General features: G+C 69.7%; 58 protein-coding genes (1 of these 58 cut by a window edge). 27 read left to right on the top strand and 31 right to left on the bottom strand.

All coding sequences use genetic code 11. The features are described 5' to 3' along the window. On the bottom strand, window positions 1–399 hold the 5' portion of the coding sequence (gene xdhC, locus IM787_RS17270) for a xanthine dehydrogenase accessory protein XdhC (RefSeq protein ID WP_193677952.1). 396 nt of this gene lie to the left of the window's left edge; the window shows 399 of its 795 coding nt (coding positions 1–399); its start codon is at window positions 397–399; the stop codon falls past the left edge of the window. Between the two features lie 141 nt (window positions 400–540). On the opposite strand from xdhC, the gene IM787_RS17265 reads away from it, so the two are divergent. Continuing rightward, window positions 541–1,044, top strand: a complete 504-nt coding sequence (locus IM787_RS17265; RefSeq protein WP_227494467.1) for a hypothetical protein — start codon at window positions 541–543, stop codon at window positions 1,042–1,044. 49 nt (window positions 1,045–1,093) lie between these two features. On the opposite strand, the gene uraH is transcribed toward IM787_RS17265, so the two are convergent. After that, window positions 1,094–1,447, bottom strand: a complete 354-nt coding sequence (gene uraH, locus IM787_RS17260) for a hydroxyisourate hydrolase (protein WP_193677950.1) — start codon at window positions 1,445–1,447, stop codon at window positions 1,094–1,096. 56 nt (window positions 1,448–1,503) lie between these two features. Here uraH and puuE point away from each other — a divergent pair, with 56 nt between their 5' ends. The 5 genes from puuE (at window position 1,504) to IM787_RS17235 (ending at window position 7,085) form a co-directional block, all read left to right on the top strand. Continuing rightward, entirely contained in the window at window positions 1,504–2,448 is a 945-nt protein-coding gene (gene puuE, locus IM787_RS17255) for an allantoinase PuuE (RefSeq protein WP_193677949.1), read from the top strand. Window position 2,449: 1 nt separating this feature from the next. Further along, window positions 2,450–4,258: a 2-oxo-4-hydroxy-4-carboxy-5-ureidoimidazoline decarboxylase gene (gene uraD, locus IM787_RS17250; protein WP_193677948.1), complete on the top strand. Its 1,809-nt coding sequence runs from the start codon at window positions 2,450–2,452 to the stop codon at window positions 4,256–4,258. Beyond that, entirely contained in the window at window positions 4,255–5,478 is a 1,224-nt protein-coding gene (locus IM787_RS17245) for a M20 family metallopeptidase (protein WP_193677947.1), read from the top strand. Before uraD ends, IM787_RS17245 begins: the two co-directional genes overlap by 4 nt. 1 nt (window position 5,479) lies before the next feature. Continuing rightward, window positions 5,480–6,433: an MYG1 family protein gene (locus tag IM787_RS17240; protein ID WP_193677946.1), complete on the top strand. Its 954-nt coding sequence runs from the start codon at window positions 5,480–5,482 to the stop codon at window positions 6,431–6,433. A gap of 133 nt (window positions 6,434–6,566) precedes the next feature. Further along, on the top strand, window positions 6,567–7,085 hold the full coding sequence (locus IM787_RS17235) for a P-loop nucleotide/nucleoside kinase family protein (RefSeq protein WP_193677945.1): 519 nt from the start codon (window positions 6,567–6,569) through the stop codon (window positions 7,083–7,085). Here the strand turns inward: IM787_RS17235 and IM787_RS17230 are convergent. The 6 genes from IM787_RS17230 to IM787_RS17205 all read right to left on the bottom strand — a co-directional run bounded on the left by IM787_RS17230 (window position 7,073) and on the right by IM787_RS17205 (window position 13,866). Continuing rightward, window positions 7,073–9,088 carry a pectate lyase gene (locus IM787_RS17230; RefSeq protein ID WP_193677944.1) on the bottom strand — a complete coding sequence of 672 codons (2,016 nt, stop codon included), beginning with the start codon at window positions 9,086–9,088 and terminating at the stop codon, window positions 7,073–7,075. The two genes, IM787_RS17235 and IM787_RS17230, sit on opposite strands and share 13 nt — an antisense overlap. 86 nt (window positions 9,089–9,174) lie before the next feature. Next, a complete protein-coding gene (locus IM787_RS17225) occupies window positions 9,175–10,125 on the bottom strand; it encodes an SMP-30/gluconolactonase/LRE family protein (protein ID WP_193677943.1) in 951 nt (316 codons plus the stop codon). After that, window positions 10,122–11,414, bottom strand: a complete 1,293-nt coding sequence (locus tag IM787_RS17220) for a TRAP transporter large permease (protein WP_193677942.1) — start codon at window positions 11,412–11,414, stop codon at window positions 10,122–10,124. The genes IM787_RS17225 and IM787_RS17220 overlap by 4 nt, the downstream gene beginning before the upstream one ends. After that, window positions 11,405–11,902: a TRAP transporter small permease gene (locus tag IM787_RS17215; protein ID WP_193678383.1), complete on the bottom strand. Its 498-nt coding sequence runs from the start codon at window positions 11,900–11,902 to the stop codon at window positions 11,405–11,407. The genes IM787_RS17220 and IM787_RS17215 overlap by 10 nt, the downstream gene beginning before the upstream one ends. Before the next feature lie 143 nt (window positions 11,903–12,045). Further along, the gene (locus IM787_RS17210) at window positions 12,046–13,011 is read right to left on the bottom strand and encodes a TRAP transporter substrate-binding protein (protein ID WP_193677941.1); all 966 of its coding nucleotides are present in this window, start codon (window positions 13,009–13,011) and stop codon (window positions 12,046–12,048) included. Window positions 13,012–13,047: 36 nt separating this feature from the next. Next, a complete protein-coding gene (locus IM787_RS17205; protein WP_193677940.1) occupies window positions 13,048–13,866 on the bottom strand; it encodes an NAD-dependent epimerase/dehydratase family protein in 819 nt (272 codons plus the stop codon). Window positions 13,867–13,973: 107 nt separating this feature from the next. Between IM787_RS17205 and IM787_RS17200 the strand changes: the two genes are divergently transcribed. The 8 genes from IM787_RS17200 (at window position 13,974) to IM787_RS17165 (ending at window position 23,711) form a co-directional block, all read left to right on the top strand. Further along, a complete protein-coding gene (locus tag IM787_RS17200; RefSeq protein ID WP_193677939.1) occupies window positions 13,974–14,702 on the top strand; it encodes a FadR/GntR family transcriptional regulator in 729 nt (242 codons plus the stop codon). Window positions 14,703–14,808: 106 nt separating this feature from the next. Further along, window positions 14,809–16,647 (top strand): pectate lyase family protein, encoded by a 1,839-nt coding sequence (locus IM787_RS17195; RefSeq protein WP_193677938.1) that lies wholly within the window; start codon window positions 14,809–14,811, stop codon window positions 16,645–16,647. Between the two features lie 127 nt (window positions 16,648–16,774). Then, window positions 16,775–17,686 carry a 5-dehydro-4-deoxyglucarate dehydratase gene (gene kdgD, locus IM787_RS17190; protein ID WP_193677937.1) on the top strand — a complete coding sequence of 304 codons (912 nt, stop codon included), beginning with the start codon at window positions 16,775–16,777 and terminating at the stop codon, window positions 17,684–17,686. A gap of 23 nt (window positions 17,687–17,709) precedes the next feature. Next, a complete protein-coding gene (locus IM787_RS17185) occupies window positions 17,710–18,669 on the top strand; it encodes a Bug family tripartite tricarboxylate transporter substrate binding protein (protein ID WP_193677936.1) in 960 nt (319 codons plus the stop codon). Between the two features lies 1 nt (window position 18,670). Further along, window positions 18,671–19,996, top strand: a complete 1,326-nt coding sequence (gudD, locus tag IM787_RS17180; RefSeq protein WP_193677935.1) for a glucarate dehydratase — start codon at window positions 18,671–18,673, stop codon at window positions 19,994–19,996. Between the two features lie 121 nt (window positions 19,997–20,117). Then, the gene (locus IM787_RS17175) at window positions 20,118–21,557 is read left to right on the top strand and encodes an aldehyde dehydrogenase family protein (protein WP_193677934.1); all 1,440 of its coding nucleotides are present in this window, start codon (window positions 20,118–20,120) and stop codon (window positions 21,555–21,557) included. Between the two features lie 44 nt (window positions 21,558–21,601). Next, window positions 21,602–22,714: an SMP-30/gluconolactonase/LRE family protein gene (locus IM787_RS17170; RefSeq protein WP_193677933.1), complete on the top strand. Its 1,113-nt coding sequence runs from the start codon at window positions 21,602–21,604 to the stop codon at window positions 22,712–22,714. Between the two features lie 28 nt (window positions 22,715–22,742). Next, a complete protein-coding gene (locus tag IM787_RS17165; RefSeq protein ID WP_193677932.1) occupies window positions 22,743–23,711 on the top strand; it encodes a Bug family tripartite tricarboxylate transporter substrate binding protein in 969 nt (322 codons plus the stop codon). On the opposite strand, the gene IM787_RS17160 is transcribed toward IM787_RS17165, so the two are convergent. The 4 genes from IM787_RS17160 to IM787_RS17145 form a co-directional block, all read right to left on the bottom strand. Next, a complete protein-coding gene (locus tag IM787_RS17160) occupies window positions 23,698–24,744 on the bottom strand; it encodes a bifunctional nicotinamide-nucleotide adenylyltransferase/Nudix hydroxylase (RefSeq protein ID WP_193677931.1) in 1,047 nt (348 codons plus the stop codon). The two genes, IM787_RS17165 and IM787_RS17160, sit on opposite strands and share 14 nt — an antisense overlap. 36 nt (window positions 24,745–24,780) lie before the next feature. Continuing rightward, entirely contained in the window at window positions 24,781–25,422 is a 642-nt protein-coding gene (locus tag IM787_RS17155) for a hypothetical protein (protein WP_193677930.1), read from the bottom strand. A gap of 118 nt (window positions 25,423–25,540) precedes the next feature. After that, on the bottom strand, window positions 25,541–26,815 hold the full coding sequence (locus IM787_RS17150; protein WP_193677929.1) for a lytic murein transglycosylase: 1,275 nt from the start codon (window positions 26,813–26,815) through the stop codon (window positions 25,541–25,543). 60 nt (window positions 26,816–26,875) lie between these two features. Beyond that, window positions 26,876–28,630, bottom strand: coding sequence for a sensor domain-containing diguanylate cyclase (locus IM787_RS17145; protein WP_193677928.1), 1,755 nt, complete (start codon window positions 28,628–28,630; stop codon window positions 26,876–26,878). A gap of 164 nt (window positions 28,631–28,794) precedes the next feature. Between IM787_RS17145 and IM787_RS17140 the strand changes: the two genes are divergently transcribed. Continuing rightward, a complete protein-coding gene (locus tag IM787_RS17140) occupies window positions 28,795–29,061 on the top strand; it encodes a hypothetical protein (protein ID WP_193677927.1) in 267 nt (88 codons plus the stop codon). A 16-nt stretch (window positions 29,062–29,077) separates the two neighbouring features. On the opposite strand, the gene IM787_RS17135 is transcribed toward IM787_RS17140, so the two are convergent. After that, window positions 29,078–29,791 (bottom strand): NUDIX hydrolase, encoded by a 714-nt coding sequence (locus IM787_RS17135; protein WP_193677926.1) that lies wholly within the window; start codon window positions 29,789–29,791, stop codon window positions 29,078–29,080. An 83-nt stretch (window positions 29,792–29,874) separates the two neighbouring features. Between IM787_RS17135 and IM787_RS17130 the strand changes: the two genes are divergently transcribed. Genes IM787_RS17130 through crcB form a run of 3 tightly spaced genes read left to right on the top strand, consistent with a single transcriptional unit; the run spans window position 29,875 to window position 32,266 of the window. After that, window positions 29,875–30,909, top strand: a complete 1,035-nt coding sequence (locus IM787_RS17130; protein ID WP_193677925.1) for an SPFH domain-containing protein — start codon at window positions 29,875–29,877, stop codon at window positions 30,907–30,909. Next, the gene (locus IM787_RS17125) at window positions 30,906–31,844 is read left to right on the top strand and encodes a diacylglycerol kinase catalytic domain-containing protein (RefSeq protein ID WP_354004436.1); all 939 of its coding nucleotides are present in this window, start codon (window positions 30,906–30,908) and stop codon (window positions 31,842–31,844) included. Before IM787_RS17130 ends, IM787_RS17125 begins: the two co-directional genes overlap by 4 nt. Before the next feature lie 29 nt (window positions 31,845–31,873). Then, window positions 31,874–32,266 (top strand): fluoride efflux transporter CrcB, encoded by a 393-nt coding sequence (crcB, locus tag IM787_RS17120; RefSeq protein ID WP_193677924.1) that lies wholly within the window; start codon window positions 31,874–31,876, stop codon window positions 32,264–32,266. Here crcB and IM787_RS17115 read toward each other — a convergent pair. The 13 genes from IM787_RS17115 to IM787_RS17055 form a co-directional block, all read right to left on the bottom strand. Then, window positions 32,263–32,736, bottom strand: coding sequence for a GNAT family N-acetyltransferase (locus IM787_RS17115; protein ID WP_193677923.1), 474 nt, complete (start codon window positions 32,734–32,736; stop codon window positions 32,263–32,265). The two genes, crcB and IM787_RS17115, sit on opposite strands and share 4 nt — an antisense overlap. Window positions 32,737–32,746: 10 nt before the next feature. After that, a complete protein-coding gene (locus IM787_RS17110; protein ID WP_193678381.1) occupies window positions 32,747–33,208 on the bottom strand; it encodes a GNAT family N-acetyltransferase in 462 nt (153 codons plus the stop codon). Next, window positions 33,198–34,316 carry a YeeE/YedE family protein gene (locus IM787_RS17105; RefSeq protein ID WP_193677922.1) on the bottom strand — a complete coding sequence of 373 codons (1,119 nt, stop codon included), beginning with the start codon at window positions 34,314–34,316 and terminating at the stop codon, window positions 33,198–33,200. The genes IM787_RS17110 and IM787_RS17105 overlap by 11 nt, the downstream gene beginning before the upstream one ends. Window positions 34,317–34,348: 32 nt before the next feature. Next, window positions 34,349–36,085 (bottom strand): thiosulfohydrolase SoxB, encoded by a 1,737-nt coding sequence (soxB, locus tag IM787_RS17100; RefSeq protein ID WP_193677921.1) that lies wholly within the window; start codon window positions 36,083–36,085, stop codon window positions 34,349–34,351. Window positions 36,086–36,147: 62 nt separating this feature from the next. Next, window positions 36,148–36,804, bottom strand: a complete 657-nt coding sequence (soxX, locus tag IM787_RS17095) for a sulfur oxidation c-type cytochrome SoxX (protein ID WP_193677920.1) — start codon at window positions 36,802–36,804, stop codon at window positions 36,148–36,150. 13 nt (window positions 36,805–36,817) lie between these two features. After that, complete coding sequence (soxA, locus tag IM787_RS17090; protein ID WP_193677919.1) at window positions 36,818–37,618, bottom strand: sulfur oxidation c-type cytochrome SoxA; 801 nt, start codon at window positions 37,616–37,618, stop codon at window positions 36,818–36,820. Window positions 37,619–37,644: 26 nt separating this feature from the next. Next, a complete protein-coding gene (soxZ, locus tag IM787_RS17085; RefSeq protein WP_193677918.1) occupies window positions 37,645–37,956 on the bottom strand; it encodes a thiosulfate oxidation carrier complex protein SoxZ in 312 nt (103 codons plus the stop codon). Window positions 37,957–38,009: 53 nt separating this feature from the next. Then, entirely contained in the window at window positions 38,010–38,465 is a 456-nt protein-coding gene (gene soxY, locus IM787_RS17080; RefSeq protein WP_193677917.1) for a thiosulfate oxidation carrier protein SoxY, read from the bottom strand. A gap of 76 nt (window positions 38,466–38,541) precedes the next feature. Beyond that, window positions 38,542–39,597 (bottom strand): c-type cytochrome, encoded by a 1,056-nt coding sequence (locus IM787_RS17075; protein ID WP_193677916.1) that lies wholly within the window; start codon window positions 39,595–39,597, stop codon window positions 38,542–38,544. Beyond that, the gene (gene soxC / locus IM787_RS17070; RefSeq protein WP_354004435.1) at window positions 39,581–40,924 is read right to left on the bottom strand and encodes a sulfite dehydrogenase; all 1,344 of its coding nucleotides are present in this window, start codon (window positions 40,922–40,924) and stop codon (window positions 39,581–39,583) included. Before soxC ends, IM787_RS17075 begins: the two co-directional genes overlap by 17 nt. 85 nt (window positions 40,925–41,009) lie before the next feature. Continuing rightward, complete coding sequence (locus IM787_RS17065) at window positions 41,010–41,954, bottom strand: MBL fold metallo-hydrolase (RefSeq protein ID WP_193677914.1); 945 nt, start codon at window positions 41,952–41,954, stop codon at window positions 41,010–41,012. 41 nt (window positions 41,955–41,995) lie between these two features. Next, a complete protein-coding gene (locus IM787_RS17060; protein WP_193677913.1) occupies window positions 41,996–42,340 on the bottom strand; it encodes an ArsR/SmtB family transcription factor in 345 nt (114 codons plus the stop codon). Window positions 42,341–42,351: 11 nt separating this feature from the next. Beyond that, window positions 42,352–42,780, bottom strand: a complete 429-nt coding sequence (locus IM787_RS17055) for a DsrE family protein (protein ID WP_193677912.1) — start codon at window positions 42,778–42,780, stop codon at window positions 42,352–42,354. Window positions 42,781–42,872: 92 nt separating this feature from the next. Between IM787_RS17055 and IM787_RS17050 the strand changes: the two genes are divergently transcribed. From IM787_RS17050 to IM787_RS17040, 3 genes are all read left to right on the top strand, one after another. Next, window positions 42,873–43,709, top strand: a complete 837-nt coding sequence (locus IM787_RS17050; protein WP_193677911.1) for a phosphate/phosphite/phosphonate ABC transporter substrate-binding protein — start codon at window positions 42,873–42,875, stop codon at window positions 43,707–43,709. A 68-nt stretch (window positions 43,710–43,777) separates the two neighbouring features. Next, complete coding sequence (locus IM787_RS17045) at window positions 43,778–44,920, top strand: YeeE/YedE family protein (protein WP_193677910.1); 1,143 nt, start codon at window positions 43,778–43,780, stop codon at window positions 44,918–44,920. A 2-nt stretch (window positions 44,921–44,922) separates the two neighbouring features. After that, window positions 44,923–45,879, top strand: coding sequence for a 2-hydroxyacid dehydrogenase (locus IM787_RS17040; protein WP_193677909.1), 957 nt, complete (start codon window positions 44,923–44,925; stop codon window positions 45,877–45,879). An 11-nt stretch (window positions 45,880–45,890) separates the two neighbouring features. Here IM787_RS17040 and IM787_RS17035 read toward each other — a convergent pair whose 3' ends face one another. Together IM787_RS17035 and IM787_RS17030 are read right to left on the bottom strand one after the other, a co-directional pair. Continuing rightward, window positions 45,891–46,235, bottom strand: a complete 345-nt coding sequence (locus IM787_RS17035; protein ID WP_193677908.1) for a DUF2917 domain-containing protein — start codon at window positions 46,233–46,235, stop codon at window positions 45,891–45,893. Window positions 46,236–46,441: 206 nt separating this feature from the next. Next, window positions 46,442–46,708, bottom strand: a complete 267-nt coding sequence (locus tag IM787_RS17030; protein WP_193677907.1) for a GlsB/YeaQ/YmgE family stress response membrane protein — start codon at window positions 46,706–46,708, stop codon at window positions 46,442–46,444. Between the two features lie 340 nt (window positions 46,709–47,048). Here IM787_RS17030 and IM787_RS17025 point away from each other — a divergent pair, with 340 nt between their 5' ends. From IM787_RS17025 to IM787_RS17000, 6 genes are all read left to right on the top strand, one after another. Continuing rightward, entirely contained in the window at window positions 47,049–48,086 is a 1,038-nt protein-coding gene (locus IM787_RS17025; protein WP_193677906.1) for an ABC transporter substrate-binding protein, read from the top strand. Next, on the top strand, window positions 48,083–48,907 hold the full coding sequence (locus IM787_RS17020) for an ABC transporter ATP-binding protein (protein WP_193677905.1): 825 nt from the start codon (window positions 48,083–48,085) through the stop codon (window positions 48,905–48,907). The genes IM787_RS17025 and IM787_RS17020 overlap by 4 nt, the downstream gene beginning before the upstream one ends. After that, on the top strand, window positions 48,904–49,674 hold the full coding sequence (locus IM787_RS17015; protein ID WP_193677904.1) for an ABC transporter permease: 771 nt from the start codon (window positions 48,904–48,906) through the stop codon (window positions 49,672–49,674). The genes IM787_RS17020 and IM787_RS17015 overlap by 4 nt, the downstream gene beginning before the upstream one ends. 6 nt (window positions 49,675–49,680) lie before the next feature. Then, entirely contained in the window at window positions 49,681–50,511 is an 831-nt protein-coding gene (locus IM787_RS17010; RefSeq protein ID WP_193677903.1) for an urease accessory protein UreD, read from the top strand. 163 nt (window positions 50,512–50,674) lie between these two features. Next, window positions 50,675–51,148 (top strand): hypothetical protein, encoded by a 474-nt coding sequence (locus tag IM787_RS17005; RefSeq protein WP_193677902.1) that lies wholly within the window; start codon window positions 50,675–50,677, stop codon window positions 51,146–51,148. Between the two features lie 104 nt (window positions 51,149–51,252). Further along, window positions 51,253–51,483 carry a hypothetical protein gene (locus IM787_RS17000; RefSeq protein WP_193677901.1) on the top strand — a complete coding sequence of 77 codons (231 nt, stop codon included), beginning with the start codon at window positions 51,253–51,255 and terminating at the stop codon, window positions 51,481–51,483. Window positions 51,484–51,909: 426 nt separating this feature from the next. Here the strand turns inward: IM787_RS17000 and urtE are convergent, their stop codons facing one another. Genes urtE through urtC form a run of 3 tightly spaced genes read right to left on the bottom strand, consistent with a single transcriptional unit; the run spans window position 51,910 to window position 54,532 of the window. After that, window positions 51,910–52,602: an urea ABC transporter ATP-binding subunit UrtE gene (urtE, locus tag IM787_RS16995; RefSeq protein ID WP_193677900.1), complete on the bottom strand. Its 693-nt coding sequence runs from the start codon at window positions 52,600–52,602 to the stop codon at window positions 51,910–51,912. Continuing rightward, window positions 52,602–53,447, bottom strand: coding sequence for an urea ABC transporter ATP-binding protein UrtD (urtD, locus tag IM787_RS16990; protein ID WP_193677899.1), 846 nt, complete (start codon window positions 53,445–53,447; stop codon window positions 52,602–52,604). The genes urtE and urtD overlap by 1 nt, the downstream gene beginning before the upstream one ends. Next, on the bottom strand, window positions 53,444–54,532 hold the full coding sequence (urtC, locus tag IM787_RS16985) for an urea ABC transporter permease subunit UrtC (RefSeq protein ID WP_193678380.1): 1,089 nt from the start codon (window positions 54,530–54,532) through the stop codon (window positions 53,444–53,446). The genes urtD and urtC overlap by 4 nt, the downstream gene beginning before the upstream one ends. Between the last annotated feature and the right edge of the window lie 36 nt (window positions 54,533–54,568).

The following is a 54,568-nucleotide window of genomic DNA, read 5'->3' as shown; positions in this document are numbered from 1 at the left end:
CGGGCCGAGCACCTCGATGATGGCGCGGCCCACGTGGCCGCCGCCGAACAGGGCGACGGGGGTGCCGGGCGCCGACAGCCGTTGCGGCAGGGGGACAGCATCGCTGCGCGTGATGCGCTGGAAACGTAAACGCACCACGCCGCCGCAACACTGCCCGAGCGACGGGCCGAGCGGATAGCGCAGCACCGGCTCGCCTTCGGATCCGGCCAGGCGCCGGCGCGCTTCGCCGATCGCCTGCAATTCCAGGTGGCCGCCGCCGATGGTGCCGACCACCGCCTGAGCGAAGACGGCCATCCAGGCGCCGGCCTCGCGCGGCACGGAGCCTTGCGTGCTGTCGACGGTGACCAACACCGCGTCTTCGGCGGCGAGCCGCGTCGTGACTTCTTTGATGGGGCGCATTCTTTACCGTGTAGCCGCCGGCACGGACATCCAACGATTGGTAACCAGGGTCATCATTGCCGCAAGCGCGGCCGTTGTAGATTCCCCCGGCGCCTCGCCGCGTGACTGCCAGGATCCATGATGACGAAGTATCAACCCACCTTGCGTACCCTGACGCCCGCCGTGCTCGCCACGGCCACCGTGCTGCTCGCGTCCTGCACGTCCACGCCGCTCCCCCCGGAGCCGCCGCGCGCCACCGTCTCGCCCGACATGGGCGCGCCGGCCAGCGCGCAGGCCCCGCAACACTCCCCCATGGTGATCAAGACCTCCAACGCCGCCAACCCGCGCGCCTACCGCGCCGATGCCGCCCAGCACGTGTACAGCATGAACGGCGAACGCATCTGGAAGGGCCGCCTGCCGCCGCTGCTGTACGCGATCGGCGTGCTGCAGGTGGAGGTCGACCGCGAAGGCAACGTGCGCACCCTGAACTGGATGCGCGCGCCGAAACACGCGCCGGAAGTGATCGCCGAGATCGAACGCACGGTGCGGGCCGCCGCGCCCTACCCCATGCCGGCGCGCATGGGCAAGGTGGTGTGGACGGACACCTGGCTCTGGCACAAGAGCGGCCAGTTCCAGCTGGACACGCTGACGGAAGGCCAGGACTGAACGGGGCCGGCACCGCCGCGAAAGCGCCGCGCCGCGGCGCTTTTTCGTTTCAGGACCCGCGGTAGGTCGAATAGCTCCACGGGCTCACCAGCAGCGGCACGTGGTAGTGCTGGTCCACGGAGGCGATGCCGAAGTCGAGGCTGACCCGGTCCAGGAACGGCGGGTCCGGCAGCGTGACCCCGCGGCCGCGGAAGTACGCGGCGACGTCGAACACCAGGCGGTAGGTGCCCTTCTTCAGGCTCGCGTTGTCGAACAGCGGCCCATCGGCATTGCGGCCGTCGGCGTTGAGAACGAAACGCTTCACCAACTGTGGCTGGCCTCCCGCGATGGCATGCAGCTCCACGGCCATGCCGGCGGCCGGCGTGCCGTGCATCGTGTCGAGGACGTGGGTGCTCAGGCCCATGCGGGATCTCCGTGTTTCGCGGGAGTGTATTCTTGCCCGGTCCCCCCGGTGCCCGCATGAATCCCATCTACGACTCCACCGCCGCCTACCCGCGCGACCTCGTGGGCTACGGCCGCAACCCGCCCCACGCCCGCTGGCCGGGCCATGCCCGCGTCGCCGTCCAGTTCGTGCTGAACTACGAAGAAGGCGGCGAGAACAGCGTGCTGCACGGCGATCCCGCCTCCGAACAGTTCCTCTCCGAGATGTTCAATCCGGCCGCCTATCCGGACCGGCATCTGAGCATGGAGGGCATCTACGAATACGGGTCGCGCGTCGGCGTGTGGCGCCTGCTGCGGGAGTTCGAACAGCGCCGCCTGCCGCTGACGGTGTTCGGCGTGACCACCGCGCTGCAGCGCCACCCGGAACTGACGCAGGCCTTCGTCGAGCTCGGCCACGAGATCGCCTGCCATGGCTGGAAGTGGATCCACTACCAGAACGTCGACGAAGCCACCGAACGCGAGCACATGCGGCTGGCCATGGAAGGCATCGTCCGCCTCACCGGCGAGCGGCCGCTCGGCTGGTACACCGGGCGCGACAGCCCCAACACGCGCCGGCTCGTCGCCGACTACGGCGGCTTCGCCTACGACAGCGACTACTACGGCGACGACCTGCCCTTCTGGATGAAGGTGCGCAAGAGCGACGGCCAGGCCGTGCCGCACCTCGTGGTGCCGTACACACTGGACTGCAACGACATGCGCTTCGCGCTGCCCCAGGGCTTCTCGCACGCGGACCCGTTCTTCCAGTACCTGCGCGACACCTTCGACGTGCTGTACGCCGAGGGCGACGAAGCGCCGAAGATGATGAGCATCGGCATGCACTGCCGCCTGCTCGGGCGACCCGGCCGCATCATCGCGCTGCAGCGCTTCCTGGACCACATCGCCGCGCACGACCGCGTTTGGGTGTGCCGCCGCATCGACATCGCCCGCCACTGGACGCAGGCCCATCCCTGCCCCTCGAACTGACATGGCCCTCACCCTGGAACAGATCAACGTTGGCGACCCGGCCGAAGCGGCACGCCTGCTCGACGGTGTCTACGAGCACTCGCCGTGGATCGCGCAGGCGGCGCTGGCGCAACGGCCCTTCCGCTCCCTGGCCCACCTGAAACATGCGCTGGCCGAGGTCGTGGGCAACGCCACCGCGGACCGGCAGCTCGCGCTGATCCGCGCCCACCCGGAGCTGGCCGGCAAGGCCATGGTGGCGAAGACGCTCACCAGCGAATCCACGAACGAACAGGGCAAGGCCGGCCTGACCGACTGCACGCCGGAGGAATTCGCGCGCATCCAGCAGCTCAATGCGGACTACAACGCGAAGTTCGGCTTCCCCTTCATCCTCGCGGTGCGCGGCCCGCGCGGCACCGGGCTGCACCGGCGCGAGATCATCGCGACCTTCGCGCGGCGCCTGGACAACCCCGCCGACTTCGAACGGGCCGAGGCGCTGCGCAACATCCACCGCATCGCCGAACTGCGCCTGAACGACAAGTTCGGTGCCGAACCCGTGCTGGGCAACCTGGTGTGGGACTGGCAGGAAAGGCTGGCGGAGCACAGCGACCCCGGCTACGCGGAGAAGGGCCAGCTGACGGTGACCTACCTCACCGATGCGCACCGGGCCGCCGCGCGGGAGATCGTGGACACCATGCGGGACTGCGGCTTCGACGAAGTGGAGGTCGATGCGGTCGGGAACGTGGTGGGCCGTTATGCGCCGCGGCGCCCCGACCCCAACCCTCCCCCAGAGGGGGAGGGAGAGAAATGGCTGCTCACCGGCTCGCACTACGACACGGTGCGCAACGGCGGCAAGTACGACGGCCGCCTCGGCATCTTCACGCCGATGGCCTGCGTGCGCGAACTGGCACGCGCGGGCCGGCGGCTGACCTTCGGCATCGAGGTGGTCGCCTTCTCCGAGGAAGAAGGCCAGCGCTACAAGGCGACCTTCCTCGGGTCGGGTGCGCTGCTGGGCGCCTTCCACCCGGCCTGGCTGGACCAGAAGGATGCCGCGGGCATCCCCATGCGCGAGGCGATGCGCAACGCCGGCCTGCCCGCCACGCTGGAGGCGATCGCGGCGTTGAAGCGCGACCCGGCGCGCTACCTCGGCTTCGTCGAGGTGCACATCGAACAGGGGCCGGTGCTCAACGAGCTGGACCTGCCGCTGGGCGTCGTCACGTCCATCAACGGGGGCGTGCGCTTCCAGTGCGAAGTCACCGGCATGGCCAGCCACGCGGGCACGACGCCCATGGACCGCCGGCGCGACGCCGCGGTGGCGGTGGCGGAGCTCGCGCTGTTCGTCGAGGAGCGCGCACGCCGCGACGGCGATTCGGTCGGCACCATCGGCATGCTGGAAGTGCCCAGCGGCTCGATCAACGTCGTGCCCGGCCGCTGCCTGTTCTCGCTGGACCTGCGCGCACCCAACGATCCGCAACGCGACGCGCTGGTGGCCGATGTGCTGGCCCAGCTGGCGGAGATCTGCAAGCGGCGCGGCTTGCGCCACGCCGTCGAGGAAACGATGCGGGCCGCCGCCGCGCCCAGCGCGCCCGGATGGCAGCAGCGCTGGGAGCGCGCCGTCGATGCGCTGGGCGTGCCCGTGTACCGCATGCCCAGCGGCGCCGGCCACGACGCCATGAAGCTGCACGAGGTGATGCCGCAGGCCATGCTGTTCGTGCGCGGGCAGAACGCCGGCATCAGCCACAACCCCCTGGAATCCACGACCAGCGACGACATCCAGCTGGCGGTGGAGGCTTTCCGGCACCTGCTGGACCAGCTGGCGAAAGAGACCCCATGACCGCCTACGACCGCCTCGACGCCTGGATCGCGTCGCACTTCGACGAAGAGGTGCGCTTCCTGCAGGAGCTGGTGCGCGTGCCGACCGATACGCCGCCGGGCCACAACGCGCCGCACGCGGAACGCACCGCCGAACTGCTGCAGGCCATGGGCCTGCAGGCCGAGAAGCATCCGGTGCCCGACGCGGAAGTGAAGGCGCATGGACTGCAATCCATCACCAACCTGATCGTGCGCCGCCGCTACGGCGAGGGCCGCACGGTGGCACTCAACGCGCACGGCGACGTCGTGCCGCCCGGCGAGGGCTGGACGCACGACCCCTACGGCGGCGAGATCGCCGACGGCAGGATCTATGGCCGCGCGGCGGCGGTGAGCAAGAGCGACTTCGCCAGCTTCACCTTCGCGGTGCGGGCGTTGGAGTCGCTGCAGGCGCCGCTGAAGGGCGGCGTCGAGCTGCACTTCACCTACGACGAGGAAATGGGCGGCGAGCTCGGTCCGGGCTGGCTGCTGAAGAACAGGCTGACCCGGCCGGACCTGATGATCGCCGCGGGCTTCAGCTACGAAGTGGTCACCGCGCACAACGGCTGCCTGCAGATGGAGGTGACGGTGCACGGAAAGATGGCGCACGCCGCCATCCCGGACACCGGGGTCGATGCGCTGCAGGGCGCCGTGCAGATCCTGAACGCGCTCTACGCGCAGAACGCGCTCTACAAGCAGGTCACGTCGAAAGTGGCCGGCATCCGGCACCCGTACCTGAACGTGGGCCGCATCGAGGGTGGCACCAACACCAACGTGGTGCCGGGCAAGGTCGCGTTCAAGCTGGACCGCCGCATGATCCCCGAGGAGAACCCGCAGGAAGTCGAGGCGAACATCCGCCAGGTGATCGCCGCCGCGGCGAAGGAATTTCCCGGCATCACCGTGGAGATCCGTCGCCTGCTGCTCGCCAATGCACTCCAGCCGCTGCCGGGCAACCAGCCGCTGGTGGCCGCCCTGCAGAAGCACGGCAAGGCCGTCTTCGGCGAGGACATTCCCGCCATGGGCACGCCGCTGTACACCGACGTGCGCCTGTATGGCGAGGCCGGCATCCCGGGCGTGATCTACGGCGCCGGTCCGCGCACCGTGCTCGAGTCGCATGCCAAGCGTGCGGACGAGCGGCTGGAGCTCGCGGACCTGCGTCGCGCCACGCAGGTCGTGGCGCGCACGCTCTACGACCTGCTGGCCTGAGATGGCGAAGCGCATCGCCACGCACAGCGGCTCCTTCCACGCCGACGACGTCTTCGGGGTGGCGGTGCTCGCGGCCCTCTTCCCCTCGCATGCACTGGTGCGCACGCGGGACGCTGCGGAGATCGCGCGGGCGGATTTCGCCGTCGACGTCGGCGGCGAATGGGACCCGGCCCGCGGCCGCTTCGACCACCACCAGCGCGGTTTCGATGGGGCGCGGGCCGGTGCGGAAGGGTATGCGAGCGCCGGCCTGGTGTGGCGGGAGTTCGGCCACGCCTACGTGCGGCAGGTCGCGGACGGGCTGGGCCATGCCTTGCCCGACGATGCAGCGTCGCGCATCGCGCAGGACATCGACGGCGCCTTGGTGCGCTACCTCGACCTGGTCGACACGGGCGCCGACCTCGTCGCGCCGGGCGCGTTCGGTTTGTCCAGCCAGGTCGCGGCGCTGAACAGCACCTGGCTCGAGGAGCAGCCACTCGACACCGGTGGCCGGGCCGCGCTGCAGCTGGAGCGGTTCCGGGAAGCCATGGCCACGGTGCAGCGCTTCCTGCAGCGCCTCGTGCTGCGGCGCATCGGCCAGGACCTGGCCGCCCACCGGGTGCGTGCGAGCGAACGCCTGCTGGGCGGCCGCGTGCTGCACCTCGCCGAAGGCGGCATGCCCTGGACTTCGGTCGTGGTGCAGGAGATGCCGGACGTGCTGTTCGTGCTCTATCCGGAGGCGGACGAAAGCGGCGAGCGCTACGTGCTGCGGACGGTGCCGGCGCAGGTCGGGTCCTTCGCGTCGCGCCTGGACCTGCCGCGCGCCTGGGCCGGCTTGCGCGACCAGCAGTTGGCCGCGGCCTGCGGCGTGCCGGACGCACTGTTCTGCCACACCAACGTGTTCATCGCGGTGGCGCGCAGCTTCGATGGGGCCTTGCGCATGGCGCAGCTCGCGCTGGACGTGGCGCGGGTCACTTGACCGCGCCGCGCGGGCGCCGCTACATTGCAACCACCACCTCGAAGGTGGATCCGCAACGGGCTCCCTGGAGCCCGTTTTTCATTGGCCAGGCCCTTCCGTTCGCGGCAGGGCCTTTTCGTTTCCGGAGACCCGAATGGCAAGCATCCACCTCGTCGAGGGCCCCGTCGGCGCCGGCAAGAGCACTTTCGCCGCCCGGCTGGCGGCCGGCCGCGCCGCGCCGCACCTGAACCTCGACGCCTGGTTCGTGGCCCTCTTCAGCCCCGACCGCCCGGCCGCGGGCGTCATGCCCTGGTACGCCGAACGCAAATGGCGCTGCATCGAGCAGCTCTGGTCGCTGGGTTGCGACCTGGTGCGCTGCGGATCGGACGCGGTGCTGGAGCTCGGGCTGCTGACGCGCGCCGACCGCGAGCGGGTCTACGCCCGCGCCGAGGCGGCCGGCATCCCGCTGGTGCTCCACGTCCTGGAGGCGGACCGCGAAGTGCGCCGCGCGCGGGTGCGGCAGCGCAACCTGGAACGCGGGCCGACCTTCAGCATGGAAGTGCCGGACGCGATCTTCGACCTCGCCAGCGACCGGTGGGAAGCACCGGACGCCGGCGAGTGCGAAGGCCGCGACGTGCGCTTCGTGCGCACGGACGCGGGTCAGGCCTTGTAGGCCGGGTCCGTGACGGGCGTGACCGGCTCGATGAACGAGATCAGGTTGCCGAGGTTGTTCACGAAGGTCGTGCTCTCGATCACCGTGTTGACCGCGGGCGGGTTGGACGCATACGGCTCCACGTTCGGCCGCTGGTTCACGCCATAGGGCGAGGTGTCGTAGACGTCGCCGACGTGCGTGCTCATGTACTCCTTGCCGAGGTAGGGCGCGCTCGGGCCGTCCTGCGTGTACGGGTTGGTGAACAGCGACTGGTTCGTGCCCCAGAAGTTCTTCTCGCCCAGGTTGTCGATCAGCGCCTGCGTCTGTTCCGCCGTGCGCGTCGCCGTGCCCTTCACCGAGTTTGCCCACAGGTGGGGGAAGTCGACTTCACCGTTGACGGAGAAGTACTTCGGCAGCGGGCGCTCGCCGTCCACGTTCAGCGGCGAGTTGGCGACCATCGCGGCGATCTCCGCGTTCGACAGCGCCTGCAGCCGGGCCAGCGTGGCCCGCGGGGTGGCGGTGCTGGCGTTCTGGGAGGCGTTGTAGTGGCTGGGCGTGCGGCGCCAGTCGTAGTCGAAGTAGTAGGCGCCGTTGTGGATGTTGGTGCCGTAGCGGTGCGGGAAGCGCGGCCGGTTCGAATCGAGTTCGACCACGCGCGCGTGCGTCCCGGTGAGGATGCTTTCCGGGTCGCCGCCGGCCCGCTGGTTGGCGCGCAGCGCGCAGGTGTCGATCCAGTCGAACACGCGACCCAGCTTGGCGATGTACTTGCGGTCGCCGGTGAGGCGGAAGTAGTGGAACAGCTGGTTGGCGTTGGTGATCGAGACCGACGGGCTCAGGCCGCGCGGCTCGTAGCTGCGGGCCGCCGCCGGCAGGCCCGCGCGGCGCAGCACGCCGTAGGCATCGACGGAATCGGACGACAGGTGCTGCAGGCCCCAGCCCGCCTGCGGCGTCGTGCCGGCGTTCGGGTTGCTGGAGTTGGCCGGAACGCCGTCGTACTCGTACATGATGTTGTACATGCAGTCCATGGCGGCCACGACCGGCGCCTTGAGGCTGGTGTCCCCCAGGCCGAAAACGCACAGCAGCAGGAACTTGATGTTCTCGCCCATGACGTCGTCGTTGAAGGTCACGAAATTGGTGTAGTCGCCGTCCTCCATGCCGCTGAAGACCCCGGTGTAGCCCGGCCGCGCCGGGATGCCGCCCGGCCCCTGGATGATGAAGTCGCCGTTCTGCGCGCCCGGCTGCAGGTGCTCCCAGCCCGGCCCCGTGGGCGGCCAGTTGGGGGCCGGCATGGACCGCGTCGCGTTGAAGGCGCGGGGGAAGCGCTGCGGCCAGCCACCGGCGGCGATGCCGCTCTTGAACTGCGCGTCGAGCACGAAACCGATCGCCTTCTCCAGGGCGGACTTGAAGCGCGGATCCTTCTTCTCCAGGTACATGCGCAGCATGAACTGCGAGGAGACCGCCGTGGTCGCGTCGTCGAACGTGGCGTTGCCGTAGTAGTGCTGGAATTCCTCCAGTCGCCACCCGTTGGCGCCCACCGTCTGGTACCAGCGCTTGAGCGAGGCTTCGCCGGCGAAGTCGTAGATGTAGTTCCAGCCGCCGGACGGATGCTGCGCCTCGATCATGGCCAGCGCGGTGCGCTCGGCCGCCTTGTAGAAGTTCTCGTCGCCGGTCGCCTTGTAGGCGTCCAGCAGGCAGTTGCCCACCGAAGGCGTCCCGGTCGGCTGCATCCAGCACATCGTCGGGTACGCCTCCATCTCGCCCCACAGCTTGTTGCGGTCGGACGCGAGCCAGGACCACACATAGGCGCCGCGGTACGAGACGTTCTGGTCCATGTGGATCGCCGCGCGCCGCATCGCCACCTTGGTGGACTGGCGGAAGGGGTCCGGGTCGACCGGCGGTTCATAGGCGGGCGTGCCGGGCGCGGGCGGCGCGCCGGGTGCGGGGGCGGGATCGGAGCCCCCGCCGCCGCACGCCGCGGTGACGGCGGCAGCGGAGAGGGAGGTGAGGAAAAGCCTGCGTTCCATGGTTGTCTCCTAGTGTTGTCAGAAGCGATCAGCCAATGCAGCGGCCTGGGTTGCAGCCCGCAGCCCGAAAAAACCGAAGAGGAAGGTCAGCAGCCCTGCGTGTTGACGAACAGGCTGTAGATGGAATGGCTTGCGGCCATGAAGAGCCGGTTGCGATTCCTGCCGCCGAAGCACACGTTGGCGCAGCGCTCCGGCAGGTGGATGTGGCCGATGGCCGTGCCGTCCGGAGCGAACACGCGGACGCCGTCGAGACCTTGCGGGTCCACGCCGGGCGCGCCGTTGCTGCCGAAACCGCACCAGAGGTTTCCTTCGACGTCCACGCGGAAGCCGTCGAAGGCGCCGGGCCCCGCCGCGTCGGCGGCGACCCGCTTGTTGGAGAGCCTGCCGCCGCCGTGGTCGTACGCCCAGATCTTCCGGTGCGGCGCCGCGCGGCTCTCCACGATGTAGAGCACCGACTCGTCCGGCGAGAACGCCAGGCCGTTCGGTGCGTTGAGGTCGGTCAGCACCTGCTGCAGCTTGCCATCGGGGGCGATGCGGTACACGGCGTGCGGCAGTTCCTGCTCGCCCGGCTCGCCCTCCCAGTACCCGCCGATGCCGAAGCTCGGGTCGGTGAACCAGATGCTGCCGTCGCGCGCGCAGACGATGTCGTTGGGCGAATTGAGCCGCTTGCCGTCGAAGCGGTCGGCCAGCACGGTGATGCTGCCGTCGTATTCGGTGCGCGTGACGCGGCGCGTGAGGTGTTCGCAGGTCAGCAGCCGGCCCTGCCGATCGCGGAAGTGGCCGTTGGCGTGGTTCGACGGGTTGCGGAAGTCGCTCACCGCGCCGCTCGCCTCGTCCCAGCGCACGATGCGGTTGTTCGGGATGTCCGACACCAGCAGGAAGCGGCCGTCGCCGAACCAGACCGGGCCTTCGGCCCAGCGCAGGCCGGTGGCCAGGCGTTCGACGTGCGCGCTGAACAGGCGCAACTTGAGGAAGCGCTCGTCCAGCACCTCGATGGCCGGGTCCGGGTAGCGCACGCTGGGGGTGAAGTCGCTCATTTCAGCAGGAGGTTGGGCAGCCACATGGAGAAGGCCGGGACGTACGTCACCAGCATCAGGCAGGCGATCAGCGCGCCGTAGAACGGCCAGATCGTGCGCATCACGGTGCCCACGGACACGCCGCCGATGGCGCAGCCGACGAACTGCGTCGTCCCCACGGGCGGAGTGTTCAGCCCGAGCGCGCAGTTGATCAGCATCATCACGCCGAACTGCGCCGGGTGCATGCCGAACTGCACGCAGATGGGCAGGAAGATGGGCGTGCAGATCAGGATGGTGGCCGCCATGTCGAGGAAGGTCCCCAGCACGAACAGCAGCACGTTCACCATCAGGAAGATCAGCCAGGGCTCCTGCGTCACCGCCGACATGAGCGCGCCGGTCTTCTGCGGCACCTCGTAGAGCGCCATGAAGTAGCCGAAGGCGGCCGAGATGCCGATCAGCAGCAGCACCACGCCCGTGGTCTTGCAGGCCTTGGCGCAGGCCTTCAGGAAGTGCTCCCACGACAGCGTGCGGTACACCACCGCCGTCACGATCAGCGCCCACAGCACCGCGGTGGCCGCGGACTCGGTGGCGGTGAACACGCCGGACAGGATGCCGCCCAGGATGATCAGGATCACCAGCAGGCCGGGCAAGGCCGCCGCGAACGCGCGCGCCACCTCGCCCCAGCCGGCGAAGTCGCCGCGCGTCGGGTAGCCGCGGCGCACGGCGACCCAGTAGGCGGCGCCGAGGTTGCAGATGGTGAGGAGCAGCGCCGGGACCAGGCAGGCGACGATCAGGCCGAGGATGCTCACCGACGCGATGCCGGTGGTCGCCAGGGTGAAGATGATGATGTTGTGCGACGTCGGCATCAGCGCGCCGACGAGCGCGGCATGCGTCGTCACGTTCACGGCATAGTCGGCGTGGTAGCCCTCCTTCTTCATCAGGGGGATCATCACGCTGCCCATCGCCGACACGTCCGCCAGCGGCGAGCCGGCGACGCCGCCGAACAGGGTGCAGCCCACCACGTTGCTCATGCCCAGCCCGCCGCGCACGTGGCCGACCAGGCTGTTGGCGAAGCGCACGATGCGGTCGGCGATGCCGCCGTACAGCATGAGCTCGCCGGCGAAGATGAAGAACGGGATGGCCAGGAAGGAGAACACCTGCATGCCGCCGACCATCTTCTGGAAGACGACGGCGCTGGGCATGCCGGCATAGAGGATGGTCGCCACCGACGCGAGGCCGATGGAGAAGGCCACCGGCACGCCCACGAGGAGCAGGACGACGAAGGTGATCGCCAGGACGGTCAGTTCCACGCCGGCTCCACTTCGATGCCGCGCAGCAGCGCGATGATGTGTTCCGCGCAGAACAGCACGATCAGCCCGCCGGCGATCACCAGCGGCACGTAGTCAGCGCCCTCGGGCACGGGAAGCATGGGTTTTCTTTCGTTCCATTTCATGGTGGCCCACAGCCACCCGGACTTCGCCATGAGGAAGCCGAAGGTGCCGACCAGCGCATGGATCAGGATCTCGAGCTTCAGCCGCAGCTTTTCGGGCAGCAGCATCACCAGCGACTCCAGGCCGATGTGGCCCGCGTCGCGCACGCCGACGGCCACGCCGAGCGACGTCATGTACAGCACCAGCAGCATGGCCAGCGCTTCCGCCCAGGTGGGCGTGTCGTTGAAGACGTAGCGCCCGACCACCTGCCACTGCACGCACAGGACCACCGCCAGCAGCAGCAGCACCGCCGCGACCAGGCTGATGCGCGACAGCCACGCGCACAGGCGCGTGTAGCCGTCGAGCAGCGGGCTCCCGGCACGGTACGCAGGCGCCCCCGCGCCGGGCTGGCCCGCCGGCAGGGCGGGACCGCCGCCCTCCGCGAGCGGGCCGGGATGGACGCTTTCGGGCGGCACGGCGCCCGGGCCCGCTGCGATCGACCGCGAAACCGTCACTTCGTGTCCTGCACCGCTTTCACCAGGCGCTTCAGGTCCGGCGAGGTGATGAACTTGTCGTACACGGGGCCCATGGCCTTCTGGAAGGACGCCTTGTCGACTTCGACGATCTCGGCGCCGCCGGCCTTGACCGCGGCCATCGACTTGGCTTCCTGCTCGTCCCACTTCTTGCGCTGGAACGCCACGGACTCCTTGGCCGCCTTGCGGATGGCCTGCTGGTCCGCGGGCGACAGCTTGTCGTAGACGACCTTGCTCATGAGGAGCATCTCGGGCGCCATGGAGTGCTCGGTGCGGCTGTAGTACTTGACGGCCTCGTAGTGCTTGAAGCCGTCGTACGAGGGCACGTTGTTCTCGGCGGCGTCGATCAGGCCGGTCTTGAGGCCGGTGTAGACCTCGCCGATGGGCATGGGCGTGGGGTTGGCGCCCATCGCGCCGACCAGCGCGACCCACAGGTCGGACTGCTGCACGCGGATCTTCATGCCCTTGGCGTCTGCGAGCGACTTCACCGCCTTCTTGCCGTAGATGGAGCGCGCGCCCGAGTCGTAGAAGGCCAGTCCGACGAAGCCGTACTGCTCGCAGTCCTTCAGGATCTCCTCCCCGACCGGGCCGTCCAGCACCTTGCGCATGTGCTCCACGGAGCGGAACAGGAAGGGCATGGTGGGCACCATGGTCTTGGGGCAGATGGCGTTCATCGGGCTGATGTTCACCCGCGTCATCTCCAGCGCGCCGATCTTGGTCTGGTCGATCGTCTCCTTCTCGCTGCCGAGGGCGCCCTTGTTGAACACCTTGATCGAGTGCTTGCCGCCGGTGGCCTGCTTGAGCAGCTCGCTCATGTGCTTGACGGCCGCGACCGTCGGGTAGTCGTCGCTGTTGTGCACGTCGGACGAGCGGAACTCGACGGCCTGGGCGCCGGTGGCGGCGAGCGCCGCGGCGAATGCGATGGGCAGCATGAACTTCTTCATGGGAGTCTCCTGTGGTTGTCTAGCGAAAGGTGAAGGTCACTCGAACGGGCCCGTGCGCACGAACGCGCCGCCCTGGTACAGCACCGCGGGATCGTTGCGGTCCAGCGTGGGCTGCGCCGCCTCGCGCGCGGCGCGGAACGGCTCGGAGCTGTCCTGGGGACGGAAGCCGATGTGGCGGGCCAGGGAGTTGTCCCACCAGGTGGTCGTGTTGTCGGACATGCCGAAGATGATGCTGTGGCCGACCACGGGCGCGGTCAAGCTGGCAACCACCAGCCGCTCCAGGTCGTCGTAGCTGAGCCACGTGGCCAGCATGCGGCGGTCCTTCGGTTCCGGGAACGAGGAGCCGATGCGCAGGCACACCGTCTCGATGCCGTAGCGGTCGAAGTAGAAGCGCGAGAGGTCCTCGCCGAAGGCCTTGGACAGGCCGTAGTAGCCGTCCGGGCGTGCCGGCGCGTTCGCGTCGATGACCTGGTCCTGCCGGTAGAAGCCGGTCACGTGGTTGGAGCTGGCGAACACGATGCGCTTGACGCCGTGCCGGCGCGCGGCCTCGTAGACGTTGTACGTGCCGACGATGTTCGCCTGCAGGATCGCGTCGAAGGGATGTTCGGTCGAGAGGCCGCCCAGGTGCACCACGGCATCGATGCCTTCCAGCAGGCAGTGCACGGCGGCGCGGTCCTCGAGGGCGGCCTGCACGACCTCCTCGCCGGCGGCCGCGGGGTCCATGGCGGAGATGTCGCTCACGCGCAGCAGGCTGCTGCGGGCACGCAGCCGCGGCCGGAGCACGCGGCCGAGTCCGCCCGCGGCGCCGGTCAGGAGCAGGCGGCCCAGGGAGTGTTGCGGGTTGGCAGGGTTCATGTTCGGGGCGAGGCCTGCTACATTCGGGCCACAGGCTTGTCATCGGTCATCTGTTGTCGTACAACTATTCCATGTGACTTGCCGATGAAAGCAGAGGGTTTTCCCGCATGAACGACCTCGCCACCGTCCGCCGCCGGCCGCGCGGCCTGGCCCACGACCTCGTCGACGGGCTGAGCGGCCGCATCCGCGAAGGGCAGCTGGCGCCCGGCGAGAAGCTGCCGACCGAGGCCGCGATCATGGAGGAGTTCGGGGTCAGCCGCACGGTCGTGCGCGAGGCGATCTCCCGGCTGCAGGCGGCCGGCCTGGTCGAGACGCGGCATGGTGTCGGCACCTTCGTCGTCGGCCTGGGCGACGGCGCGGCCTTCCGCATCTCGCGCGAGCAGCTGGGCACGCTGCAGGACGTGATCGCCGTGCTCGAGCTGCGCATCGCCGTCGAGACCGAAGCGGCGGCCATCGCGGCGGTACGGCGCACCCCGGAGCACGTGGCCAACCTGCGCACGGCGCTGGCGGCCTTCATCAGCGCGGTCGAGGAAGGCCGCGACGCGGTCGCTCCCGACTTCCAGTTCCACCTGGAAGTCGCGCGCGCCACCCAGAACCAGCACTTCGTGGACCTGATGGCCACGCTGGGCGGCATGATGATCCCGCGGGCGCGGCTGGAACCGGCCGGGCCTCCCACGCCGGAGCGGCAGGCCTACCTGCGCCGGGTGAACGCCGAGCACGAAAGCATCATCGACGCCATCGCGCAGCAGGATCCGGAAGGCGCGCGCGCCGCGATGCGCACGCACCTGGCCAACAGCCGCGAGCGCCGCCGGCGGCTCGCCGCCGAAGCCGGCTGAGCCTCCGCTCCCCAAATTGTTTCAGGAAGTCACCGACACACCGGCACAGGTGCGTCTTGTGGATGATGTACGACCTCATACAACATTCACAGGAGACAAACCCATCATGCTGTTACGAAACCTGGGGCTCGGGATGCTGGCCGGCGCGCTGCTGGTGGCCGGCTGCGGCGGTGGCGACGGGGGCACGCCCTTCCCGGTCGCCGCGCCCCAACCCGAAGAGAGCTCGCGCCCCTGCACGGCGGAAACCGACTCGAACCCCTCGTCGCTCGGCGCCGACGGCTGGGCGGCGGCGGGCGGTGCGGTGACCGGCGGCTGCGGCGCGCTGGCGAAGAACACCTTCACCGTCACCAACCGGCGCGAGCTGGTGCAGGCGCTCTACGCGGGCAAGCCGCGCACGACCCGGGCCGACGACAGCTGGGAAGCCCCCGACGACACGCCCAAGATCATCTACGTGCGCGGCACGATCGACCTGAACGTCGACGACGACCTCCAGCCGCTCACCGAAGAAGCGTACATGGCGCGGTGCAACTACACCGGGCACGCCACCTACTACGACCCCGTCACGCGCAACGAGTCCGGCAACGGCGGCTTCTTCGGCGCGTACAAGGCGGCCTACGACCCCAACGTGTGGAACCGCCAGGGCGCCGTGCCGCGCGCCAGCGACGGCCGGCTGGCGCCGCCGCCCGTGTCCGGCCCGCTGGAGGAGGCGCGCGCCTGCTTCCAGAAGGCGCAGGAGCGCGTCGCCGTCGTGCGCGTGGGGTCCAACACCTCGATCATCGGGCTGGGCACCGACGCGCGGATCGTGCGCGGCAACCTGCGGCTGGGGTGGCTGCGCGCCGATCCCGCCGACCCGCAGCGGCAGGACGCGGCGAACTACAAGGCCACGAACGTCGTCATCCGCAACATCGCCTTCGAGGACTCCTACGACATGTTCCCGGGCTGGGACCCGCAGGACTCCTTCAGCATCTCGGGGCGCACCAACAGCATGCCCTACCTGGCGGACTGCCAGGCCGTGTACGACGCGGGGACGGACAAGGGCCCGCACAAGTGCCGCGGCGGCCGCTGGAACTCGGAGTACGACACGGTGTCCGTGGAGAACGCGGAGCAGGTCTGGATCGACGGCAACAGCTTCAGCGACGGCGCCCGTCCCGACCGACTGAGCCCCGGCGTGTGGACGACCACCACGACCTTCGAGGGGCGGCCCTACCAGATCTTCAACGAGGCGACGCAGAAGGTGCAGCACCACGACGGCCTCGTGGACGTGACGCTGGGCGGCACGCGCGTCACCGTCTCGCGCAACCACTTCTTCTCGCACGACAAGGGCCACCTGCTGGGTGGATCCGACTTCACCGACCCGCTGCTCGGCTACGGCCCCGGCCGCATCGACGTGACCTTCCACCACAACCACTGGCAGAACGTGGTGCAGCGCATGCCGCGCGTGCGCTTCGGCCGGGTGCACGTCTACAACAACTACTACGAAGGCACGCGCGCGGCAGGGGGCAACGACTACCTGTACAGCGAGGCGTGGACCCTGGGCACGGCCGCCAAGATCGTGACCGAGAACAACCTGTTCGACATTGGCGGCACCATGGACGCAAGCCGGCTGGTCGGCTTCAGCTCCACTCTGGCGAACGGCGCGGGGACGGCCCAGGCGCCCGGGCGTTGCGTGCAGGCCGGCTACTCCACCGCCGAATGCGGCACCTGGTACTTCGACACCGGCACGGTCCTGAATGGCGTGCTGGTCGACGTGTATGCAGCGGCGCAGGTGAAGGCCAGCAGTTCCGCCAGCAACGCACCGCTGCAGCGGCTCGACCCCGCGGATCCCGCCTCGTTCTGGCACCCCCAGCGCACCTATACGTACACCGCGCTGCCCACCGCGACCGGCGCGGACCAGGCTGCCCTGCGCGACGCGGTCCGGGCGCAGGCGGGCGCCGGCAAGCTCTAACGCACAAGGGCCGGGAACAAAGGGGGCGCCGGGGGCGCCCCTTCTTTTTGCCCTCAACCCGTGGTGTCACCATTGCGTCGCTCGCGTCCCGAGTTGTATGATGTCTTACCTCTTTTCCGAGACGCCCATGTCACCGCAAGAACTGAAAAAGGCTCTGTCCTCGGGCCTGCTTTCCTTTCCCCTCACCGATTTCGACAGCCAGCTGCGCTTCGACCCCAAGGGTTATGCGAACCGCCTCGAGTGGCTGATGCCGTACGGCGCCACCGTGCTGTTCGCCGCCGGGGGCACGGGCGAGTTCTTCTCGCTGGAACCGCAGGAATTCGCCGGCGTGATCAAGACGGCGGCCGAGACCTGCAAGGGCCGCGTCCCCATCGTCGCCGGTGCCGGCGGCGGCACCACCCTGGCGATCCGGTACGCGCAGGAAGCCGAACGCAACGGCGCCCAGGGCGTGCTGCTGCTGCCGCACTACCTGACCGAAGCCACGCAGGATGGCCTGGTGCAGCACGTGGAGGCGGTGTGCAAGAGCGTGAAGATCGGCGTCATCGTCTACAACCGCGGCGCGACGAAGCTCACCGCGGAGTCGCTCGTCCGCCTGGCGGAGCGCTGCCCCAACCTGATCGGCTTCAAGGACGGCCTCGGCGACATCGAGCGCATCGTCTCCATCCGCCAGAAGCTGGGCGACCGCTTCGTCTACATCGGCGGCATGCCCACCCACGAGGTCTATGCGGCCGCGTACAAGGCACTGGGCGTGCCCACGTATTCGTCGGCCGTGTTCAACTTCATCCCGCGCACGGCGATCGAGTTCTACAACGCCTACGCGAGCGGCGACACCGCGACCACCGGGCGCCTGATCGACGAGTTCTTCCTGCCCTACCTGGCCATTCGCAACAAGGGCGAAGGCTACGCGGTGTCGATCGTCAAGGCCGGTGCGACCCTCGTCGGCAAGACGGCCGGCCCGGTGCGGCCCCCGCTGTCCGACCTGAAGCCGCAGGAATCCGAAGACCTGGCCGCGCTGATCCGCAAGCTGGGACCGCAGTAAACCATCCACCGAAGGAGACAGACATGAAGAAGACCCTGCTGGGCATCGCCCTGGCCCTGGGCGTCGCCGCCGGCGCCCTCGCTGCCTATCCCGACAAGACCGTGACCCTGGTCGTGCCCTTCCCGCCCGGCGGGTCCACCGACGCCATCGCACGCGTGATCGGCCAGAAGCTGCAGGAAAAGCTCGGCCAGAGCTTCGTCGTCGACAACAAGGCCGGCGCCACCGGCACCATCGGCGCGGCCTTCGTCAAGCGCGCGGCCCCCGACGGCTACACGCTGTTCGTGTCGTCGCTCGGCCCCTTCGTGATCGCGCCGCACCTGATCAAGGGCGTGCAGTACGACGCGCTGAAGGACCTGGACCCCATCACCGTGGCCGTCCAGGCACCCAACGTCCTCGTCGTGCCGGCCAACTCGCCGTACAAGAACGTCGCCGACCTGCTGGCGGGCCTGAAGAAGACGCCGGGCAAGGTGAGCTTCGCATCTTCCGGCAACGGTTCGTCGGACCACCTGTCCGCCGAACTGTTCTGGCAGCAGAGCGGCACCGAAGGCCTGCACATCCCGTACAAGGGCGGCGGTCCCGCCATCAACGACCTGCTGGGCGGCCAGGTGGACGCGGCCTTCGTCAACATCAACAGCATCATCCAGCACATCAAGGCCGGCAAGGTCCGCGCGCTGGGCATCTCCTCGGAGAAGCGCAACCCGCTGCTGCCGGAGCTGGCGACGCTGCAGGAACAGGGCGTCAAGGGCGCCGAAGTGCAGTCCTGGCAGGCCGTGGCCGGCCCGAAGGGGCTGCCGGCGGACGTGAAGGTGAAGCTGCAGGCCGAGATCAAGGCGGCGCTCAACGACCCGGCCGTCAAGGAAAAGTTGCTGGCGCAAGGCTTCGAGATCGTCGCCAACACGCCGGAGGAATTCGCGAAGTTCCAGGCGGCGGAATACGCCAAGTGGAAGCAACTGATCGAAACCCGCAAGATCACGGCCGACTGAGATGAGCTCTCCGGTCGTCCGCAGCATGCGCGTCATCCCGGTCGCGGGCCGGGACGGCATGCTGCTCAATCTCTCGGGCGCGCATGCGCCCTTTTTCACGCGCAACATCGTCGTCGTCACCGACAACGCGGGCCACACCGGGCTCGGTGAAGTTCCGGGCGGCGAGAAGATCCGGCAGACGCTGGAAGACGCACGTCCGCTGGTCGAAGGCCAGGCTGTCGGCAACCTGCAGGCCATCCTGAACGCGATGCGCACGAAGTTCGCGGACCGCGATGCCGGCGGCCGCGGCCTGCAGACCTTCGACCTGCGCACGACCATCCACGCGGTCACCGCGGTCGAATCCGCGCTGCTGGACCTGCAGGGACAGCACCTGGGCGTCCCCGTGGCGGCGCTGCTCGGCGAAGGACAGCAGCGCGAGGCCGTGCAGATGCTCGGCTACCTGTTCTACGTCGGCGACCGCCGCAAGACCGACCTGCCCTACGCCAGCGAGCCGGAAGCCCAGGACGACTGGCTCCGCCTGCGCCACGAGGAAGCCATGACGCCGGAGGCGATCGTGCGCCTCGCCGAGGCCGCGCAGAAGCGCTACGGCTTCCAGGACTTCAAGTTGAAGGGCGGCGTGCTGAGCGGCGACGCGGAAGTCGAAGCGGTGGAGGCCCTGCACGAGCGCTTCCCCGACGCGCGCGTGACGCTCGACCCGAACGGCGGCTGGCTGCTGAAGGACGCGATCCGCCTGGGCCACAAGATGCGCGGCGTCGTGGCGTACGCGGAAGACCCGTGCGGTGCGGAAGACGGTTTCTCCGGTCGCGAAGTCATGGCGGAGTTCCGCCGCGCCACCGGCCTGCCGACCGCCACCAACATGGTCGCCACCGACTGGCGCCAGATGGCCCACGCCCTTGCGCTCCAATCGGTGGACATCCCGCTGGCCGACCCGCACTTCTGGACGATGGCCGGCTCGGTGCGCGTGGCGCAGACCTGCCGCGACTGGGGGCTGACCTGGGGCTCGCACTCCAACAACCACTTCGACATCTCGCTGGCGATGTTCACCCACGTCGGCGCGGCCGCGCCCGGCAAGGTGACGGCGATCGACACGCACTGGATCTGGCAGGACGGGCAGCGCCTGACGAAGGAACCGCTGCAGATCCGCGGCGGCTACGTGCAGGTGCCGAAGAAGCCCGGCCTGGGCATCGAGCTGGACATGGCGGAAGTCGAGAAGGCCCACGCGCTGTACCAGCAGCACGGCCTGGGCGCGCGCGACGACGCGATCGCGATGCAGTTCCTGGTGCCAGGCTGGAAGTTCGACCCGAAGCGTCCGTGCATGGTGCGATGAGCTGACTTGCTCCCTCCCCCTCCGGGGGAGGGCTGGGGTGGGGGCACCCCGGCGCCGAAATGGAACGCGGGAGCGCCCCCATCCCGACCTTCCCCCAGAGGGGGAAGGAGAAAGACGAAACATGTTCAAGAACCTGATCGGCGGCGAGTGGGTCGAAGGCGCCCGCGTCTCCCGCAACATCAACCCCTCCGACACGCGCGACGTCGTCGGCGAGTACGCGCAAGCGGACGCCGAGCAGGCGCGCCAGGCCATCGCCGCCGCGGCGATGGCGCAGCACGCCTGGGGACTCTCCACGCCGCAGCAGCGCTTCGACATCCTGGACGCCGCCGGCACCGAGATCCTGGCGCGCAAGGCGGAGCTCGGCGACCTGCTGGCCCGCGAGGAAGGCAAGACGCTGCCCGAAGCGATCGGCGAAGTCGCCCGTGCCGGCAACATCTTCAAGTTCTTCGCGGGCGAGGCCCTGCGCCTGCAAGGCGACGTCATCCCCTCCGTGCGTCCGGGCGTCGGGGTCGAGGTCACGCGCGAGCCGGTCGGCGTCGTCGGCCTCATCACGCCGTGGAACTTCCCCATCGCCATCCCGGCGTGGAAGATCGCGCCGGCGCTGGCCTTCGGCAACGCCGTCGTCCTGAAGCCGGCCGACCTCGTGCCCGGCAGCGCCTGGGCGCTCGCCGACATCCTGCACCGGGCCGGCCTCCCCGCCGGGGTCTTCAACCTGGTCATGGGCCGCGGCTCCGAAGTCGGCCAGGTGCTGCTGGACGACAGGCGCGTCCACGCCATCAGCTTCACCGGCTCCGTGGCCACCGGCCAGCGCATCGCTCAGGCGTGCGTCGCCCGCATGGCCAAGTTCCAGCTGGAAATGGGCGGCAAGAACCCGATGGTCGTGCTGGACGACGCCGACCTCGACGTCGCGGTCCACGCCGCCGTCAACAGCGGCTTCTTCTCCACCGGCCAGCGCTGCACGGCGTCGTCGCGGCTGATCGTCACGCAGGGCATCCATGACCGCTTCGTCGATGCGATGGCGAAGAAGATGCAGTCGCTGAAGGTCGACGACGCCCGCAAGGCAGGCACCGACATCGGCCCGGTCGTCGACGAGAAGCAGCTGGCGCAGGACCTGGAGTACATGGCCATCGGCAAGTCGGAGGGCGCGCGCCTGGTCACCGGCGGAGATGCGATCGAGCGCAATGCGGACGGCGCGCCCGGCTACTACATGCGCCCCGCCCTGTTCACGGAGACGACGGCCGCCATGCGCATCAACCGCGAGGAGATCTTCGGGCCGGTGGTGAGCGTGCTGCGGGCGAAGGACTACGACGAGGCGCTGGCGATGGCCAACGACACCGAGTTCGGCCTGGCCGCCGGCATCGCGACCACCTCGCTGAAGCACGCCTCGCACTTCAAGCGCCATTCGCAGGCCGGCATGGTGATGGTGAACCTGCCCACCGCCGGCGTGGACTACCACGTGCCGTTCGGCGGCCGCAAGGGCTCCAGCTACGGCCCGCGTGAACAGGGGCGCTACGCGGCGGAGTTCTACACCACGGTGAAGACCTCGTACACGCAGGCCTGAGCATCCGGCGCGGCCGGCCGCCGCGAGACAACGAAGGAGACAGCATGCAAGAAGAAGGACACGAAGTGCCGCAAGCCTCCCGCCGCCGCCTGCTGCGCACCGTCGCGGCGGCCGGCCTGGCCGGCCTCGGCGGCAGCGCCCTCGCGCAAGCCTTCCCGTTCACCCCCAACCAGCGCTATCCGGACCCGGCCGTCCTGATCCTCGATCCCGGCTTCGCCAAGTACCGCATCTACAGCAGCACGGTGGAACAGGTCGCCACCGGCATGCGCTGGGCCGAAGGCCCGGTCTACTTTCCGGACGGCGGCTACGTGCTCGTGAGCGACATCCCGAACAACCGGATCATGAAGTTCGAGGAGCGCAGCGGCGCCTTCACGGTGTTCCGCGCCAACGCGAACTACGCGAACGGGAACGCGCGCGACCGCCAGGGGCGGCTGGTCACCTGCGAGCACTCGGTCACGCGGCGCGTGGTGCGCACCGAACGCGACGGGCGGATCACGGTGGTGGCCGACAGCTTCGAGGGCAAGCGCCTCAACGCGCCCAACGACGTGGTCGTGACGTCCGACGACAGCATCTGGTTCACCGACCCGCTGTTCGGCATCAACGGCGAATGGGAAGGCTCTCGCGCGCGCCCGGAGCAGGCGACGACCAACGTCTACCGCGTCGATGCCGGAGGCCGCATCACGGCCGTGGTCACGGACATCGTGAACCCGAACGGCCTGGCCTTCTCGCCCGACGAGAAGAAGCTGTACGTGGTGGAGTGGCGCGGCACGCCCAACCGCAGCATCTGGAGCTTCGACGTGGCCGCCGACGGCACGGTGTCGAACAAGACGAAACTGGTCGACGCCGCCGACCAGGGCGCGCTCGACGGCTTCAAGGTCGACCGCGACGGCAACCTGTGGTGCGGCTGGGGCAGCAACGGCGCGCTGCAGGCCGAGCCCGCGGACGTCGGCGGACGCAAGGTGTTCCAGCTGCGCGGGCGCTCCGAGGACCTCGACGGGGTGATGGTGTTCAACCCGCAAGGCAAGGCCCTCGCCTTCATCCGCCTGCCGGAACGCTGCGCCAACCTCACCTTCGGCGGGCCGAAGAACAACCGGCTGTACATGGCCAGCTCGCATTCGCTCTATGCGCTGTACGTCGAGAGCCACGGCGCCACCTGATCCCGAACCATTCCCAAGGAGACTTCCCATGACCCTCACCCGCCGCCATGCCCTGGCCGCCACCGCTGCGGCCGTGGCTGCCCCTTCCCTCTTCGCGCAGCAGGCCTGGCCCACCAAGACCGTGCGCATCGTCGTGCCCTACCCGCCGGGAGGCTCCTCGGACATCATCGCGCGCTCGATCCAGAACCTGCTGCAGGATTCGCTGAAGCAGACCGTGATCGTGGAGAACAAGGCCGGCGCCAACGGCAACCTCGGCACCGACTTCGTCGCCAAGTCGGCGCCGGACGGCCACACCTTCGTGCTGTGCGACGTCGGCGCGCTGGCGATCACGCCATCGGTCTACACCAAGCTGGCCTTCGACCCGTCCAGGGACCTGCGCGGCGTGACGATGCTGGCCTACTCGCCCCACCTGCTGGTTGTGCATCCCTCGGTGCCCGCCAACAACTTGAAGGAACTGGTGGCGCTGTCGAAGACGCGCGACCTGAACTTCGCGGTGACCGCGACCGGCAGCGCGCCGCACCTGGCCGGCGTGGCGTTGCAGCGTGCCGTCAACGCGCGCTGGGAGTACGTGCCCTACAAGGGCGGGATCCAGGCGATCCAGGACACGGTGGGCGGGCAGACGCAGGTGCTCATGAACGGCATGCTGGCGACGCTGCCGCACGTGCAGAGCGGCAAGCTCAAGATGCTCGGCGTGTCCAAGCGCACGCGCATGCCGCTGATCGGCGACACGCCGACGATCGCGGAACAGGGCGTGCCCGGCTTCGAGTCCGGCACGTGGCAGGGCGTGCTGGTGCCCAAGGCGACGCCGGATGCCGTGGTGCAGAAGCTCAATGCCGCACTGATCCAGGCGATCCGCAGTGCCGACGTGCGCGCGCGCCTGGCGGGCCAGGGCGCCGAAGTGGTGACGATGACGCCGGCCGAACAGGACCAGTTCTTCGCACAGGAACGCAAGCGCTGGGCGGCCGTCGTCGACGCCGCGAAGATCAAGCTGGATTGATGTCGAGGAAGGCGTCGAGGATGTGGAAGTGGTCGTCGTGGAACTGCTCCTCCAGCGAGGGCAGTTCCGAGATCGGCACCCAGCGCGCCTCGGCGGCGTCGTCGCTGCCGGCGATCTCCGGCAGCATGCGGTCGCCCAGGTCGAAGTAGAAGGCGTGCGTGATCACGCGGCCGCGCTGGCTGCGGTCCGGGTGGTCGAACACGCGCATCGCCTGGCAGGCGTGCTCCATCTCCGACGGCAGGAGGTGGAAGCCCGTCTCCTCCTGCAGCTCGCGCACCGCCGACTGGTAGGCGGTCTCGCGCTGTTCGATGAAGCCGCCGGGCACGGCCAGCAGGCCCTTGCCCGGTGCGCGTCCGCGGCGGATCAGCAACACCTGGTCGCGGATGCGCACCACCGCATCCACGGTGACGAACACCGGCGGGTACGGCGAGCCGGCCCACTTGTCGTGCTCCTCCGCGAGTTCCGCCCACTCCTGCTTCAGCCGCGCCAGGAAGGGCAGCTGCGCCCATGCGCGCAGGAACTCGAGCATCGAAGGCGGCACCTGTCCCGAGAGCGCCGCGAGCGAGGCCTCCAGCGTCCCGCCGGTGTAGAGCGCGGCGCGCAGGGCCTTGCCGTGCACTTCGCCGAGCCGGCCCACGTCATGCACGCTCCATCCCGGAAAGGCATGCAGGTAGTCGGTGGTGGCGTCCTTTCGATGCCCCACGAGCACCACGCGCGAACGGGCAGACCCGGTGAGTTCCGCCACGGCCTGCTGCGCATCCGCCACCCAGCGCCGTTCGTCCCAGGTGTCGCGCAACGGCACGAAGGTGACGCGGGCGCGCTCGTCCTCCGTCAGCGCCAGCCGGATCGCCTCGACGCGCTCGGCGAAGGTGAAGGGGTTGCGCGGGGAACGGGACTGCCGCGCGGAGCCGACCAGGACCGCGCAGCGGCCGGCGATCGCCAGCGCCTGCCGCAGCAGCGCCAGCTGCGCGTCGTGGAACAGCTGGAAGCGGCCGATGCAGACGGCCCATTCGAAGTGCGTGCCGGGGTCCATCCCGCGATTGTCGCGGGGAGCGCCCGGCCGCGGGGCTCAGGTGCTGAGGCCGAGGCCCGCGAACGTGCTCAATGCGGCCGACTGCGTGGGCGCCAGCGTGATGGACGCGCCGGTCACCGTGTCCTCGTCGTGCTCGGTCATCACCAGAGCGTTCTGGACGTGCTGGCCGAGGCCCTCCTCGAGCAGGCCGTACGTGCGTCCGCAGACCGACACGGTGCCGTGCGGCGCGGCAGCGAGCGCCTGCTCCGCTTCCTCGATGCCGGAGCCGATCACCAGGCACTCGTCACCCTGCTCGCCGCGGAAGAAGGCGACATTGCAGGCGGACGTGGTCAGCGCCGTGCGCACCCTGCGTGAACCGCCGAGGCGCTGCAGCGCCATCGCCGCCTTGAGCGCCATGGCCGCGTCCTGGAAGCAGAGGATCAGGTCGACCTTGCGCGACGGCTGCATCATGCCGTCGAAGCGCAGGGCGAGCGCCAGGCGCTCGTCGTCGCTGATGCCGTCCTGCGGCGCGTCGGCGGACACCATCGAAAGCTGCAGCGTCTCGAAGCGGATGGTGTCGTAGCGGGGGCCCAGGAACAGGGCGCGCCAGGCTTCCATGTCGCCGTGGCGCATCATCCGCTGCGACAGGGCGTCGATCAGCGCGTAGGCGCCTGCATTGGCGGTACCTTGGGTGTCCATCCGGTTCTCCTGCATTGAGCTGGGCTGATGTTTCAAATTGTTGCCCGTGCCACAAGCGGTGACAAGACGAATAAGGCTTAGGCCCTTGAGGGATTCGCTTAAGCCCCCCGGCGCGGGATCAAGGCTGCATCAGTTCACGCAGGGTCCGCTGCCCGACGCGGCGGCCCGCCGGCAGGCCGCGCGCCGCGCGCTCCGCCGCGATCGCGTCGCGCGTGAGCCGGCCCATCACGCCATCGGCCGACACCTGTGCGTGACCGCGTTGCTGCAGCCACGCCTGCAGCGCACGCACCTCCGCGCGGCTGAGGCCGGGGTCGTCCGTCGGCCACGGCGTGACGAAGTCGGTCCCTCCCGCCAGCTTGTTCGCCAGCAGCGCGACCTCCATCACGTAACGGTCGGAGAAGTTGTAGCGCCGGATGGTGTCGAAGTTGCGCGTGACGAGGAACGCCGGCCCCGGCAGCCCGACGGGCAGGAAGGGATAGACCTCCGGATCCCCGGCCGCCAGGGCCGGCGGCCGCGAGGCGGCCAGCACGCGCCAGCCCTGCGCCACCCATTGCGACAAGGGCTTCGCCTGGGCCGGCAGCCGGACCGACGTGTCGCTGGGCGCGAATTGCGCCTGCTGGTCCGGGGGCACGGCCACCTCGAGATACACCGGCTGCTCCGGGCGCCAGCCGCCGCGGCGCTGCAGGTGGTTGGCGGTCGAGGCCCAGGCATCCTGTTCGGACTGGATGATGTCGATCACGCCATCGCCGTCGCCGTCCACGGCGATCATCTCGAACGTGTCCGGCACGAACTGCGTGCGCCCGAAGGCGGCCGCCCAGGAACCGACGAAATTCTCCGCCGGCACCCGCGCGTCCCGCAGCAGGCGCACGGTCGCATAGGCACGCTCGCGCGACAGGCAGGCGGATGACGCCGTGTCGCCGCAGGGACGCAGGCAGGCGAGCGTCAACGCCGCGTCGAGCACGGGAATGCGGCCGGCCGCCGGCCCGTAGTTCGTCTCGATGCCGTAGACCGCGACGACGATCTCGCGCGGGACGCCGAAGCGCGCCTCGATCCGCTGCAGCGCGGCCGCGTGGGCCTCCAGGATGCCGCGGCCCTGCAGCACGCGCTCGGCATCCGTGGTGGCGGCCAGTTCGTCCCACCAGAACGTCGGCTCGTCGCTGCGCACCAGCATCGATTGACGCACGCGGTCGTCGTAGCGGCCGGCCGACGCGATGCGCAGGAAGTCCTCGCGCCGCAGCGGCCGCCCGGCGGTGGCCGTCTGCTCGGCGAGGCCCTGCACGCAGGCAGCGAACTGTTCCGGGGGCATCGGCTGCTCGACCAGGGACTGGGCCAGGGCAGGGAGCACGGCCGGCAGCGCGATCACGGCTGCGGCCAGACGGCGGAGGAAGCGCATGGGCAGCGGGGCGGAGGTGGCGGGCCAGTATAGGGTTGGGCCGCGCCGCGCGGGGGCGCTTCAGGCCAGTGCCGTGCTGCGTCCTTCGGCCGGCGACGTCCCGTCGGACACCGTCGAGGGTTCTCCGGCGTCGAGGAAGCGCACGGGCTTGTGCGTGCGCGCGCCCATCTCCGCCAGCAGGTCGCCGAGCGCCTGCATCAGCTCGTCGGCCGACCCGGAACGTTCGTGCAGCACGACGGCAGCCACGTGGAAGTGCAGCGGCACGTCCTTCGGCCGCCCCGGCTCTTCCATCAGTCCCGAAGCGACCAGGCGGGCGCCGAAGTTCGCCATCGGCTTGCGCATCGCCGCGCCTTCGAGGATGAGGCCGAACCGGTTCTCCCCCAGCCGCCCCACCGTGTCGATGTCGCGCACCAGCCGGCGCAGCTTGATCACCGTGCGCAGCAGGGCCTCCTCGCTGCGCTCGGCGCCCAGCGTCTTCTGCACCCAGGCATGGTTGGCGAGTTCGATGATGGCGACGGCGGCGCCTTCGCCGCGGCGCGTGTAGCGCCCGATGGCCTGGCGCAGCTTCGCGGTGAACGGTTCGCGCTTCATGAGCCCCGTCAGCGCGTCCTGGTGCTCGGCCGCCAGCCGGCGCAGTTCGAGGCTGCGGCGCTCCTGCGAGCGCGCGTTGAGCGCGCCGAGCAGCAGCGGCAGGTCCACGGTGAGCGCCAGCGCCAGCACGTATTCGGTCAGCCACGAGGGCTGGAGCCATCCCGTGACGCGGCCGAGCGCGATCACCACGCAGATCGCCAGCGGCAGCGCGCCCAGCAGCATCCACACGCCGACGCGGTCGCGCCGCCGCAGGGTGATCGCGGCCGCGCACAGGCTGGCGATCGCCACGGCGATCAGGTACGCAGCGAGGATCATCACGCCCGAACGCTTGTCCGGCAGCAGGTACAGCAAGGCCAGCGCCGGCCCCAGCGCCGCCAGCCACTGCAGGATGCGTCCCAGCCAGCGCACCCGCGCGAGCACGCGGCTGAGCCGTCCGACGATGACGAGGACAAGCGACGCGCCCAGGATCGCGAGGAAGCCGGGCGCGCGGTCGACCCACGCGCCCGCATCGCCCCACAGCAGGTGGCCGGCCACCCCGGTGAATCCGGCCAGGCCCAGGGTCGCGACCAGCCCGTACGCCGCGTACCACCCGAAGGCCGCATCCCGCTGCACGACGGCCCGCACCAGCGCGCCCAGGGCCAGCAGCCCGAGCGCACCGATGGCCAGCCCGAGGCCGAGGTATTCCATCTGGCTGCGCTGGTGGTGGGTGGTCGCCGTGACGACCCGCACCGGGACCGCGATGGAGGTGGAGTGGCGCACCTCGAGGTACAGCTCCGTCGGCGCGCCGGGCCGCAGCTGCAGCTGGAAGAAGGGGTAGCGGCCCGGCTGTGGCCAGTCCCGCATGGGCACCAGGTCGCCGGCGCTGCGGGCGAACCACCGCCCCGAGGCGTCCTGCTGGTACAGGGCCACGTGGTCGATGACGGGCACCGGCACCTCGAGCAACCAGGCGTCCTGCGTGCCGGCGGGAGGCCGCACGCGCAAGCGCAGCCACAACGAACGCCCTTCGCGGAAGGGCAGGATCTGTTCGGGCAGGTGCGCGAACGGCAGTCCCCCGCCGGCCGCCGTGCTGATGCCGCCGCGCGGCTGGGGCCCGAACCAGCCCACCACCTCCGTCATCGGCAGTTCCGGGCGCGCGGGGTCGAGCCGCACCACGTCGAGGGAATGGTTCGCGCGGGCCTGCGCGCAGCACAGTGCGAGGACGAGGACGAGCCAGCCGGCGCCCATGCGCCAGCCGCGGCCGTGCGCACGAGCTGTCCCTGTTCCCAACGCTGTCCCTCCCACGCCACGCAACTGCCGCGCGCCGTTCGCAAAGGTTGTAACGGAGCGCGTGCGCCGCCGCAACCCAAGCGTTGTACCGGCGCCGCAACTTGCGCGGCTAGACTGGCCGCATGGATTTCTCTTCCCTCGTCGACCTCCTGCAGTGGCCCGCGATGCTGGCCAGCCTGCTGGCCGCCTGGCTGGTCGCCTCCACGCGCGCGCACCGGCGCAACATCGGCTTCTGGGTGTTTCTCCTGAGCAACGTGCTGTGGACCGTGTGGGGCGTGCACACCAAGGCCTATGCGCTGATCGTGCTGCAGGTGGCGCTGGCGCTCATGAACGTGCGCGGGCTGCGCAAGACCGAGCAGCTCGAGAAGAGCGGCCAGGAAACCCGCTGAAGGCAGCGGCCGGCCGCTATTCGCCCGAGCGGAAGGTGCGCGGGAAGACCGCGGGCCGCGCGCGCTCGCGCACGCGGTAGCCCATCGCCGTGCGGCCCGATGCCCCGCTGACCGGCCCGGCGTCCTCCAGGAACCCGGCGTCGAGCATGCGCTTGCGGAAGGCGCTCTTGTCCAGCGGCCGGGCGAGCACGATTTCGTAGGCGTGCTGCAGCTCCGGCAGCGTGAACGGCTCCGGCAGCAGGAACGCCGGCAGCGAGGTGTACTCCACCTTCCCGCGCAGCCGCTCCACGGCCGCGGCCAGGATCTCCCCGTGGTCGAAGGCCAGGCGGCGGCGCACGGCTTCGTCGGCCTGCACCCATTCGGCCACCGCCGTGCCGGCTTCGGCCGGCGCCGGCGCGGGGATCAGCGCGAAGTAGGCGTGCGTGCTCGACCAGCCGCGCGGATCGCGCTTCGCGTCGCCCCAGCTTCCCAGCTGCTCGAGATAGGGCGAGGCCACGCCGGTCTTCTCCTTCAGCTTGCGCAGCGCGCAGGCCTGCAGGCTCGCGTCGCGGTGCACGTCGACGAAGCCGCCCGGCAGCGACCAGCGGCCGGGATGCGGTTCGCCCTCGCCCTCGGGGCGGCGCGCCAGCAGCACGCGCAGCTCGCCTTCCAGCACCGAGAAGATCGCCACGTCGACGGAGACGAGCGGGCGCTCGAAGGCGAGCTTGGCGCGATCAGGGTCTTTCTTCATGGCGGCCTTGACATCGTCGATCCGGGTTGTACTATACAACCATCAAAGGTTGCACAGTACAACTCACAAGGAAGGAGAAAGCCATGCTAGGCCTGCGCTTCATCAAGACCCAGCCGACCACCCACCTCATGCAGTTCCGCAAGGGACGCCTGGTGCGCGAAGGGGCCGGCCTCTCGTTCCTGTATTACGCACCGACCAGCACCGTCGTGGCGGTGCCGGTGGCGAGCCAGGACGCCGGCTTCATGCTCGAACTGGTGACCGGCGACTTCCAGGGCGTCACCGTGCAGGGCCAGGTCACCTACCGCGTGGGCGACCCGCAGCGCACCGCGGCGCTGATGGACTTCTCGCTGCAGCCGGACGGCCGCACCTACGCCTCGGAGGACCCCAAGCGCCTGCGCGACCGGGTGGTGATGCAGGTGAAGGTGATCGTCCAGCAGGCGGTGCAGGCGCTGGCGCTCAAGCAGGCGCTCACGGCGTCGGCGACGATCGCCCGCGCCGCGCAGCAGCAGCTGGCGGCGCATCCGGAGATCCGCGCCCTCGGCCTCGAGGTGCTGGGCGTCGCCATCATCGCGATCAAGCCCACGCCCGACATCGCACGGGCGCTCGAGGCGGAAGCGCGCGAAGCCAACCTGAAGTCCGCCGACGACGCGATCTACCAGCGGCGCATGGCGGCGGTGCAGAACGAACGCTCCATCCGCCAGAACGAACTGGACACCGAGATCGCCGTCGAGGACAAGAAGCGCCAGATCCAGGAAACGCAGATGGAAGCCCGGGCCGCCCTGCTGCGGCGCGAGAACGAGGTGCGCGGCGAACAGATGGCCGCCGACGTGGAACTGGAGGAAAGCCGCAAGGCGCTGGTCGCCAGCCAGTCCGAGAACACGCGCGCCATCGCCGAGGCCGAAGCGCACCGGGTGCGCGCGGTGATGGCGGCGCTGGAAACGGCGGATCCCCGCATCGTGCAGGCGCTGGCCGCGTCCGGCATGCAACCCGGCCAGCTGATCGCGCAGGCGTTCGGCGGCATCGCGGAAAAGGCCGAACGCATCGGGCAGCTGAACGTCTCCCCGGAACTGCTCAACTCCCTGCTGGGCGGCGCCGCGGCGGGCAAGAGGCTGGGGTGACCGTGGGCGAAGGCCGCGACCGGCGCGTCATCCTGGTCACCCGGCAGACGCGCCTGCAGGAACTGGTGGCCCGCCACAACACGCTGGCGCAGGCGCGCTTCTACCTCGAACACCTGCAGGCCGACTTCGGCGACTACCTGCGGGAGGACGAGGCCTACAGCCGCAGCCTGCGCGTGACGGTGGAAGCCCTGGAGCAGTGGGGCCGCTACCAGGTCGTCGACCGCTCCCTGCTCGCGAACTTCGTCTTCGATGCGAAGGACGTCGTGGTCGCCCTCGGACAGGACGGCCTGGTGGCGAACACCATGAAGTACCTGGACGGCCACAGCCTGGTCGGCGTGAACCCCGAGGCCACGCGGTGGGACGGCATCCTGCTGCCCTTCCGGCCGGAGGACCTGCCCACGCTGCTGCCGGAGGTGGCCGCCGGCCGGCGCGAGCTGCGCTCCGTCACGATGGCGGAGGCGCGCATGAGCGACGGCCAGCGGCTGCTGGCGGTGAACGACCTCTTCATCGGCCCGCGCAGCCACACGTCGGCGCTGTACGAGATCGGTCACGCGGGCCGCAGCGAACTGCAGTCCTCCTCCGGCCTGATCGTGTCGACGGGCATGGGTTCCACGGCCTGGCTGAAGAGCATCGTGACCGGTTCGCTGGCGATCTCCCACGCGGTGGGCGCGGAGGCCGCCCCCGCCTACCGGCCCGCGCCCTGGGACACGCCGGCACTGACCTTCGCCGTGCGGGAGCCCTTCCCGAGCCGGGCCTCGCAGGCCACGATCGTCTTCGGCCACGTCGACGCGGCGCAGCCGCTGCGCCTGCGCTCGCGCATGCCGGAGAACGGCGTGATCTTCTCCGACGGCATGGAAAACGACTTCCTGCGCTTCACGGCGGGCATGGAAGCCGTCATCGCGCCGGCGCAACGCCAGGGACGCTTGGTGGTGTGACCGGCCTCCCGCGCATGGATACTCGCGCCATGGGATCCATCCTCTCGATCGCCGCCGGCGCCTCCGCCGGCGCGCTGCTGCGGTGGCGGCTGGCCACCTGGCTGAACCCGATGCTGAGCGGCCTGCCGCTCGGGACGCTGTGCGCCAATCTCGTGGGCGGCTACCTGGTGGGGGTGGCGGTGGCGTTCTTCGCCGCCCGCCCGGACCTGCCGCCGGAATGGCGGCTGCTGGCGATCACCGGGTTCCTGGGCGGCTTCACGACGTTCTCGGCGTTCTCGGCGGAAGTGGTGGAGAACCTGGCGAATGGACGGACCGGCTTCGCGCTGGCCACCGTCGTCCTGCACGTGCTCGGCAGCCTGGCGCTGACGGCGCTCGGCATCGCGAGCTACGGCTGGCTGCAGTCCGCGGGGGCCTGGCGCTAGCCGGGCGACGACGGTTGCAGCTGCAGCGTCATGAAGGCGCTGTGCGGGTCCGGCCCGTAGTCTCCGAACGGGCCGCAGAAGCGGAAGCCGAAGCTTTCGTACAGCCGATGCGCGGGCCGGAAGGCGTCCATCGACCCGGTCTCCAGGCTCAATCGTTCGTAGCGGCGTTCACGCGCGACGTCGACGATGTGCCCGAGGATCGCGCGCCCCGCACCGCGGCGCCGCAGCGCGGCCGGCGTCCGCATGGACTTGATCTCGCCGTGCACGGCATCCAGTTCCTTGAGCGCGCCGCATCCGAGCAGGACGTCGCCGTCCCATGCCGACCAGAACGTGATCTCCGGCCGGCGCAGGCGCTCCAGGTCCAGGGCATGGACGCTCTCCGGCGGCGACAGCTCGCGCATGTTCCGCAGGTGCTCCTCCAGCAGCGCGTGGATGGCGGGCCGGGTCAGGTCGTCGCGCTCGATCCGCATGGAACCTTCCTCAGAGTTCACGGGAATAGACGATGAAGCCGCGGTGCTCGGCCAGCTTGTCGTAGAGCGCGCGGCCCGCGGCATTGGTCTCCTGGGTCGTCCAGTACAGGCGCGAGCTCCCCGCTTCCTTCGCCGTCGCGGCCACCCGCTCGATCAGGGCGCGGCCGACGCCCAGGCCCCGGTGCTCGGCGCGGGTGAACAGGTCCTGCAGGTAGCAGACGTCGTTCAGGCGCGAGGTGCTGCGGTGGAAGAGGTAGTGCACGAGGCCGACCACCTGCCCCTCCCGCACGGCGACGAAGGCGTGCACGCCGGACCCCGGCGTGAAGAACCATTCCCAGGTCCGTGCCGTGATGCGCTCGTCGAGCGCCGTCGGGCCGCTGCGTCCGTAGAACGCGTTGTAGCCGTCCCAGAGCAGGCGCCAAGCCTCGCGGTCGCCGCGTTCGACGGGCCTGACCCGCACCTCATTCCGCATCACGTTCCAGCCTCCACATCTGGTACCTCACCCCGGCCAGCGCGCCGCCGACCATCGAGCATGCCGCCACGATACTGGTCAGCGACAAGGTGGACAAGCCCGTGACGCCCTGCCCGATGCTGCAGCCCATCGCGGTGACGCCCCCGACGCCCATCAGCACGCCGCCGGCGAGATGGTGGCCCAGGTCCGGCGTGCCCGCGAAGCCTTCCCAGCGGAAGCTGCGGCGCCAGGCCGCCATCGCCGCCGATCCGAGCACGACGCCGGCGACCGACACGATGCCCACGGTGAGGCGCTTGGACGCGTCGCTGAAGAACAGCACCCAGTCCAGCGCGAAGGCCACGGGCGCGACGAAGCTCAGTCCTTCGGCGCGCGTGGAGTTGGTGGCGAGCCAGCTCTCCTCCAGCGTCTCGGGATGCTCCGCGAGATGCCCGAGGTGGCCGGTGACCCAGAACATGCCCAGCACCAGCAAGCCGACACCCGCGCCGGCGACGAGGTTGAGCGGACGGCGGGATTCGCGCGAGGCCAGCGAGAAGGCCAGCAGCACGCTGCCGGCGGTGAATCCCGCCGCGAGCGCCGCGGCACCGGGCGAGAGGTCGGCGCCGCGGGCGAGCAGCGTCGCGACGTCGGCGTTCATGCCGAGGTCGACGGCCACGCGGTCCACGGTGTGGACGCGCCACACGGCCGTCAGACCCTTCAGCGTGGCGAAGGCGGCGATGCCGGTGACCAGGGTGACCACCAGCGACTTGAGGCTGCCGCCGCCGACCCGCACCAGCGTCTTGCTCACGCAGCCGGACGACAGCACCATGCCGAAGCCGAAGACCGAGCCCCCGACCAGTGCCGACAGCCACAGCCACTGCGGCGAGGCATAGAGGGTCTGCGGCGCCCGCACCAGGCCGGCGAAGGAGAGCAGCGCGAACCCGAGGGTGGCGACGGCGGCGGCCAGCGTCCACTGGCGCATGCGCGTCCAGTCGCCCATCGCGGCGACGTCGCTGACCGCGCCCATGGTGCAGAAGCCGGTGCGCTGCACCAGCGCGCCGAAGGCCGCCGCGATGGCGAACGCGGCCCACAGCACCTGCTGGTTCAGCGCGGACAGCTCTGCCGGGGTCATCGGCAGATTCTAGGTTCGATGCGGTGGCCCCTTCAGGCCTGCGCGTATCCCGGGTTCGGCAGCGCGCCCGTGAGGCGCGGGACGTTCACCTGCCGCGGCGCCACCTTCCCGCCCCGCGCCCGGAGCCATTGCTCCACGAGGTCCCACACCGGGCGGGTATTGGCTTTCGCCGCTTCCTCCGACACGGGCGCCCAGCCGGCCACCTTGTAGGTGCGCGAAGCCTCGATGGGCTTGCCGTTCAGGCGCATGTCCTCGATGCGCCGGCCGGCAGCGGCCAAAGGGTTGCAGCTGTATTGCAGGCCGCCCACGCGCACCATGTCGCCGCCCTGCTGGTAGTACGGGTCCGGGTTGAACAGGTTGTCGGCCACGTCTTCCAGCACCGTCTTGAGCATCTCGCCGCTCATGTCGCTGACGGTGGTGTACGAGTACGTGGTCGCCGTCATGTCCATCAGCCACTCGCGCGTGATGGCCTGTCCGGCCAACAGCGAAGTGCCCCAGCGGAAGCCCGGCGAGAAGGCGATCTCCGCGCCCTGAACTTCCATCAGCGCGTCCAGCAGCAGCTGGTCGCCCGAGCCGTTGAAGTTGCCGCGCCGGTACAGCGTGCCTTCGGTGACCGCCAGCTGCTCGGCGAGCTTCGCTTCGTACGGTGCGCGGATGCGGGTGATGAGCGCGTCCATGGCCGGGTCGGCGGGCAGCATGTTGGCGAACACCGGCAGGAGCCGGTAGCGGAAGGCCGACACCTTGCCGCCCTTCACGTCGAAGTCCATGACGCCCAGGAACTTGCCGTTCGACCCGGCGTTGGTCACCAGCGTCTGGCCCGACTTGTTGGCGACCACCGTCGCCACCGGCATGCCGTCGTGCGTGTGGCCGCCGAAGATCGCGTCGATTCCCGTGACGCGGCTCGCCAGCTTGAGGTCGACGTCCATGCCGTTGTGCGACAGCAGCACGACGACCTGCGCGCCCTTGCCGCGCACCTCGTCCACCACCTTCTGCATCTCGGCGTCGCGGATGCCGAACTCCCAGTCGGCCACGAAGTAGCGCGGGTTGGCGATCGGCGTGTAAGGGAAGGCCTGGCCGATGATGGCGACCGGCACGCCGTTCATTTCACGCAGCGTGTACGGCTTGAACACCGGGTCGCCGAAATCGGTGGTCTTCACGTTCTGCGCGATGAAGTCGACCTTGCCGGCGAAATCCTTCTCCACGATCTCCTTCACGCGTTCCATGCCCAGCGTGAACTCCCAGTGGCCGGTCATCACGTCGACGCCCAGCAGCTTGCAGGCCTCGACCATGTCCTGCCCCCGGGTCCACAACGCGGTGGCGGAGCCCTGCCAGGTGTCGCCGCCATCGAGCAGCAGCGCACCGGGGCGGCTGGCCTTCAGGCGCTGGACCAGCGTGGCGAGGTGCGCGAAGCCGCCGACCTTGCCGTAGCGGCGCGCGGCCTGTTCGAAGTCGAGGTAGGTGAGCGCGTGCGCCTCGGCGCTGCCGCGCGGCACCTTCGCCGCCCGCAGCAGGTGGTCGCCCACGAGGTGCGGCAGGCGCCCCTTCATGTCGGCCACGCCGAGGTTCACGCTCGGCTCGCGGAAGTGGATCGGCTTCAGCTGCGCATGGCAGTCCGTCATGTGCAGGAACGACACGTTGCCGAACTTCGGGACGTCGTAGAGGGCGCCGGCAGCGGTGGCCGCGTCGGCCGACGCCCAGCGGCCCAGCCCCATGCCGGCCACGCTGGCCGCGCCCATCACCTGCAGGAATTCGCGCTTGGACAGGTTCACTTGGAACTACCTTCGAAAAAAAAGCCCGGGCGCGCCCGGGCTGCATGCGCCGTCCCTGGCGCCTATTTGTTGACGGGGGAAGCCGGGTCGAGCAGCAGCGCCATGATGTGCTTGATCTGCGTCTCGCTCAGGTTGCCCATGTGGCCGGAGCGCGGCATGTTGGAGCAGGCGTTGTAGGCCTTGGCGTTCCAGATCTTGCCCCACGTGTATTCCACGATCGGCTTGGCGGCGGCGCTGTCCGGGTCGGTGACGCCGCGCAGCTTGCCGTAGTTGTAGAGGCTGGGGCCTATCGTTCCGAAGGAGATCTCCTCCTTGGAGATCTGGTGGCAGTTGTAGCAGTTGCCGCCGTTGGCGGAGCCCGCCGTGTCCGTCCAGGTGAGGCCGCGGCCGCTCTGGGCGATGGCTTCACCCTGCTTCCAGTCGCCCAAGAACTTGCCGTCGCCGGGCCACTTCACGGTCTTGAGGTTCGCTTCCTCGATGCGCTTGGCGGTCGCCGCGTCGAGCGGCTTGCCGGCGACGTCCGCGGCGTTGCACAGCTTCAGCGTCTCGTCGATCTGGGTCACGCGGTCGACGGTGGCGATGCCCTGCGTGCGGAAGGCCGCTTTCACCATGTCGTCGGCGACCTGGTCGTAGTTGGCGGTGCTGCCCGGGAGCGCGGCGCAGCCGGCGATGCCGATGGCGGCCAGCAGCGTGGTGACGATGAGGGGAGTCTTCTTCATGCGGGCTCCTCGTTCAGCGCTTGATGGTGGGGGCCGCCGACTTGGCGCCCTTGGCATTGACGCCCAGGTAGGTGGACAGCGCGGTGAGCGCGTCGCTGCCGAACTCCGGGTACGGGAAGCGCTGCTGGCGGTAGCAGTCGTTCAGGCGCAGCTGCATGCTCCACATCTGGCCGTTGGACACGCGGTAGGCCGGCCAGGCCGCGAAGCCGACGCCGTCGCCGGGGTTCTTCGTCAGGTTGGGCAGGTCCTGCAGGCGGATGCGCTTGCCGTCCTCGCCGTGGCAGGAGGCGCAGGAGAAGTCGTGGGTGCCGCCGCGCATGAAGAAGATGCGCTTGCCGGCTTCGTAGAAGGTGCGCTCCTGCGGATGGCCCTGCGGCAGGTTGAACTGCATGCCCTTGGACTCGGCCGCGACCCAGGTGGCGAGCGCCGTGACGTTGGCCATCTCGCCGCGGCCGAACGGGGTCTTGGCGATCTCGGCGGCGTCGAAGCCCTGCAGGCGCTCCATGCACGTGACCAGCCGCGACTCGAGGTCCTGCACCTTGCCGGTGTCGGCGAAGTAGCGCGGGAGTTCGACGAAGGCCCCCTTCACCACGCCCGGCCCCTTGCCCAGGTCGCAGGCCTGCAGCGATGCGGCCTTCGGGCCGCGCTTCTGCTTCCACAGGTCCTCGCCCTTGGCCTCGAACAGCTCCGCGGGGTTGCCGTCGGCCAGCATGGCCCGGTATTCGTCGATGGCTTCGCTGGCGCTCTTCTGCGCCGCCGCGCCGGCCGCGAGGCCCGCGAGGGCCAGCGCCGCCAGCAGGTGGTTCGTCCGCATCCTGTCTCCTCCTTGTTCGCTCGTCTTCAGCTGACCGTCGCTTCGTCGGTGCGCGTGTCGCCGCGGTTGTCCTTCCAGGTCACCGCGATCTTGTCGCCGGCCTTGGCACCCTTGACGGTGAACTGCAGGAACGGGTTCTTGGCCACCGCCGGGCCCCACTCCGCGCTCATGACGGGCTTGCCGTTGTGGGTGGCGCTGACGTTGGTGATGTGCCACGCCGGGATGGTCTTGCCGGCGCTGTCCTTGCGCTGGCCGGTTTCCATCTCGTGGCTCATGAGGACGCGGACAACGGCGTTGTTGCCCTGGGACTGGGCGCGGATGCGCATCGGGTCTGCCATGGGGGACTCCTGGATCTGTGCTGTGTTCGGGGTGGGTGGAAGTGGAACGCCGGTCAGCCGCCGCAGCCGCCGAGGGTGACCTTCACTTCCTTCTTGGTGTACAGGGCCTTGCCGTCGTTCATGATGGCGACGGCGTAGACGTCGGAAGTCTGCGACATCTTGGCGCGGGTGGAGAAATTGGCCTCCACGGCGTCGGTCACGTCGAACTTGGCCACCAGCGTGTTGGGGTTCTTCTCGACCAGCACCAGCAGGTGCTTCACGCCGGACAGGCCGGTCGCCGCCGCCATCGGCACCACGGCGCCGTTCTCGGCGATGTCGGGTGCCGTCAGGGTGACGTCCTTGCTCTCGGCCGGCGCGCCGGCGCCGTAGGCCTTGACCACGTCGGCCATGCTCTTGGCCTCGAACGCGTTCTTGTTGAACGCGAAGGCGTACTGCGGGAACAGGCCGGTGGCGCCGAGCAGGCCGGCGACGGCCATCGACTGCTTCAGGACTTCACGACGATTCTGCATTGCTGCTCTCCAGGAAATATTCAAACAAATACTAGTTCAGCCGGGCCGTTGCGCCGATACGGAAATTCCCTGCGCCTCAGGGCGCGGCGCCGGAGGCCAGCCATCCGGCGATGCGCCCGGCATCCTCCGCGCTGATCGCCTGCGGCGGCATCGGGATGCTGCCCCAGACGCCCGCGCCGCCAGCGCGGATCTTGCCGGCCAGGTACTCCGCCTTCCCGGCGTGCTTTCGCGCCACGTCGCTCCAGCTCGGTCCCACCAGCTTCGCGTCCTGCGCGTGGCAGGCGGTGCAGGTGTTCTTCTGCAGGAGGTCGGCCGGGATTTTCGCAGACGCGCGGGCCGCTGCCGCGGCGGCGCCGGCCTGGGCCCGCGGCGTGGCGGCGGCCGTGGCTGTGACCGCGCCGCGTTGCGGCCCCACCGGCCGGTTCTGGTCGGCCAGGTTGCCGTGCGCGTTGCGCGCGAAGTCCGGCAGGATCGACGCCACCCGGGGTTCGACGGCGCAGTTGCGCATGCAGGCCGCCGCCTTCACGTCCGGCGCGCCGGCCACGCCGGGCAGGTCGCGCCCTGGCCACAGGGCGTGGGCGGTCGTCATGCCGTTGCGGTTGGGAAGGCGTTGCTGCACCTGCGCCATGTTGGCATCGGACAGAACGAAATCGTCGGCGACGATCCCGCCGAGGTTCAGCATGTACGCGGTGACGGCGTACACCTCTTCCACCGACAACGACTTCGGCTGGTTCCACGGCATCGCGCGGTTGATGTAGTCCCACAGCGTCGACACCGTCGAAAGCTTCATCAGCGTGGTCCGGCCCGGGTAATCGGGGCGCTGCAGGTTCGCCACGCGACCCGTCCGGATGTCGTCCGCCGTCGTGCCCCCCACCAGCGGGTTGAACACTTCGTTGGATTCGCCGAACACGCCGTGGCAGCTCGCGCACTTCCCCTCCCAGACCTGCTGGCCCCGGGCGACCGAGCCGGAGCCCCCGGGCAGGCCCTGGAGATCCGGGCGCACGTCGATGTCCCAGGCCTTCACTTCCGCCGGGGTCGCGGCACGGCCGATCCCGGGGAAGCCCTGCGCCTGCGCGGCGAAGGCCGTCGCGGCGAGGACGGCCAGGAGCAGGGCCTTAGGCGAGCTGGACATTCTTCACCTCGCCGCTTTCCTGCACCAGCCACGACTGGATCGCGTTGTTGTGGTAGATCGAGCGGGTGCCGCGCACGCCGCGCAGCTGCCGCTGCGTGGGCTGCACGTACCCCGTGTCGTCGGTGGCGCGGCTCTGGATGATGGCGGGCTTGCCGTCCCAGACCCAGTCGAGGCTGAAGCGCGTGAGGCACTTGCTCATGACCGGGTCCTGCAGGCGCGCGCTGCGCCAATTGCGCCCGCCGTCGACCGAGACGTCGACCTTCGCGACCTTGCCGCGGCCCGACCAGGCCAGCCCGTTGATGCTGTAGAAGCCCTTGTCCAGCAGCACCTGGCCGCCCGAGGGCGTGGTCACCACGCTCTTGCACTCCTGGATGCTGGTGTACTGGCGGTGCCGGCCGTCCGGCATCAGGTCGACGTAATGGATCGCTTCGTCCTTGCTCGCCCAGGGCTGGTCGCCCACCTCCACCCGCCGCAGGTACTTCACCCAGCTCACGCCCTGCACGCCCGGCACCACCAGGCGCAGCGGGTAGCCGTTCTCGGGCCGCAGCATCTCGCCGTTCTGGCCGTAGGCCAGCAGCACCTCGCCCGATTCGATCAGCGCCATCGGGATGGTGCGCGTCATCGACGAGCCGTCCGCGCCCTCGGCGAGCAGGAAGCGGCCCTTCTTCAGGTCGGCGCCGGCCATCTGCAGCACGGTGATCAGCGGCACGCCGGTGAACTCGCTGCACGAGAGCATGCCGTGCGTGTACTGGCAGGTGGGCACCGCGACGTTGCCCCACTCCATGCCGGTGTTGGCGCCGCACTCGATGAAGTGGAAGCGCGAGACGGAGGGCAGCCGCATCAGGTCGTCCATCGTGAAGACCTTCGGGGTCTTCACGAGGCCGTTGACCATCAGCCGGTGCTTGCCCGGGTCGACGTCCCACCAGCCCTGGTGGTGGCGCTCGAAGTGCAGGCCGCTGGGCGTGACGATGCCGAACAGCGACTGCAGCGGCGCGAACGACACCGAAGCCTGGCGGGTCTGCGTCAGGCCCGGGCTTTGCCGGCGCTGCACGTTGCGCTCGTATTGCGAGGGCTTGCCGTAGCCGTCGGTCACCACCGGCTGGCCGAGGCCGCGGGTGTGTTCCGGCAGCTCGAGGATGTTCGGGTCGCCCTGGGGCTGGGCTGCCGCCCCGGCGGCGGCCAGGCCGCTGGCCGCCGCCGCGAAGGCGCCGCGCAGGAAATCGCGCCGGCCTTCCTTCGCCTCGGCGAAGACCCGGCGGACGTCCGCGCCGGCGATGAAGTTCTCCGGGGCCTTGCGCAGGCGGCCGGCAGGGGGATTCGGTGTCACGCGCTCGTTCTCTTCATTGGGAGGGGCGAATATAAGCATACGCTAATCGATGAGGTTCGCCACCCCGCGCGGGTCGGTGAATACCCTAGCGTCCCTGCCGCTCCATGAGCAGATAGGTGTTGTACGCGTTCATGCGGTTCGCCGCCTTGAACAGCGGCAGGTGCTCGAAGCGCGACCAGTCGGTGCGCGCGTAGGCATCGTCGAAGGGCTCCATGTCGCGCGCGGCGGCGCCCATCGCCTCGCGCAGGTAGGCCAGGTAGTCGCGCGTGAGCTCCAGGTCCTGCCGCGCGGACGTCGACAGCGCGCCATGTCCCGGCACGACCACGCGCGGGTCCAGCTTCAGCAGCGCGTCGAGCGCGGCGATCCACTGGCGGCTGTCGGCCTGCCCGACGAAGGGGATGCGGCCACGGAACACCATGTCGCCCGCGAACAGCACGCGCTCGGCCGGAAACATCACCACCAGGTCCTCGGGCGTGTGGGCCGGGCCGACCGGCTGCAGCTGCAGGCGCACGCCGCCCACCACCAGCTCGGTGGCGGCGGTGATCCACTGGTCGGGCTCGACCAGCTGCGTCTGCGCGTCGATCCACGGCGCCAGGTCGGTCCGCGAGACCTCCAGCCGCTGCCGCGCGGTCTCGGAGTTCAGGTACTCCAGCGCGGCGCGGTGGGCGACGATCTTCGCGCCCGCCTTGCGGAACTCCTGCAGGCCGTAGACATGGTCCGCGTGGTAGTGCGTCACGACGACGTGCGTCACCGGCTGCGGCGTGACCCGCGCGATCTCGGCCAGCAGTTCGCGGGCCAGCTGCGGCGAGCCGAGCGCGTCAACCACCACGACGCCGGCAGGCGTGACGACGAAGCCGGCATTGGAGATGAAGTTGCGGTTGGCGGGCGACCCGAGCGCCGCCTCGCCCTGGACGAACCACGCCGAAGGGGACACCTGCTGCGGCGCCACCTTGCGCGGCGCCTCCTGCGCGGTCGCGAGCGCCGCCGCCAGCGCGAACACGAAACCGGCCCATCCCTTGCGCAGCGCCATCCGACCTCCCGCTCTATAAGCCGGAGCTGATTATAGGAACGCTAGCCCTTCAGGTCCGACTCGATCGCGATCTGGGTGCAGACCGCGCGGCACAGCGTCACGACCCGGTCGTTGATGATCCGGTAGAAGATCTGGACGCCTTCGCGCCGCTTGCCGATGACGCCGGCCTGGTACAGCGTGTTGAGATGCTGCGACATGTTCGGCTGCGTGGTGGCAATCTCCTCCAGCAGCTGGGTCACGTTCTTCTCGCCGTTGCACAGGCTGCTGATGATCTTCAGCCGCATCGGCGCCGACATCACGCGGAACACTTCCGCCGCGGCCTCGAACACCTCGTCGGTCTCGAAGGTGCTGTCCTGCTCCAACGCTGCCGTCGCCCTGCGGACCATGCCTTCGCTCCTCAGGGCTTGATGTAGGCGTGCCGCTCGCGCGACTGGAGCTGCCCGATGCGGGCGACCCCGGACGGCGTGAACTCCGCGTCCATCGTGAACTGGTCCTTCTTCAGGTTGCGGTTGCGCAACGTGATCTCGCAGACCTCGAAGCGCACGCCGCGCGCCTTGAGCGCGCTCACCAGGGCGGCGTAGTCGATGTCCGGGTTCTTCTTGTCCTTGGCGCCGTCCAGGAGGAAGTCGACGCCGTTGGCATGCGTGACGACGATGATCTTCGTCTCCGGCGCCACGTCGAGGTGGTTGCGGATGTTGCGCAGCCCCTTGGTCGCCTGCGCCTCGGCATCGTCGATGTGGTACACGACGCGGTCCTGCGCGAGGGCCGGCACGGCGAACAGCCAGGCGGCGGCGAACAGGGCCAGCAGGCGGGTGAAACGTGTCATCGGAAGTCTCCTCGCTTAAGAATATCACTACTTGCTTCTGTGGCGATGCAGCGGAATCCTCGACCCGTTCCAAGGAGAACGAGGGGAAAGCCATGGGGAAGAAGAAGCTGGCGGCGCTGGCCGCCGCACTGCTGCTGTCCGTGTCCGCCGGGGCGCAGCAGCCGCCGCCGCAGCAGGACCTGGTGATGGGCGTGAGCGAGGGCACCTCCGGCGGCCTGGACCACGCCCAGGTCGTCATCAAGTACCAGGGCCTGGCCGACGTGATCGGCCGCAGCATCAAGCGCAAGGTGAACGTCGTCTTCGCGCGCGAGTTCGCCCAGCTCGAGGAAGGCATGAAGCAGAACCGCTTCGACTTCGTCATCGCGCGCCCCAGCGACTACCCGGCCCGCGGCGTGAAGCTCTATGGTTACCACTTCCTGGCGAGCGCCAAGCCCGACGGCCAGTGCCTGATCGTCGCGGGCAAGGCTTCCGGGATGAAGACCATCGCGGACATCAAGGGCAAGCGCATCGTGCTGCCGGAACCCGCCGCGTACATGACGAAGTTCTGCAAGGCCGAACTGCGAGACCGCGGCATCGACCTGGCCAGGGAGAACGTGCAGTACGTGCGCGAGCAGGGGGCGGTGGCGTTCTACATCGACAACAAGTTCGCCGACGTGGGCGGGATCGCCTCCTATTCCGGCGTCGCGAAGAAGTGGGTCAAGGAAGGCGGCGTGGTGCTGCACAAGAGCCGCGCCCAGCCCTACTTCCCCCTCATCGCCGCGAAGCACGTGACGGAGCCCCAGCGCGCCGAGATCCGCAAGTCGCTGGCCGCCATGACCGACAACGCGGCCGACCAGGCCGTGCTGAAGACGGTGGGCATCGAAGGCTTCGACCTCACGACCGGCCAGCGCCTGGCCGACCTGCTGGACTGGCTGGGTCCCCAGCCCTGACCTGCCGCGGGCAGGGGCAGGACCGCGCAGCTAAAATTCGCGGTTCCGCCCACTCCCCCGCGAGCAGCATGTCGCCCGAAACCGCTCCCCAAACCCTGACCCAGTTCGTCGTCTGGGGCGCGCTCGTGCTCGGCATGGCGCTGGGCGCCGTCGGCCAGGCCACGCGCTTCTGCGTGCGCGGCGCCATCGCCGACTGGGTCGTCTTCAAGGGCCCCGGCCGGCTGGTCTCCTGGCTGCTGGCCATCGCGGTCGGCGCGGTCGCGATCCAGCTGATGGTGAGCGCGAACGTGTTCGACGCCGGCCGCACGATCTACTGGAGCGAGCGCTTCCCCTGGCTGTCCTACCTGGTGGGCGGCCTGCTGTTCGGGTACGGGATGATCCTGGCGGGCGGCTGCCCGCAGCGCTGCCTGGTAAAGGCCGGCTCCGGCAACCTGAAGGCGGCGGCCACCTTGGTGGTGATCGCGATCGTCTCGCTGATGACGCTGCGCGGCGCGTTCGCGGGCTGGCGCGCCAACGGCCTGGACGCCGTCAGCGTCACGCTGGCCGGGCCGCAGGACCTGGGCGCCATGATCGCCCGCACGTTGTCGCTGCCGGCCGGCGCCCTGCGCTGGGTGGTCGCGCTGGCGCTCGCCGGCGCCGTGCTCGCCTTCGCGTGGCGCATGCGCCGCCAGGTCGAACGCGCCCACTGGCTGGGCGGCATCGCCGTCGGGCTGCTGCTCGCGGCCGCCTTCTTCCTCACCGGCCGCATCGGCTTCCTGGCGGAACACCCGGAGACGCTGGAGCCCGCCTGGCTCGGCACGCAGTCGCGCCGCCCCGAGGGCCTGTCGTTCTCCGCGCCGCTCGGCCACGCGCTCGACCTGCTCACGCTGTGGTCCGACAAGGCCACGGTGGCGACCTTCGGCGTGATGGTGGCGCTCGGCACCCTGCTCGGCGCCTTCGTGGCGGCCAGGTTGCGTGGCGACTTCAAGCTGGAATCCTTCAAGACGCCCGGCGAGCTCGGCGCGCACACCGGCGGCGCCGTCCTCATGGGCTTCGGCGGCATCACCGCGCTGGGCTGCTCGCTGGGCAACGGCGTGACCGGCGCGGCCATGCTGTCGACCGGCGCACTGATCGCCACCGCCGGCATCACCGCCGGTGCCTGGCTGGCGCTGGTGCGGCAGATGCGCAGCGGCGCCCTGCCCTCCGGCACCGTGGCCGCCACCGCCCGCTGAACATGAACGCCCGTCCCGTCCTCCTGCAGGCCACCGGCCTGCTGCCCTCGCTCGAGCGCCGGCTCGATGAGAACTACACGGTCCATCGCCTCCCGCCGCCGGGGACCGAACGCGACGCCTTCCTGGCGGCCCGCGCGGGCGAAGTCGAAGCGCTGGTGACTTCCGCCGGCGCCGGCGCGAGCGCGGCGCTGATCGACGCACTCCCCCGGCTGCGCATCATCTCCAGCTTCGGCGTCGGCCTCGACACGCTGGACCTCGACGCGGCGAAGCGCCGGGGCATCCCGGTCGGCTACACGCCCGACGTGCTGAACGACTGCGTGGCCGACCAGGCTTTCGCGCTGCTGCTGGCGATCGCGCGGCGCATTCCGGAGGCCGACCGCTACGTGCGTGCCGGAAGCTGGACGGCGCAACCCGCGAAGTCTTTTGCGCTGGGCCGCCAGGTGAGCGGCGCGAAGCTGGGCATCGTCGGCCTGGGCCGCATCGGCAAGACCATCGCCCGCCGTGCCGGCGGCTTCGACATGGAGGTGCGGTACCACAGCCGCCGCGCCGTCGAAGGCGTGGCGTGGCCACACGAGCCCTCCCTGTTGGAGTTGGCGCGGTGGTGCGACTTCCTCGTCGTCATCACCGCGGGCGGCGCGGAAACGCGCCACCTGGTGAACGCCGAGGTGCTGGACGCCCTCGGCACCAAGGGCTACCTCGTCAACGTCGCCCGCGGCACCGTCATCGACGAGGCGGCCCTGGTGCGCGCCCTGCAGGAAAAGCGCATCGCGGGCGCCGGACTGGACGTGTTCGAGCGCGAACCGCACGTGCCGCCCGAGCTCTTCGCGCTGGAGAACGTCGTGCTCGCGCCGCACATCGCGAGCGCGACGGTGCAGACGCGCGAGGCGATGGCGCAGCGCGTGCTGGACAACCTGTCGGCGTTCTACGCCGGCCAGCCCCTGCCCAGCCAGGCCGCGTGAACCTGCGGGGCTCAATGCTCCGTGACGTCGTCGTCGAATTCGATCTCCAGCACGCAGGGCTGCAGCGCGAACACGTGCATCGCGTCCTCGCGCTGCGCCCGGTAGCCTTCCTGCGGCGAGAGGATCACGTCCTTCGGGTCGCCGTCGTGCGTGATCCAGAGGCTGCCCTTCGTGCAGCGCACGTAGACGCTGTCGTCCACCCGCTCGAAGGTGCGGGCCTCGCCCTGCGCCATCCGCAGCGCAAAGCGCCGCTTGACGCGCGGCGCCGGCCGCAGCCGCAGTTCACGCGTGATCACCGAGGCGGTGTTGTGCCGCAGCCGCTCCTGCACGAAGTCCATCGAGTCCGTGTTGTACATGTCGTTCGCTCCTTGCTGTCATGGTGGAGCGGCGCGGGCCAACGGCTGGCCTGTACGGTCCGGCAGCGGGCGTCGGAGCAGCGCCTCCCTTCCGGTAAGGCCTGCCTCCTGAGCGGTACGGTCCGCCCGGGCAAAAAGAAGGGGCGCCAGCGGCGCCCCGAGGGTGCGGGCGACGGGCGCCCGCGGGAATCTTGTTGTGTCCCGGCTTAGCGGACGCGGCCGCGGCGGAACAGGTTCACGATGGCCAGCAGGATGATGGCGCCGATCAGCGAAACCACCACGGAACCGATGCTGATGCCGTCGTTGATGGTGCCCACGCCCACCAGCGGGGAGATCAGCCAGCCACCCAGCAGGGCGCCGACGATACCCACCACCACGTTCAGCAGGATGCCCTGCTGGCCGTCAGTGCGCATGACCAGGCTGGCCAGCCAACCGACGATACCGCCAACGATCAACCAAATCAGAAAACCCATAGTCGCACTCCTTGTGCCGCGAACGGCGTGTTGTTGATGTCGGGCCGCATTCCCGGGGAACCGGGTCCGCGTCCACCTGCCCGCTGGGGGCCGGTGCTGCTCACTATGGTTGGGCCCGCCAAGCGCGGGCGTAGTCGCCCGTAAAGCAAGGGAGTGCGGGGCGGGCGCGTGGCGGCGTCGGACAACACCCCACCGGGATGCGTTTTATTTCACGGGTTAGCCCCCAAGGGCGTGCCCCGCGGACGACGCGACAATGGAGGGGCGCGCCCTGGCAGCTCGACGGCACCGATCTTGCTAGTCCAGGCACTTCACCGATTCGTCATTTTCCGGAGCCATCCAGATGCAAAAGAGGGTCCTTCTCCAGGCTGCCGCCGCCCTGGCCCTGACCGCCGCCGTCCTGCCCGCCAGCGCGCAGACCGCCACGCCCATCAAGTTCCTGCTCGACTGGCGGTTCGAAGGGCCCGCCGCCCTGTTCCTGCAGCCCGCGGCCAAGGGCTACTTCAAGTCGGCCGGGCTGGACGTGCAGGTCGACGCCGGCACCGGCTCGGGTGCCGCCGTGCAGCGCGTGGCCACCGGCACCTACGACATGGGCTTCGCCGACCTGGCGGCGCTGATGGAGTTCCATGCCAACAACCCCGACGCGCCCAACAAGCCGGTGGCGGTGATGATGGTCTACAACAACACGCCGGCCGCCGTGATGGCGCTGAAGAAGTCGGGCATCAAGTCGCCCGCCGACCTGGCCGGCAAGAAGCTGGGCGCGCCGGTCTTCGATGCCGGCCGCCGCGGCTTCCCGATCTTCCAGAAGGCCAACAACATCAGCAGCGTGACCTGGGTCTCCATGGACCCGCCGCTGCGCGAGACGATGCTGGCCCGCGGCGACATCGACGCCATCACCGGCTTCGGCTTCACCTCGCTGCTGAACCTCGAGGCGCGCGGCGTCAAGCTGGCCGACGTGGTGACCTTCCCGTACGCCGAGCACGGCGTGAAGCTCTATGGCAACGTGATCATCGCGTCGCCGAAGCTGGTGCGCGAGAACCCGCAGGCCATCAAGTCCTTCCTCGCCGCGTTCGCCAAGGGCGCCAAGGAAGTGATGGCGAACCCGGACGCCGCCATCCAGTACGTCAAGGCGCGCGACGGGATCATCAACGAAGACCTGGAGAAGCGCCGCCTGCGCATGGCGATCGACTCCGTGGTGGCGAGCCCCGACGCCCGCGCCGAAGGCTTCGGCCAGGTGAACCCGGGCCGCCTGTCGCTGATGGCGTCGCAGGTCTCCGACGCCTTCAACACCAAGACGCGCGTCAAGGCCGACGACGTCTGGAACGCGAGCTTCCTGCCTGCGAAGGCCGACCTGAACGTGCTGCCCCCGGCGAAGAAATGACGGGAGCGGAAGACCGGTCCTTCATCGATTTCCGCGACGTCTGGCTGGCCTACAACGACGAGCTGCTCCGCGCGGGGCAGTTCGCGGTGGAGGCCATCGACCTGCAGGTGCGGCAGGGCGAGTTCATCGCCATCGTCGGGCCGTCCGGTTGCGGCAAGTCCACGTTCATGAAGCTGGCGACGGGGCTGCGGCCGCCGTCGCGCGGCCGCATCCTGATCGACGGGCAGCCCGTCACCGGGCCGCTGAAGATCTCCGGCATGGCGTTCCAGGCGCCGTCGCTGCTGCCCTGGCGCACGACGGTCGACAACGTGATGCTGCCGCTGGAGATCGTCGAGCCCTTCCGCAGCAACTTCAAGAGCAAGCGCAAGGAGTACGAGGCGCGCGCCCGGGCCCTGCTGCAGAAGGTCGGCCTCGGCGGCTACGAGGACAAGTTCCCCTGGCAGCTCTCCGGCGGCATGCAGCAGCGCGCCAGCATCTGCCGCGCGCTGATCCACGAGCCCAAGATGCTGCTGCTCGACGAGCCCTTCGGCGCGCTCGATGCCTTCACCCGCGAGGAGCTGTGGTGCATCCTGCGCGACCTGTGGACCGAACAGCGGTTCAACGTCGTGCTCGTCACGCACGACCTGCGCGAATCCGTGTTCCTCGCCGACACCGTCTACGTCATGAGCAAGAGTCCCGGCCGCTTCGTCGCCAAGCGCGAGATCGACCTGCCGCGCCCGCGCGAGCTGGAGGTCACCTACACCAAGGAGTTCACGGACATCGTGTTCGAGCTTCGCAGCCAGATCGGCGCGGTGCGCAGGACTTCGGCGGTGCCGTCATGACGCGCAACCGCCGCTTCGAGCGCTGGGCGCCGGTGCTGCTGCTGGCCGCCGTGCTGCTGTTCTGGCAGCTGGGCGTGACGGTCTTCCGGGTCGAGGAATTCATCTTCCCGGGCCCCCTGCAGATCGCGCAGCAGATGGTGGAGTTCCGCCAACCCATCATGGCCGCCGCCTGGAGCACCTTCTGGGTCACCATGGTCGGCTTCGGGCTGTCGATCGTCGTGGGCGTGCTGCTCGGCTTCCTGATCGGATCGTCGCGCATCGCCTACGCCGCGATGTACCCGCTGATGGTCGGCTTCAACGCCGTGCCGAAGGCGGCGATCGTGCCCATCCTGGTGGTGTGGTGGGGCATCGGGATCTGGCCGGCGATCGTGACGGCCTTCCTGATTTCCTTCTTCCCGATCATGGTGAACATCGCCACGGGCCTGGCGACGCTGGAGCCGGAGCTGGAAGACGTGCTGCGCGTGCTGGGCGCCCGCCGCTGGGACGTCCTGGTGAAAGTGGGCCTGCCGCGCTCGATGCCGTACTTCTTCGGCTCGCTCAAGATCGCCATCACGCTGGCCTTCGTCGGGACCGTGCTCGCCGAGATGACGGCGGGCGATGCGGGCATCGGCAACCTGATCCTCACCGCCGGCAGCCAGCAGCGCATGCCCCTGGCCTTCGCCGGCCTGGTGGCGATCAGCGTGATGGCCATGGCGATGTACGAGTTCTTCAGCTACGTGGAGAAGCACACCACCGGCTGGGCGCACCGCGGCTCGCAGGCCGCCTGAGCCTGCATGGCCTGGCACGCCGGCCTGCGGCTGGACTACGCGCTGGAGGGCGGCCGCACGGTCGCCCGCTTCGCGCACGACGGTCCGCTGCGCATCCTGCAAAGCCTCTATCCCGAGGGCGATGCCACCTGCCACAACGTGCTGGTGCATCCGCCCGGCGGGCTGGTGGGCGGCGACACGCTCCAGGTCCGCGTGCACGCCGCCGGTGGCAGCCACGGCCTGGTGACGACGCCGGGCGCCTCGCGCTTCTACCGCAGCGAGGGAGAGAGCGCCCTGCAGGACGTGCACATCGTCCTCGACGAAAGGGCGCGGCTGGAATGGCTGCCGCTGGAAGCGCTCTACTACAGCGGCTGCCGCGCGGAGAACCGCCTGGTCATGGAAGTGGCGCCCGGGGCCGAGCTGCTGGGCTGGGACATCGCCGCCCTGGGGCTGCCGCAGGCCGGCCAGCCCTTCCTGAAGGGCGAAGTGCTGCAACACCTCGAACTCCGTGGGCACTGGCTGGAGCGCGGCCACCTCGCCGCAGAGGACACGGCCCTGATGGACGGACCGCTGGGCCTGGCCGGCCACCGCTGCCTGGCCAGCCTTTTCCTCGCGTGCGGCGACGAACTGGGGCGCGCCCGCCGCGAAGCGCTGCTGGACTGCGCGCGGGAGCACATCGCGCGCAGCGCCTTGGCGGCCACCGCCGGCGCGACGGCGCCCGGACCGCGGGTGGTCGTGGTCCGGGTGCTGGCCCCGTTGGTCGAACCCGCGATCCAGCTGTTGCGGGCGATCCGCGTGGCATGGCGGCCCCTGCTGTGGGACGTCCAGGGCGCCGAGCCGCGCGGCTGGCACGTCTGAGGCCCGCCCGGCGTCCGGCGGTGTAGGCAACCGGACGGCAAGGTTGCGTCCTACCCGACCATGGGCCCGCTGCGGCCCGCATGGGGGCATCTCTCCGGCAGTGCGCCATCGAAGCCTTGCGCACACTGGCGCCATCGAATCCAAGAACCCCAGGAGAGCCCCCATGAAATCCGATGCACGCTCGCGCAAGAGCCTCGTCTCCTTCGGTGCCATCGCCCTGCTGGCGGTCGGCGCCGCCACCGCCCAGGTCGCGACGGGCATCGACGCGACCGGCAGCTACCAGTCCGAAGTCCAGGCCTGCATGAGCGGCCAGACCCAGCAGGACCGCGACACCTGCATGAAGGAAGCGCGCAACGCCCGCGCTGAGAAGCAGCGCGGCCACCTGGAGACCTACGGCGCCCACGAGTCGCACGCCATGGCGCGCTGCGACGTGCACCAGGTCGCCGAGGACAAGGCTGCTTGCCAGGCCCGCATTATGGGCATGGGCAGCACTGGCGGCAGCGTCGCCGGCGGCGGGCTGATCCGTGAAGTGGAAACCGTGGTCATGCCCGAGGGCCAGAACTCGGTGACCATCCAGCCGCAGACCGCCGACCCGGTGGTGCTGGTGCCCTCGACCTCCACGATGGGCAACCGCTAAGCGCGACGATTCCGGCGGGTGCCGCCCTGGCGGCGCGCCGGCGTCCTACACCTCGACCCGCCGCAAGGGCTACCCTTGGGCGGGTCATCCATTTGGAGAGAGCGATGAACCACCACGAACCCCGTGACCCCGGCGAAGCCGAAGGCGACGGCCACGCGAAGCACGGCTACCGCAACGAAGTCAGCTGGGACGGCGGCAAGGGTGCGCAGCCCTACGCCAACCAGGGCAGCGAGGAGCAGGGCCCGGCCAGCGCGAGGGAACATGAAGCGGGCAACCGCGGCGATGCCTCCGGCCGCAACCTCGAGCAGCTCGAGGACGTGAAGCGCAAGCCCTGAAAAAAGGAAACCCGCGGAGGCCGGAAGGCCTGCCGCGGGTCACCGCGTCGCGTGGGGCGCTCAGAAGATCAGCATGAACAGCAGGATCAGGCCGAGCGGGACGCCGAGTAGCCAGAGGATGACGGGCATGGTGTGCTCCTTTGAAGTGTTGCCACCAAGGTAACCCGCGCAGCCCCCGCAGCTTGGAAGGCAGGCTCGGCTCTGGCGGTAGGCAGCAGCCTACGGTCGCGCCACCCGGCGTCAGAACACGCCGAACAGCATCAGCAGCAGCACGATGCCGAGCGGGACGCCGAGGAGCCAGAGGATGACGGCCATGGTTGTTCTCCTTGTGGATGGTGCTGTCCACCTTAGGGAAACGGCCGGCGCCCTTCTGCCGGGAGCCTGCGGGAGGCCCGGTAGGAGCCCTCCGTCCAGGGGGAGCACCGGTCAGATGGCCACCCGCTGGCGCACGCCGTCCCTTTCCATGTCCTTGCCGGCGCCGCGGGCGACCACTTCGCCGCGCTCCATCACCACGTAGGCATCCGCGAGCTCCTGCGCGAAGTCGTAGTACTGCTCCACCAGCAGGATCGCCATGTCGCCCCGCTGCGCCAGCATGCGGATCACGCGGCCGATGTCCTTGATGATGCTGGGCTGGATGCCTTCCGTGGGTTCGTCCAGCACCAGCAGCCGGGGCTTCGCCGCGAGCGCGCGGGCGATGGCGAGCTGCTGCTGCTGGCCGCCCGACAGGTCGCCGCCGCGCCGGTGGAGCATCTGCCGGAGCACCGGGAACAGCTCGTAGAGCTCCGCCGGCACCGGCGTGCGGCCGGGCTGTGTCGCCAGCCCCATGCGCAGGTTCTCTTCCACGGTCAGGCGCGCGAAGATCTCGCGGCCCTGCGGCACGAAGCCGATGCCTGCACGCGCCCGCTCGTACGGCGTGCGGCCCTGCAGCGGCCGCCCTTCGAACGCGATCGTTCCGCTCTTGATGGGCACCAGGCCCATCAGCGATTTCAGCAGGGTGGTCTTGCCGACGCCGTTGCGTCCCAGCACGACGGTGACCTGGCCCGGCTTCGCCTCCAGCGACACGTCGCGCAGGATGTGGGAGCCGCCGTAGTACTGGTGGATGTTCTGGATGGACAGCATCAGCGCCCCAGGTAGACCTCGATCACCCGCTCGTCCGACTGCACCTGCTCCAGCGTGCCTTCGGCCAGCACCGCGCCCTCGTGCAGCACGGTGACCTTCTCGGAGATCGTCTTGATGAAGCTCATGTCGTGCTCGACGACCATGAGGGAGTGCTGCCCCTTGAGCGACAGGAACAGTTCCGCCGTGCGCGCGGTCTCCTCGTCGGTCATGCCGGCCACCGGCTCGTCGAGCAGCAGCAGCTTCGGGTCCTGCATCAGCAGCATGCCGATCTCCAGCCACTGCTTCTGCCCGTGGCTGAGGGTGCCGGCCAGGCGCGCCGCGCTGCCCGCGAGGTGGATGGTGCGCAGCACTTCGGCAAGGCGGTCGCTTTCGGCGGAGTCCGGCCGGAAGAAGATCGACGCGCGCACGCCCTTGTCGGTCTTGAGCGCCAGCTCCAGGTTCTCGACCACCGTGAGCTGTTCGAACACGGTCGGCTTCTGGAACTTGCGGCCGATGCCCATCTGCGCGATGTCCGATTCCTTGTAGCGCAGCAGGTCGATGGTGCTGCCGAAGAAGACGGTGCCGGCGTCCGGCCGCGTCTTGCCGGTGATGATGTCCATCATGGTGGTCTTGCCGGCGCCGTTCGGTCCGATGATGCAGCGCAGTTCGCCGGGCGCGATGTCCAGCGACAGCTTGTTGATGGCGCGGAAGCCGTCGAAGCTGACGCTGACGTCTTCCAGGTACAGGATGCGGCCGTGCGTCACGTCCACTTCACCCGCAACGGCCACCCGCGAAAAGCCGGCGGAGCGCCCGCCGGAGGCCGTGGCCAGGCGCCGGGCGCCCTCTTCCATCAGATGCGGCGTCATGCACGCTCCTTGCGCAGCTTGCGCGCCAGGCCGACCACGCCGTTCGGCAGGAACAGGGTGACCGCGATGAACAGCGCGCCCAGGAAGTACAGCCAGAATTCCGGTGCCGTCACGGTCAGCCAGCTCTTGGCGCCGTTCACCAGGAAGGCGCCGACGATCGGGCCGACCAGCGAGCCGCGGCCGCCCACGGCCGCCCAGACGGCGATCTCGATGGAGTTGGCCGCGCTCATCTCGCCCGGGTTGATGATGCCCACCTGCGGCACGTAGAGCGCGCCGGCCACGCCGCACATCACGGCGCTAAGCGTCCAGATCGCGAGCTTGTAGCCGATCGGGTTGTAGCCCGAGAACATCACCCGCGATTCGGCGTCGCGGATCGCCTGCAGCACGCGGCCGAACTTGCTGGCGACGAGGAAACGCGCCAGCAGGAAGAAGCCGAGCAGCGTGAGGCCGGTGAGGACGAACAGCGTCATGCGCGTCTGCGGCGTGGCGATGGCGATGCCCACGATGCGCTTGAAGTCGGTGAAGCCGTTGTTGCCGCCGAAGCCCGTCTCGTTGCGGAAGAACAGCAGCATGGCGGCGAAGGTGAGCGCCTGCGTGATGATGGAGAAGTACACGCCCTTGATGCGCGAGCGGAAGGCGAAGTAGCCGAACACGAAGGCGACGACCCCGGGCACGGCGACCACCAGGAACAGCGTGGCGGCGAAGCTGTCGGAGAGCGCCCAGTGCCAGGGCAGTTCCTTCCAGTCCAGGAACACCATGAAGTCCGGCAGGTCGCTCTTGTAGTGGCCGTCGCGGCCGATCTGCCGCATGAGGTACATGCCCATCACGTAGCCGCCCAGCGCGAAGAACAGGCCATGGCCCAGCGACAGGATGCCGGTGTAGCCCCAGATCAGGTCCATCGCCAGGGCGCAGATGGCGTAGCACATGATCTTGCCGACCAGCGCCACGGCGTAGTCGCTCATGTGGAACGCGCTGGACGCAGGGACGACCAGGTTCAGCAGCGGCGCGAGGGCACACACGGCGACGAGCGCGACGAGGAAAGCCGTCCAGCCGGTCTTCGTGAGCAGCGGCGCGCGCTGCGGCAGCGCCTCTTCCTCCCTCCCCCCCTGGGGGAGGGCTGG

It is taken from the genome of Ramlibacter pallidus, assembly GCF_015070875.1.
GTDB lineage: Bacteria > Pseudomonadota > Gammaproteobacteria > Burkholderiales > Burkholderiaceae_C > Ramlibacter > Ramlibacter pallidus.
Note: the sequence above shows the minus strand (reverse complement) of the source record. Positions and strands in the feature narration are given on the sequence as shown.

What these genes read in the sequence shown, in the direction of transcription:
- gudD (WP_193677935.1), top strand. Translation starts at nt 18,671, where the DNA reads ATGAGCTCTCCGGTCGTCCGCAGCATGCGCGTCATCCCGGTCGCGGGC.
- IM787_RS17010 (WP_193677903.1), top strand. Translation starts at nt 49,681, where the DNA reads ATGGCCTGGCACGCCGGCCTGCGGCTGGACTACGCGCTGGAGGGCGGC.
- IM787_RS17205 (WP_193677940.1), bottom strand. Translation starts at nt 13,866, where the DNA reads ATGAACCCTGCCAACCCGCAACACTCCCTGGGCCGCCTGCTCCTGACC.
- IM787_RS17050 (WP_193677911.1), top strand. Translation starts at nt 42,873, where the DNA reads ATGGGGAAGAAGAAGCTGGCGGCGCTGGCCGCCGCACTGCTGCTGTCC.
- soxZ (WP_193677918.1), bottom strand. Translation starts at nt 37,956, where the DNA reads ATGGCAGACCCGATGCGCATCCGCGCCCAGTCCCAGGGCAACAACGCC.
- IM787_RS17020 (WP_193677905.1), top strand. Translation starts at nt 48,083, where the DNA reads ATGACGGGAGCGGAAGACCGGTCCTTCATCGATTTCCGCGACGTCTGG.
- soxX (WP_193677920.1), bottom strand. Translation starts at nt 36,804, where the DNA reads ATGAAGAAGACTCCCCTCATCGTCACCACGCTGCTGGCCGCCATCGGC.
- IM787_RS17065 (WP_193677914.1), bottom strand. Translation starts at nt 41,954, where the DNA reads ATGGCGCTGCGCAAGGGATGGGCCGGTTTCGTGTTCGCGCTGGCGGCG.
- IM787_RS17115 (WP_193677923.1), bottom strand. Translation starts at nt 32,736, where the DNA reads ATGCGGATCGAGCGCGACGACCTGACCCGGCCCGCCATCCACGCGCTG.
- IM787_RS17025 (WP_193677906.1), top strand. Translation starts at nt 47,049, where the DNA reads ATGCAAAAGAGGGTCCTTCTCCAGGCTGCCGCCGCCCTGGCCCTGACC.
- IM787_RS17210 (WP_193677941.1), bottom strand. Translation starts at nt 13,011, where the DNA reads ATGAAGAAGTTCATGCTGCCCATCGCATTCGCCGCGGCGCTCGCCGCC.
- urtD (WP_193677899.1), bottom strand. Translation starts at nt 53,447, where the DNA reads ATGACGCCGCATCTGATGGAAGAGGGCGCCCGGCGCCTGGCCACGGCC.
- IM787_RS17135 (WP_193677926.1), bottom strand. Translation starts at nt 29,791, where the DNA reads ATGAAGAAAGACCCTGATCGCGCCAAGCTCGCCTTCGAGCGCCCGCTC.
- puuE (WP_193677949.1), top strand. Translation starts at nt 1,504, where the DNA reads ATGAATCCCATCTACGACTCCACCGCCGCCTACCCGCGCGACCTCGTG.
- IM787_RS17040 (WP_193677909.1), top strand. Translation starts at nt 44,923, where the DNA reads ATGAACGCCCGTCCCGTCCTCCTGCAGGCCACCGGCCTGCTGCCCTCG.
- IM787_RS17240 (WP_193677946.1), top strand. Translation starts at nt 5,480, where the DNA reads ATGGCGAAGCGCATCGCCACGCACAGCGGCTCCTTCCACGCCGACGAC.
- kdgD (WP_193677937.1), top strand. Translation starts at nt 16,775, where the DNA reads ATGTCACCGCAAGAACTGAAAAAGGCTCTGTCCTCGGGCCTGCTTTCC.
- IM787_RS17130 (WP_193677925.1), top strand. Translation starts at nt 29,875, where the DNA reads ATGCTAGGCCTGCGCTTCATCAAGACCCAGCCGACCACCCACCTCATG.
- IM787_RS17110 (WP_193678381.1), bottom strand. Translation starts at nt 33,208, where the DNA reads ATGCGGAATGAGGTGCGGGTCAGGCCCGTCGAACGCGGCGACCGCGAG.
- IM787_RS17245 (WP_193677947.1), top strand. Translation starts at nt 4,255, where the DNA reads ATGACCGCCTACGACCGCCTCGACGCCTGGATCGCGTCGCACTTCGAC.
- IM787_RS17225 (WP_193677943.1), bottom strand. Translation starts at nt 10,125, where the DNA reads ATGAGCGACTTCACCCCCAGCGTGCGCTACCCGGACCCGGCCATCGAG.
- IM787_RS17000 (WP_193677901.1), top strand. Translation starts at nt 51,253, where the DNA reads ATGAACCACCACGAACCCCGTGACCCCGGCGAAGCCGAAGGCGACGGC.
- IM787_RS17015 (WP_193677904.1), top strand. Translation starts at nt 48,904, where the DNA reads ATGACGCGCAACCGCCGCTTCGAGCGCTGGGCGCCGGTGCTGCTGCTG.
- IM787_RS17175 (WP_193677934.1), top strand. Translation starts at nt 20,118, where the DNA reads ATGTTCAAGAACCTGATCGGCGGCGAGTGGGTCGAAGGCGCCCGCGTC.
- IM787_RS17185 (WP_193677936.1), top strand. Translation starts at nt 17,710, where the DNA reads ATGAAGAAGACCCTGCTGGGCATCGCCCTGGCCCTGGGCGTCGCCGCC.
- IM787_RS17150 (WP_193677929.1), bottom strand. Translation starts at nt 26,815, where the DNA reads ATGCGCTTCCTCCGCCGTCTGGCCGCAGCCGTGATCGCGCTGCCGGCC.
- IM787_RS17235 (WP_193677945.1), top strand. Translation starts at nt 6,567, where the DNA reads ATGGCAAGCATCCACCTCGTCGAGGGCCCCGTCGGCGCCGGCAAGAGC.
- IM787_RS17145 (WP_193677928.1), bottom strand. Translation starts at nt 28,630, where the DNA reads ATGGGCGCCGGCTGGCTCGTCCTCGTCCTCGCACTGTGCTGCGCGCAG.
- uraD (WP_193677948.1), top strand. Translation starts at nt 2,450, where the DNA reads ATGGCCCTCACCCTGGAACAGATCAACGTTGGCGACCCGGCCGAAGCG.
- uraH (WP_193677950.1), bottom strand. Translation starts at nt 1,447, where the DNA reads ATGGGCCTGAGCACCCACGTCCTCGACACGATGCACGGCACGCCGGCC.
- IM787_RS17155 (WP_193677930.1), bottom strand. Translation starts at nt 25,422, where the DNA reads ATGGACACCCAAGGTACCGCCAATGCAGGCGCCTACGCGCTGATCGAC.
- IM787_RS17060 (WP_193677913.1), bottom strand. Translation starts at nt 42,340, where the DNA reads ATGGTCCGCAGGGCGACGGCAGCGTTGGAGCAGGACAGCACCTTCGAG.
- urtE (WP_193677900.1), bottom strand. Translation starts at nt 52,602, where the DNA reads ATGCTGTCCATCCAGAACATCCACCAGTACTACGGCGGCTCCCACATC.
- IM787_RS17165 (WP_193677932.1), top strand. Translation starts at nt 22,743, where the DNA reads ATGACCCTCACCCGCCGCCATGCCCTGGCCGCCACCGCTGCGGCCGTG.
- IM787_RS17195 (WP_193677938.1), top strand. Translation starts at nt 14,809, where the DNA reads ATGCTGTTACGAAACCTGGGGCTCGGGATGCTGGCCGGCGCGCTGCTG.
- IM787_RS17005 (WP_193677902.1), top strand. Translation starts at nt 50,675, where the DNA reads ATGAAATCCGATGCACGCTCGCGCAAGAGCCTCGTCTCCTTCGGTGCC.
- IM787_RS17045 (WP_193677910.1), top strand. Translation starts at nt 43,778, where the DNA reads ATGTCGCCCGAAACCGCTCCCCAAACCCTGACCCAGTTCGTCGTCTGG.
- IM787_RS17035 (WP_193677908.1), bottom strand. Translation starts at nt 46,235, where the DNA reads ATGTACAACACGGACTCGATGGACTTCGTGCAGGAGCGGCTGCGGCAC.
- IM787_RS17140 (WP_193677927.1), top strand. Translation starts at nt 28,795, where the DNA reads ATGGATTTCTCTTCCCTCGTCGACCTCCTGCAGTGGCCCGCGATGCTG.
- IM787_RS17170 (WP_193677933.1), top strand. Translation starts at nt 21,602, where the DNA reads ATGCAAGAAGAAGGACACGAAGTGCCGCAAGCCTCCCGCCGCCGCCTG.
- soxY (WP_193677917.1), bottom strand. Translation starts at nt 38,465, where the DNA reads ATGCAGAATCGTCGTGAAGTCCTGAAGCAGTCGATGGCCGTCGCCGGC.
- IM787_RS17105 (WP_193677922.1), bottom strand. Translation starts at nt 34,316, where the DNA reads ATGACCCCGGCAGAGCTGTCCGCGCTGAACCAGCAGGTGCTGTGGGCC.
- crcB (WP_193677924.1), top strand. Translation starts at nt 31,874, where the DNA reads ATGGGATCCATCCTCTCGATCGCCGCCGGCGCCTCCGCCGGCGCGCTG.
- IM787_RS17230 (WP_193677944.1), bottom strand. Translation starts at nt 9,088, where the DNA reads ATGGAACGCAGGCTTTTCCTCACCTCCCTCTCCGCTGCCGCCGTCACC.
- IM787_RS17075 (WP_193677916.1), bottom strand. Translation starts at nt 39,597, where the DNA reads ATGTCCAGCTCGCCTAAGGCCCTGCTCCTGGCCGTCCTCGCCGCGACG.
- soxA (WP_193677919.1), bottom strand. Translation starts at nt 37,618, where the DNA reads ATGCGGACGAACCACCTGCTGGCGGCGCTGGCCCTCGCGGGCCTCGCG.
- IM787_RS17055 (WP_193677912.1), bottom strand. Translation starts at nt 42,780, where the DNA reads ATGACACGTTTCACCCGCCTGCTGGCCCTGTTCGCCGCCGCCTGGCTG.
- IM787_RS17160 (WP_193677931.1), bottom strand. Translation starts at nt 24,744, where the DNA reads ATGGACCCCGGCACGCACTTCGAATGGGCCGTCTGCATCGGCCGCTTC.
- IM787_RS17200 (WP_193677939.1), top strand. Translation starts at nt 13,974, where the DNA reads ATGAACGACCTCGCCACCGTCCGCCGCCGGCCGCGCGGCCTGGCCCAC.
- IM787_RS17030 (WP_193677907.1), bottom strand. Translation starts at nt 46,708, where the DNA reads ATGGGTTTTCTGATTTGGTTGATCGTTGGCGGTATCGTCGGTTGGCTG.